General features: G+C 72.1%; 54 protein-coding genes and 2 pseudogenes. 33 read left to right on the top strand and 23 right to left on the bottom strand.

The features are described from left to right. The 4 genes from K8U61_RS16875 to K8U61_RS16860 form a co-directional block, all read left to right on the top strand. The coding region (locus K8U61_RS16875) for a FumA C-terminus/TtdB family hydratase beta subunit (RefSeq protein ID WP_224124209.1) at window positions 1-1,155 on the top strand (1,155 nt) is incomplete at its 5' end. A 48-nt stretch (window positions 1,156-1,203) separates the two neighbouring features. Beyond that, window positions 1,204-1,887, top strand: coding sequence for a spermidine synthase (locus K8U61_RS16870; protein ID WP_224124208.1), 684 nt, complete (start codon window positions 1,204-1,206; stop codon window positions 1,885-1,887). Next, entirely contained in the window at window positions 1,884-3,275 is a 1,392-nt protein-coding gene (locus tag K8U61_RS16865) for a class II fumarate hydratase (protein ID WP_224124207.1), read from the top strand. Before K8U61_RS16870 ends, K8U61_RS16865 begins: the two co-directional genes overlap by 4 nt. Window positions 3,276-3,331: 56 nt before the next feature. Beyond that, a complete protein-coding gene (locus K8U61_RS16860; RefSeq protein ID WP_224124206.1) occupies window positions 3,332-5,377 on the top strand; it encodes a hypothetical protein in 2,046 nt (681 codons plus the stop codon). 17 nt (window positions 5,378-5,394) lie between these two features. Here the strand turns inward: K8U61_RS16860 and K8U61_RS16855 are convergent, their stop codons facing one another. The 3 genes from K8U61_RS16855 to K8U61_RS16845 form a co-directional block, all read right to left on the bottom strand. After that, window positions 5,395-6,042 carry an aggregation-promoting factor C-terminal-like domain-containing protein gene (locus K8U61_RS16855; RefSeq protein ID WP_224124205.1) on the bottom strand — a complete coding sequence of 216 codons (648 nt, stop codon included), beginning with the start codon at window positions 6,040-6,042 and terminating at the stop codon, window positions 5,395-5,397. Window positions 6,043-6,438: 396 nt separating this feature from the next. Further along, a complete protein-coding gene (gene phoH2 / locus K8U61_RS16850; RefSeq protein WP_224124212.1) occupies window positions 6,439-7,719 on the bottom strand; it encodes an RNA 5'-3' helicase PhoH2 in 1,281 nt (426 codons plus the stop codon). Between the two features lie 492 nt (window positions 7,720-8,211). After that, a complete protein-coding gene (locus tag K8U61_RS16845; protein WP_224124204.1) occupies window positions 8,212-8,988 on the bottom strand; it encodes an isoprenyl transferase in 777 nt (258 codons plus the stop codon). A 62-nt stretch (window positions 8,989-9,050) separates the two neighbouring features. On the opposite strand from K8U61_RS16845, the gene trhA reads away from it, so the two are divergent. The 4 genes from trhA (at window position 9,051) to K8U61_RS16825 (ending at window position 13,974) form a co-directional block, all read left to right on the top strand. Beyond that, complete coding sequence (gene trhA / locus K8U61_RS16840; RefSeq protein WP_224124203.1) at window positions 9,051-9,791, top strand: PAQR family membrane homeostasis protein TrhA; 741 nt, start codon at window positions 9,051-9,053, stop codon at window positions 9,789-9,791. A gap of 44 nt (window positions 9,792-9,835) precedes the next feature. Beyond that, a complete protein-coding gene (locus K8U61_RS16835; RefSeq protein WP_224124202.1) occupies window positions 9,836-10,960 on the top strand; it encodes a serine hydrolase domain-containing protein in 1,125 nt (374 codons plus the stop codon). Continuing rightward, window positions 10,957-12,291, top strand: a complete 1,335-nt coding sequence (locus K8U61_RS16830) for a flavin-containing monooxygenase (RefSeq protein WP_224124201.1) — start codon at window positions 10,957-10,959, stop codon at window positions 12,289-12,291. The genes K8U61_RS16835 and K8U61_RS16830 overlap by 4 nt, the downstream gene beginning before the upstream one ends. 114 nt (window positions 12,292-12,405) lie before the next feature. Beyond that, window positions 12,406-13,974 carry a methyl-accepting chemotaxis protein gene (locus tag K8U61_RS16825; RefSeq protein WP_224124200.1) on the top strand — a complete coding sequence of 523 codons (1,569 nt, stop codon included), beginning with the start codon at window positions 12,406-12,408 and terminating at the stop codon, window positions 13,972-13,974. An 8-nt stretch (window positions 13,975-13,982) separates the two neighbouring features. Here the strand turns inward: K8U61_RS16825 and K8U61_RS16820 are convergent, their stop codons facing one another. Further along, entirely contained in the window at window positions 13,983-15,122 is a 1,140-nt protein-coding gene (locus K8U61_RS16820; RefSeq protein WP_224124199.1) for an MFS transporter, read from the bottom strand. Window positions 15,123-15,178: 56 nt separating this feature from the next. On the opposite strand from K8U61_RS16820, the gene K8U61_RS16815 reads away from it, so the two are divergent. Both K8U61_RS16815 and K8U61_RS16810 read left to right on the top strand, forming a co-directional pair. Then, window positions 15,179-16,165, top strand: a complete 987-nt coding sequence (locus tag K8U61_RS16815; RefSeq protein ID WP_224124198.1) for an ArsR/SmtB family transcription factor — start codon at window positions 15,179-15,181, stop codon at window positions 16,163-16,165. 40 nt (window positions 16,166-16,205) lie between these two features. Continuing rightward, window positions 16,206-16,682, top strand: a complete 477-nt coding sequence (locus K8U61_RS16810; RefSeq protein WP_224124197.1) for an SRPBCC family protein — start codon at window positions 16,206-16,208, stop codon at window positions 16,680-16,682. On the opposite strand, the gene K8U61_RS16805 is transcribed toward K8U61_RS16810, so the two are convergent. Further along, the gene (locus K8U61_RS16805; RefSeq protein WP_224124196.1) at window positions 16,679-18,655 is read right to left on the bottom strand and encodes a thioredoxin domain-containing protein; all 1,977 of its coding nucleotides are present in this window, start codon (window positions 18,653-18,655) and stop codon (window positions 16,679-16,681) included. The two genes, K8U61_RS16810 and K8U61_RS16805, sit on opposite strands and share 4 nt — an antisense overlap. 145 nt (window positions 18,656-18,800) lie before the next feature. Between K8U61_RS16805 and K8U61_RS16800 the strand changes: the two genes are divergently transcribed. Together K8U61_RS16800 and K8U61_RS25535 are read left to right on the top strand one after the other, a co-directional pair. Then, window positions 18,801-20,462, top strand: coding sequence for a sensor histidine kinase (locus K8U61_RS16800; protein WP_224124195.1), 1,662 nt, complete (start codon window positions 18,801-18,803; stop codon window positions 20,460-20,462). 218 nt (window positions 20,463-20,680) lie between these two features. Beyond that, on the top strand, window positions 20,681-22,363 hold the full coding sequence (locus K8U61_RS25535; protein WP_224124194.1) for a sensor histidine kinase: 1,683 nt from the start codon (window positions 20,681-20,683) through the stop codon (window positions 22,361-22,363). On the opposite strand, the gene K8U61_RS16790 is transcribed toward K8U61_RS25535, so the two are convergent. Further along, window positions 22,342-23,424 carry an NAD(P)H-dependent amine dehydrogenase family protein gene (locus K8U61_RS16790; protein ID WP_224124193.1) on the bottom strand — a complete coding sequence of 361 codons (1,083 nt, stop codon included), beginning with the start codon at window positions 23,422-23,424 and terminating at the stop codon, window positions 22,342-22,344. The genes K8U61_RS25535 and K8U61_RS16790 overlap by 22 nt on opposite strands. A gap of 49 nt (window positions 23,425-23,473) precedes the next feature. Between K8U61_RS16790 and K8U61_RS16785 the strand changes: the two genes are divergently transcribed. Continuing rightward, window positions 23,474-24,226: an SDR family oxidoreductase gene (locus tag K8U61_RS16785; protein ID WP_224124192.1), complete on the top strand. Its 753-nt coding sequence runs from the start codon at window positions 23,474-23,476 to the stop codon at window positions 24,224-24,226. Window positions 24,227-24,481: 255 nt separating this feature from the next. Here K8U61_RS16785 and K8U61_RS16780 read toward each other — a convergent pair. Next, a pseudogene (locus K8U61_RS16780) lies at window positions 24,482-25,231 on the bottom strand (glycosyltransferase 87 family protein); the annotation flags it as partial. A gap of 205 nt (window positions 25,232-25,436) precedes the next feature. On the opposite strand from K8U61_RS16780, the gene K8U61_RS16775 reads away from it, so the two are divergent. Next, complete coding sequence (locus tag K8U61_RS16775) at window positions 25,437-27,077, top strand: acetyl-CoA acetyltransferase (protein ID WP_224124191.1); 1,641 nt, start codon at window positions 25,437-25,439, stop codon at window positions 27,075-27,077. 52 nt (window positions 27,078-27,129) lie between these two features. Then, entirely contained in the window at window positions 27,130-28,131 is a 1,002-nt protein-coding gene (locus tag K8U61_RS16770) for an AraC family transcriptional regulator (RefSeq protein ID WP_224124190.1), read from the top strand. Between the two features lie 193 nt (window positions 28,132-28,324). Here the strand turns inward: K8U61_RS16770 and K8U61_RS16765 are convergent, their stop codons facing one another. After that, entirely contained in the window at window positions 28,325-28,600 is a 276-nt protein-coding gene (locus K8U61_RS16765) for a hypothetical protein (RefSeq protein WP_224124189.1), read from the bottom strand. Window positions 28,601-28,612: 12 nt separating this feature from the next. Then, window positions 28,613-29,464, bottom strand: a complete 852-nt coding sequence (mca, locus tag K8U61_RS16760) for a mycothiol conjugate amidase Mca (RefSeq protein ID WP_224124211.1) — start codon at window positions 29,462-29,464, stop codon at window positions 28,613-28,615. A 62-nt stretch (window positions 29,465-29,526) separates the two neighbouring features. On the opposite strand from mca, the gene K8U61_RS16755 reads away from it, so the two are divergent. Together K8U61_RS16755 and greA are read left to right on the top strand one after the other, a co-directional pair. Next, window positions 29,527-29,925, top strand: coding sequence for a DUF4307 domain-containing protein (locus K8U61_RS16755; protein ID WP_224124188.1), 399 nt, complete (start codon window positions 29,527-29,529; stop codon window positions 29,923-29,925). A gap of 194 nt (window positions 29,926-30,119) precedes the next feature. Then, on the top strand, window positions 30,120-30,629 hold the full coding sequence (gene greA, locus K8U61_RS16750) for a transcription elongation factor GreA (protein WP_224124187.1): 510 nt from the start codon (window positions 30,120-30,122) through the stop codon (window positions 30,627-30,629). On the opposite strand, the gene ilvA is transcribed toward greA, so the two are convergent. From ilvA to K8U61_RS16735, 3 genes are read right to left on the bottom strand one after another with little or no spacing between them, the layout of a single operon-like run. Then, window positions 30,630-31,835 (bottom strand): threonine ammonia-lyase, encoded by a 1,206-nt coding sequence (ilvA, locus tag K8U61_RS16745; protein ID WP_224124186.1) that lies wholly within the window; start codon window positions 31,833-31,835, stop codon window positions 30,630-30,632. After that, window positions 31,828-33,180, bottom strand: coding sequence for an AI-2E family transporter (locus tag K8U61_RS16740; RefSeq protein ID WP_224124185.1), 1,353 nt, complete (start codon window positions 33,178-33,180; stop codon window positions 31,828-31,830). The genes ilvA and K8U61_RS16740 overlap by 8 nt, the downstream gene beginning before the upstream one ends. Window positions 33,181-33,204: 24 nt before the next feature. Then, window positions 33,205-34,368 (bottom strand): cystathionine gamma-synthase, encoded by a 1,164-nt coding sequence (locus tag K8U61_RS16735; RefSeq protein WP_224124184.1) that lies wholly within the window; start codon window positions 34,366-34,368, stop codon window positions 33,205-33,207. Between the two features lie 181 nt (window positions 34,369-34,549). Here K8U61_RS16735 and msrA point away from each other — a divergent pair, with 181 nt between their 5' ends. Further along, window positions 34,550-35,200 carry a peptide-methionine (S)-S-oxide reductase MsrA gene (gene msrA, locus K8U61_RS16730; protein ID WP_224124183.1) on the top strand — a complete coding sequence of 217 codons (651 nt, stop codon included), beginning with the start codon at window positions 34,550-34,552 and terminating at the stop codon, window positions 35,198-35,200. A gap of 54 nt (window positions 35,201-35,254) precedes the next feature. On the opposite strand, the gene K8U61_RS16725 is transcribed toward msrA, so the two are convergent. Then, window positions 35,255-35,914, bottom strand: a complete 660-nt coding sequence (locus K8U61_RS16725) for a TetR/AcrR family transcriptional regulator C-terminal domain-containing protein (RefSeq protein WP_224124182.1) — start codon at window positions 35,912-35,914, stop codon at window positions 35,255-35,257. Window positions 35,915-36,008: 94 nt separating this feature from the next. On the opposite strand from K8U61_RS16725, the gene K8U61_RS16720 reads away from it, so the two are divergent. The 6 genes from K8U61_RS16720 to K8U61_RS16695 all read left to right on the top strand — a co-directional run bounded on the left by K8U61_RS16720 (window position 36,009) and on the right by K8U61_RS16695 (window position 41,220). After that, on the top strand, window positions 36,009-37,436 hold the full coding sequence (locus tag K8U61_RS16720) for a DHA2 family efflux MFS transporter permease subunit (protein WP_224124181.1): 1,428 nt from the start codon (window positions 36,009-36,011) through the stop codon (window positions 37,434-37,436). Between the two features lie 103 nt (window positions 37,437-37,539). Continuing rightward, window positions 37,540-37,899 (top strand): YciI family protein, encoded by a 360-nt coding sequence (locus K8U61_RS16715; RefSeq protein WP_224124180.1) that lies wholly within the window; start codon window positions 37,540-37,542, stop codon window positions 37,897-37,899. Window positions 37,900-38,096: 197 nt separating this feature from the next. Beyond that, the gene (locus K8U61_RS16710) at window positions 38,097-38,462 is read left to right on the top strand and encodes a VOC family protein (protein WP_224124179.1); all 366 of its coding nucleotides are present in this window, start codon (window positions 38,097-38,099) and stop codon (window positions 38,460-38,462) included. 39 nt (window positions 38,463-38,501) lie between these two features. Continuing rightward, window positions 38,502-39,836 (top strand): ABC1 kinase family protein, encoded by a 1,335-nt coding sequence (locus tag K8U61_RS16705; RefSeq protein ID WP_224124178.1) that lies wholly within the window; start codon window positions 38,502-38,504, stop codon window positions 39,834-39,836. Between the two features lie 81 nt (window positions 39,837-39,917). Continuing rightward, window positions 39,918-40,301, top strand: coding sequence for a VOC family protein (locus K8U61_RS16700; protein ID WP_224124177.1), 384 nt, complete (start codon window positions 39,918-39,920; stop codon window positions 40,299-40,301). Window positions 40,302-40,335: 34 nt separating this feature from the next. Continuing rightward, window positions 40,336-41,220 (top strand): ribokinase, encoded by an 885-nt coding sequence (locus tag K8U61_RS16695; RefSeq protein ID WP_224124176.1) that lies wholly within the window; start codon window positions 40,336-40,338, stop codon window positions 41,218-41,220. A 21-nt stretch (window positions 41,221-41,241) separates the two neighbouring features. Here K8U61_RS16695 and K8U61_RS16690 read toward each other — a convergent pair whose 3' ends face one another. Genes K8U61_RS16690 through K8U61_RS16670 form a run of 5 tightly spaced genes read right to left on the bottom strand, consistent with a single transcriptional unit; the run spans window position 41,242 to window position 44,227 of the window. Continuing rightward, window positions 41,242-41,766 (bottom strand): DinB family protein, encoded by a 525-nt coding sequence (locus K8U61_RS16690; RefSeq protein WP_224124175.1) that lies wholly within the window; start codon window positions 41,764-41,766, stop codon window positions 41,242-41,244. Beyond that, window positions 41,763-42,500, bottom strand: a complete 738-nt coding sequence (locus tag K8U61_RS16685) for a VOC family protein (protein ID WP_224124174.1) — start codon at window positions 42,498-42,500, stop codon at window positions 41,763-41,765. Before K8U61_RS16685 ends, K8U61_RS16690 begins: the two co-directional genes overlap by 4 nt. Continuing rightward, window positions 42,497-42,811, bottom strand: coding sequence for a pyridoxamine 5'-phosphate oxidase (locus K8U61_RS16680; protein WP_224124173.1), 315 nt, complete (start codon window positions 42,809-42,811; stop codon window positions 42,497-42,499). The genes K8U61_RS16685 and K8U61_RS16680 overlap by 4 nt, the downstream gene beginning before the upstream one ends. After that, window positions 42,808-43,434, bottom strand: coding sequence for a YigZ family protein (locus tag K8U61_RS16675; RefSeq protein WP_224124172.1), 627 nt, complete (start codon window positions 43,432-43,434; stop codon window positions 42,808-42,810). Before K8U61_RS16675 ends, K8U61_RS16680 begins: the two co-directional genes overlap by 4 nt. Window positions 43,435-43,444: 10 nt before the next feature. Continuing rightward, complete coding sequence (locus K8U61_RS16670) at window positions 43,445-44,227, bottom strand: sulfite exporter TauE/SafE family protein (protein WP_224124171.1); 783 nt, start codon at window positions 44,225-44,227, stop codon at window positions 43,445-43,447. Between the two features lie 105 nt (window positions 44,228-44,332). On the opposite strand from K8U61_RS16670, the gene K8U61_RS16665 reads away from it, so the two are divergent. Continuing rightward, on the top strand, window positions 44,333-45,004 hold the full coding sequence (locus K8U61_RS16665) for a hypothetical protein (RefSeq protein WP_224124170.1): 672 nt from the start codon (window positions 44,333-44,335) through the stop codon (window positions 45,002-45,004). 81 nt (window positions 45,005-45,085) lie between these two features. After that, window positions 45,086-45,247 (top strand): annotated as a pseudogene (locus K8U61_RS16660) (DUF2695 domain-containing protein); the annotation flags it as partial. Window positions 45,248-45,281: 34 nt separating this feature from the next. On the opposite strand, the gene K8U61_RS16655 reads toward K8U61_RS16660, so the two are convergent. From K8U61_RS16655 to K8U61_RS16640, 4 genes are read right to left on the bottom strand one after another with little or no spacing between them, the layout of a single operon-like run. Continuing rightward, window positions 45,282-45,944, bottom strand: coding sequence for a hypothetical protein (locus K8U61_RS16655; RefSeq protein WP_224124169.1), 663 nt, complete (start codon window positions 45,942-45,944; stop codon window positions 45,282-45,284). 58 nt (window positions 45,945-46,002) lie between these two features. Further along, a complete protein-coding gene (locus K8U61_RS16650; RefSeq protein ID WP_224124168.1) occupies window positions 46,003-48,018 on the bottom strand; it encodes a vWA domain-containing protein in 2,016 nt (671 codons plus the stop codon). Beyond that, window positions 48,015-48,404 carry an OsmC family protein gene (locus K8U61_RS16645; RefSeq protein WP_224124167.1) on the bottom strand — a complete coding sequence of 130 codons (390 nt, stop codon included), beginning with the start codon at window positions 48,402-48,404 and terminating at the stop codon, window positions 48,015-48,017. The genes K8U61_RS16650 and K8U61_RS16645 overlap by 4 nt, the downstream gene beginning before the upstream one ends. Further along, window positions 48,397-49,797 carry a magnesium chelatase ATPase subunit I gene (locus tag K8U61_RS16640; RefSeq protein ID WP_224124210.1) on the bottom strand — a complete coding sequence of 467 codons (1,401 nt, stop codon included), beginning with the start codon at window positions 49,795-49,797 and terminating at the stop codon, window positions 48,397-48,399. The genes K8U61_RS16645 and K8U61_RS16640 overlap by 8 nt, the downstream gene beginning before the upstream one ends. Window positions 49,798-49,897: 100 nt before the next feature. Between K8U61_RS16640 and K8U61_RS16635 the strand changes: the two genes are divergently transcribed. From K8U61_RS16635 to K8U61_RS16615, 5 genes are read left to right on the top strand one after another with little or no spacing between them, the layout of a single operon-like run. Next, the gene (locus K8U61_RS16635) at window positions 49,898-50,212 is read left to right on the top strand and encodes a WXG100 family type VII secretion target (protein WP_224124166.1); all 315 of its coding nucleotides are present in this window, start codon (window positions 49,898-49,900) and stop codon (window positions 50,210-50,212) included. Then, window positions 50,209-50,502, top strand: a complete 294-nt coding sequence (locus K8U61_RS16630) for a WXG100 family type VII secretion target (RefSeq protein ID WP_224124165.1) — start codon at window positions 50,209-50,211, stop codon at window positions 50,500-50,502. Before K8U61_RS16635 ends, K8U61_RS16630 begins: the two co-directional genes overlap by 4 nt. Further along, window positions 50,499-51,983: a TNT domain-containing protein gene (locus K8U61_RS16625; RefSeq protein WP_224124164.1), complete on the top strand. Its 1,485-nt coding sequence runs from the start codon at window positions 50,499-50,501 to the stop codon at window positions 51,981-51,983. Before K8U61_RS16630 ends, K8U61_RS16625 begins: the two co-directional genes overlap by 4 nt. After that, window positions 51,980-52,582: a hypothetical protein gene (locus tag K8U61_RS16620; RefSeq protein ID WP_224124163.1), complete on the top strand. Its 603-nt coding sequence runs from the start codon at window positions 51,980-51,982 to the stop codon at window positions 52,580-52,582. The genes K8U61_RS16625 and K8U61_RS16620 overlap by 4 nt, the downstream gene beginning before the upstream one ends. Next, the gene (locus K8U61_RS16615; protein ID WP_224124162.1) at window positions 52,579-53,211 is read left to right on the top strand and encodes a TNT domain-containing protein; all 633 of its coding nucleotides are present in this window, start codon (window positions 52,579-52,581) and stop codon (window positions 53,209-53,211) included. The genes K8U61_RS16620 and K8U61_RS16615 overlap by 4 nt, the downstream gene beginning before the upstream one ends. Before the next feature lie 9 nt (window positions 53,212-53,220). Here K8U61_RS16615 and K8U61_RS16610 read toward each other — a convergent pair whose 3' ends face one another. Next, on the bottom strand, window positions 53,221-53,676 hold the full coding sequence (locus K8U61_RS16610; protein WP_224124161.1) for a hypothetical protein: 456 nt from the start codon (window positions 53,674-53,676) through the stop codon (window positions 53,221-53,223). A gap of 25 nt (window positions 53,677-53,701) precedes the next feature. Between K8U61_RS16610 and K8U61_RS16605 the strand changes: the two genes are divergently transcribed. Both K8U61_RS16605 and K8U61_RS16600 read left to right on the top strand, forming a co-directional pair. Beyond that, complete coding sequence (locus K8U61_RS16605; RefSeq protein WP_224124160.1) at window positions 53,702-54,067, top strand: YchJ family protein; 366 nt, start codon at window positions 53,702-53,704, stop codon at window positions 54,065-54,067. Then, on the top strand, window positions 54,064-54,644 hold a 581-nt coding region (locus tag K8U61_RS16600), incomplete at its 3' end, for a GNAT family N-acetyltransferase (protein ID WP_224124159.1). The genes K8U61_RS16605 and K8U61_RS16600, both read left to right, overlap by 4 nt.

The following is a 54,644-nucleotide window of genomic DNA, read 5'->3' as shown; positions in this document are numbered from 1 at the left end:
GGGAAGCCGGAGTACAAGTTCCTGTTCATGGCCAAGGGCGGCGGCTCGGCCAACAAGTCCTTCCTCTTCCAGGAGACCAAGGCGATCCTCAATCCTCAGCGCCTGCTGACCTTCCTCGACGAGAAGATCCGCTCGCTCGGCACGGCCGCGTGTCCGCCGTACCACCTGGCGGTCGTCATCGGCGGCACGTCGGCGGAGTTCGCGCTCAAGACCGCGAAGTACGCCTCGGCGCACTACCTCGACAACCTCCCGACCGAGGGCTCGATGAGCGCCCACGGCTTCCGCGACGTCGAGCTCGAGGAGGAGGTCTTCAAGCTCACCCAGTCCTTCGGCATCGGCGCGCAGTTCGGCGGCAAGTACTTCTGCCACGACGTGCGCGTGGTGCGGCTGCCGCGCCACGGCGCCTCGTGCCCGGTCGCGATCGCGGTCTCCTGCTCGGCCGACCGGCAGGCGCTCGGCAAGATCACCGCCGAGGGCGTCTTCCTCGAGCAGCTCGAGACCGACCCGGCGCAGTACATGCCCGACGCCGGCGTGGCCGAGGACATCTCCGGCGGCGAGGTCGTCTCCGTGGACCTCAACCGGCCGATGTCGGAGATCCTCGCCCAGCTCTCGCAGTACCCCGTGAAGACCCGCCTCTCCCTCACCGGCCCGCTCGTCGTCGCGCGCGACATCGCGCACGCGAAGATCCAGGAGCGCCTCGACGCCGGCGAGGAGATGCCGGCGTACCTCAAGGACCACCCGGTCTACTACGCCGGGCCCGCCAAGACCCCGGCCGGCATGGCGTCGGGGTCCTTCGGCCCCACCACCGCCGGCCGCATGGACTCCTACGTGAAGTCCTTCCAGGCTGCCGGCGGCTCGATGGTGATGCTCGCCAAGGGCAACCGCTCCAAGCAGGTCACCGAGGCGTGCGACGAGTACGGCGGCTTCTACCTCGGCTCGATCGGCGGCCCCGCGGCCCGGCTCGCCCAGGACTGCATCAAGAGCCAGGAGGTCATCGAGTACCCCGAGCTCGGCATGGAGGCGGTCTGGAAGATCGAGGTCGAGGACTTCCCCGCCTTCATCGTCGTCGACGACAAGGGCAACGACTTCTTCACCGACCCGTCCGGCACGGTCACCGTGCCCGTCACCGGGATCCGGGTCCGCTCGGCGGAGTGATCGCCCGCGGGCGACGCGAGGATCGGTCCGTTCCGTAGGGTCGGGCGCGTGGAGTACGTCGAGATCGCGCGCGCCGAGACCGAGCGGGGCGAGCTGGTGCTGCGCGAGCGGCGCCCCGAGAACGCCCCGACCGCGCTGGAGCTGCGCGCCAACGGCGTGTTCGTGATGGACACCGTCGAGGTGAGCACCGAGCGGGCACTCGCCCGGGCCGCGCTCGAGGTCGCCGACGACCCGCGGGCGGTCGTGGTGGGGGGACTCGGGCTCGGCTTCACCATGCACGAGGTGCTCGCGGACAGCCGCGTCGAGCGGTGCGCCGTGGTCGAGATCGAGCAGGCGCTGGTCGACTGGATGCGCGACGGCACGGTGCCGCAGGGCCCGGCCCTCCTCGCCGACGAGCGGGTCAGCGTCGTCGTGGCCGACATCGCGGTCGCGCTCGCCGAGGCGACGCCGGCGTCGTACGACCTGGTGCTGCTCGACGTCGACAACGGGCCCGGCTACCTCGTCCACGACGCCAACGCGGCGCTCTACCGCGAGCCGTTCCTCGAGTCGGCACGGCAGGCGCTGCGCACCGGCGGGGTCCTGGTGATCTGGTCCGCCGCCGAGGCGCCCGAGCTCGAGAAGGCGCTGCGTGCGGTGTTCGGCGACGCCGAGGCGCGGCCGTACGACGTCCTGCTCCAGGACCGGGACGAGCAGTACTGGCTCTACGTCGCGCGGGTAACGTCGGAGGCGTGAGCGACGACGAGGAGTTCCGGACCGAGCACGACAGCATGGGCGAGGTCCGGGTGCCCCGCGAGGCGCTCTGGCGGGCGCAGACCCAGCGTGCGGTCGAGAACTTCCCGATCAGCGGCACCCCGATCGAGCCGGCGCTGATCCACGCGATCGGCCGGGTCAAGCGCGCCGCCGCGACCGTCAACGCCGAGCTCGGCGTCCTCGACCCGGCGCAGGCGGACGCGATCGTCGCCGCCTCCTCCGAGGTCGTCGACGGTCAGCACGACGACGGCTTCCCGATCGACGTCTTCCAGACCGGGTCGGGCACCAGCTCCAACATGAACGCCAACGAGGTCATCGCGACCCTCGCCCAGCGGGCCGGGACCGACGTCCACCCCAACGACCACGTCAACGCCAGCCAGTCGAGCAACGACACCTTCCCGACCGCGATCCACGTCGCGGCCGCCCTCGCCGTCGCCGACGACCTGCTGCCGGCGCTCGACGTGCTGGCCTCGTCGTTCGAGCGCAAGGCGGAGGAGTTCGCCGGGCTGGTGAAGTCCGGCCGCACGCACCTGATGGACGCGACGCCGGTGATGCTCGGCCAGGAGCTCGGGGGCTACGCCGCGACGCTGCGGTACGCCGCCGAGCGGCTCGAGTCGGTGCTCCCCCGGGTCCGCGAGCTGCCGCTGGGCGGCACCGCCGTCGGCACCGGCATCAACACGCCGCCCGGCTTCGCCGAGCGGGTCATCGCCGTCCTCTCCGAGCAGGCGGGCCAGCCCTTCACCGAGGCCCGCAACCACTTCGAGGCCCAGGGCACCCGCGACTCGCTGGTCGAGCTGTCCGGCGTGCTCCGCACGATCGCGGTCGGGCTCACCAAGATCTGCAACGACCTGCGCTGGATGTCGTCGGGCCCGACCACCGGCCTCGCGGAGATCCACCTCCCCGACCTCCAGCCGGGGTCGAGCATCATGCCCGGCAAGGTCAACCCGGTGCTGCCCGAGGCCACGCTCATGGTCTGCTTCCAGGTGATCGGCAACGACGCCGCCGTCGCGGCCGCCGGCGCCAGCGGCGCCTTCGAGCTCAACGTCGCGATGCCGGTGATGGCGCGCAACGTGCTCGAGTCGGTCCGGCTGCTCGCGGCGTCCTCGCGCCTGCTCGCGACCCGGTGCGTCGACGGCATCACCGCGAACGCCGACCGGATGCGGCAGTACGCCGAGTCCTCGCCCTCGGTCGTCACCCCGCTCAACAAGTACCTCGGCTACGAGGCCGCGGCGAAGGTCGCCAAGCAGGCCCTCGCCGACGGCGCGACGATCCGCGAGACCGTGCTCGCGATGGGCTACGTCGAGCGCGGCGAGCTCACCGAGGAGCAGCTGGACGAGGCGCTCGACGTGGAGTCGATGACGCACCCCTGACCCGTCGGGCCATGCGCGAGGAAGCGGATTACTGCCCGGACTAGACGTCCGGAGCCATGGCAACCAGGGTCGGCACGCCAACGATCGGGCTGCGGCCGTTTCACTCGTCGGAGCAGGCGCCGAGAGTTAAGGTCCGCGCCATGGCGAATAGGTCGGTGGCCGCAAGTGACGAGCGAACTGCGTCCAACTCGTATCAGATGTCTCTGCGCGTGGGCGCTGGCGCCACAGATCCGATTGCGGTTGCCCAGTCACAGTTCGCGGCGTGGCTTCGAGTGCAGAAGGATGGCTGGGATCCGACGCTCGACAAAAGCGGCTATCAGCAACAGACGGGTCACGATCGGGACCTTCTGACCCTGCACCACGAGTCCTCTGCTGGACGCGAGTTCCGGGCTCGACTTGTCGAGGCGACACCGCTTGGCGATTGGCGTTCGCAGTTGACCGTCAGAGTGCCGGCCGAAGGGGACGCCTGGGTCGCCCTCCAAGTAGGCAACAGTCAGGGCCGCTGGACCGCGGTGCCACGCCTTGCGACATATCTTCTGGACGCGCTGCCACTGACGGACGGCGACACGTTGATGTCGAGCGACACTCAGACGGTCGGACCCACGGGGATCGAAGAGTTTTTAGACCAGTTGTGCGACCCCGACCGCAGAGGCCTGTTCTTCGTCGCCGGGACTAGTCATGGGTCGATCGACTTCGCGGCCTTTCGCCATCAAGTATCCCGCTGGGCGCGGCAGGTACGGGGCCTAGCTCAGGTGGCTGTGCTGTCCCCCGAAGCCACTACTCAACTATCGTCTGCACTCGGCCTTCCCCACGCGGTCGCACCGTGGACGCTCCGCACCTACCTCCCCGAGGTCGACCCTGCCGTCCGAGGGGACGCACTCCGGCACAAGTTTCTGACGACGGAGCGCCTTGCAAGGGAACCCGATCAAGTCATCCAACAACTGCTTGGCAGGATTGCCCGTCGACACGCCTTCCTCCGGCCTCCGCCTGACGGCTGGACACAGACTGATCGGACCTTCCGTCGGCTGGAGGACCGCACGCTAGTTGAGTCAATCGCTGCGTTCGTTCCCGATGGATCACAAGCATCTCCCGGGCTCGGTGAGAATCGCGCAGGGAGCGAGCTCGAGCCCACCAGCGCGGTCACTGAAGTCACGCCCACTCCGCCCCGCACACCAAGGGAGCAGGCGCCGGACGTCGAGGCCAGTGCCCCGCGGGAGCCTCTCCCCGCCGAGCTTGAGCTGACAGCCGCCCTTCTGGAGCTTGCGCAACTCAAGTCGAAACTCGATCACGTGACGTCTGCCCTCGGCCTTGCTGGCTTGGATGGCGAGTCGATCTCGCAGTTGGCTGCCAAGACAGCGCAAGCGGATGCCGTGGCGCAACGCGTCAAGCAGATCGAGCTACAGCTCGCAGATCGAGGCGAGCAGATCGCCGAGCTTGAAGACCGTTTGTCCCTGCTGAACCTTGCATATGAAGAATCGCAAATCGACGAGCGTGTGGCGGCCTCTGACGCGAGCAAGCTAGAGGACGAGAATCGTTGGCTACGCTCGAGGCTTGAAGCTGCGGGCGACTACGACGGGGCGTTCGCGGTCGTTCCCGAAGAGGCTTACCGGACAACGCCCGAGAACTGGGCAGAGCTCCTGGACAGGCTGCCCGAACTAGAGAATGCCGGCGTCGTCTTTACTGGAGACGAGAACGAACTCTTGGCGCTCGACTCGGTCGATACCGTCGGAAAGATTGCTTCAGTGGCTTGGCAGGCTCTCCTGGCCTTGGCTGATTACGTGCGAGCCCGGAACGACGGCAAATGCGGCACTAACGTCCGGCAGTACCTCCGCGAGACACCAAACGGGTACCAGTCAATGCCGAAGAAGAAGTATGCCGAGGGGGAGACAAGCGTGACGATGCAGCAGTGGGGAGACTTGCGTGACTTCCCGGTGCCCGTCACGGTGGATCCCTCAGGGTCGGCGCGCATGGAGGCACATTTCAAACTGGGACACCTTGGGATGGTGTCCCCGCGGATGTACTACCTCGACGACTACAGCGGAAGCGGCAGGGTCTACGTCGGCTACATCGGCGCCCACCTGAAGAACACCATGACGAACTGAGCCAGTCGTCCAACGAGTCAGTACCAGCCGTACGACTCGGAGTGCGACCAGGCGCCGCAGGGGCTGCCGTAGCGGTCCTGGATGTAGCCCAGGCCCCACTCGATCTGGGTCGCCGGGTTGGTGGCCCAGTCGGCACCGGCGCTGGCCATCTTGGAGCCGGGGAGCGCCTGCGGGATGCCGAAGGCGCCGGAGGAGGCGTTCTGCGCGGCGGGGTTCCAGCCGCTCTCGCGGGTCCAGAGGGAGTCGAGGCAGCCGAACTGGTCGGAGGAGAAGCCGAACTGCGGCATCAGTGCCTGCGCGATGTCGCGGGGGTCGCCGTCGGAGAGCTCGACCGAGCGGGTCACGGCCGGGCCGGTACCGGCCGAGAGCGCCGCCTTCTTGGCCGGGTCGGCGTCGCCGCGGCGGTCGAACGAGCGCGTGGCGACCGGAGCCCGGTCGGTGTCGCTGTCGCCCGCGTGCCCGGCGAGCGTGGCGCCTGTGGCGGAGCCGAGGTCGTCGGCGACCGTCGGCACGCCGGTCGGTTGCCCGAGCACGCCTCCGGAGACCGCCACGCCGGTCGCGGCGACCGCGACCGAGGACATGACGACCGCCTTCTTGATCGCCGTACGCGCGGGGCGCTCGGCGACATGACGGTGCTTCGGGGTGTACTTGGCGTGCTTCGACAAGGGCTCAGGACTCGGGGTAGACGACTCGGGGCATCGTTCGAGGTGGTGCTCGGTGGTGCTCGGGGTGTTTCGGGACCTGCGCGGAACTAGGGCCGCTGGATACATCGCTGGGCAGCAAGGTCACGAAAAGATCACGGGCCACCCTGCCTGACGACATCGGCGCACGCAAACCGAACCCGCGGATTCGACCCCGATTTTGAGGAAAGATCGCGTCACGTGCGTCCCGTGAGTCACACCCTCCACTCGAGTGTGGGGGGGTGGCCCGGCGCCCCCGGGCACCCCCCCCCCTGTGCGCGCCGTCCAACCCCCCCCCCGTGGGGGGGGGGGGGGCCCCCCGCCCCCCCGGCCCCCCCCCCCACACCTCCGCCGCGGGCGGGACTGCTTGGTCGGCGGCCGTCAGAGCGTGACGTCCTCCAGCATCTCGGTGACCAGGGCTGCGATCGGGGAGCGCTCCGAGCGGGTCAGCGTGACGTGCGCGAAGAGCGGGTGGCCCTTGAGCTTCTCCACGACCGCGACGACGCCGTCGTGGCGGCCGACCCGCAGGTTGTCGCGCTGGGCGACGTCGTGGGTGAGCACGACCTTGGAGTTGGCGCCGATCCGGGAGAGCACGGTGAGCAGCACGTTGCGCTCCAGCGACTGGGCCTCGTCGACGATCACGAACGCGTCGTGCAGCGAGCGGCCGCGGATGTGGGTCAGCGGCAGCACCTCGAGCATGCCGCGGTCGAGGACCTCCTCGATCACGTCGCGCGAGGTCATCGCGCCGAGGGTGTCGAAGACGGCCTGCGCCCACGGCGACATCTTCTCCGACTCCGAGCCGGGCAGGTAGCCGAGCTCCTGGCCGCCGACCGCGAAGAGCGGGCGGAAGACCACGACCTTCTTGTGCTGCCGGCGCTCCATGACGGCCTCGAGCCCGGCGCACAGCGCCATCGCCGACTTGCCGGTGCCGGCGCGGCCGCCGAGGGACACGATCCCGACCTCGGGGTCGAGCAGCATCTCGAGCGCGATCCGCTGCTCCGCGGAGCGGCCGTGGATGCCGAAGGCCTCCCGGTCGCCGCGGACCAGGTGCACGCGCTTGTCGGCGCCGACCCGCCCGAGCGCCGTACCCCGGTCGGAGAGCAGCACCAGACCCTGGTGGCAGGGCAGGTCACGGGCGACGTCGAGATCGATCACGCCGTCGTCGTACAGCTCGTCGAGGTCGGCGGCGGTCACGTCGATCTCCGCCATCCCGGAGTAGCCGGTGTCGGAGTCGCTGATCGCCTCGGCGCGGTACTCCTCGGCGTCGAGGCCGACCGCGGAGGCCTTGATCCGCAGCGGCAGGTCCTTGGAGACGAGCGTGACGTCGTGGCCCTCGTTGGCGAGGTTGCGCGCGACGGCGAGGATGCGGGTGTCGTTGTCACCCAGCCGGAAGCCCGACGGCAGCGACTCGGGGTCGGTGTGGTTGAGCTCGACCCGGACCGTGCCGCCCTCGTCGCCGACCGGCACCGGGGCGTCGAGCCGGCCGTGGGTGACCCGCAGCTCGTCGAGCATCCGCAGCGCCGTCCGCGCGAAGAAGCCCAGCTCGGGGTGGTGCCGCTTGCCCTCCAGCTCCGTGATCACCACCACGGGCAGCACGACCTCGTGCTCGGCGAACCGGCGCAGCGCGCCGGGATCGGCCAGCAGCACGCTCGTGTCGAGCACGTAGGTGCGGACGCTCGGCGCTTTGGCGCGGGTCCGCGTGCGGGTGGTGGAGGAGGAGCGCTGGGTCTTCGGAGCCTGGGTCGGCACGGTGACACCCCTTCACAAGGCCGGGCGGGCACTCCGCGTCCGGCCCTCAGTTCACACTGATGGACCGGATCGAGCCCGAGCGCCGGAGTGCCGGCTCCCGGTCGCGCGCCAGCAGGGCCTCTCCCCCAGCTGGTGCGTGGTGCAGTCGTGAATGCTCACGAACGGGCCTCCCGGTACGGCGAGCTTCCCCACTCGCCGATGTCTGGAACGTACGCCGCGAATCTGGTGGATTCGGGCGACACGCCCGAACGTGTGGGTGAACGTCACGTGCACGAAATACGGACGGCTCGCGGCGGCTCTGACGGCCGCGCCGAGCCGGGGTCGTCGGCCGAAACCCGCCCGCCACGCCGTGGATCACCGGAGCGTCGAGCGGGTTTCCCCGGGCAGCCGGGGAAACCCGCCGGCTCACGCCCCGTAGCGGCGCTCCCGCATCGCGTACGCACGGATGGCGCGGAGGAAGTCGACCCGGCGGAACTCGGGCCAGTAGGCCTCGCAGAAGTAGAACTCCGACTTCGCCGACTGCCAGAGCAGGAAGCCGCCGAGCCGCTGCTCGCCGGAGGTGCGGATGACCAGGTCGGGGTCGGGCTGCCCCTTGGTGTAGAGGTGCTCGGCGATGTGCTCGACGTCGAGGACGGTGGCCAGCTCCTCCATCGAGGTGCCCTGCGCGGCGGCCTCCTGGAGCAGTGACCGGACGGCGTCGGCGATCTCGCGGCGGCCGCCGTAGGGCACCGCGACGTTGACGAGCATGCCCTCGACGTCGCGGGTGCGCTCCTCGGCGAGCTTGAGCCGGGCCGCGATGTGGTCGGGCAGCAGGTCGAGCGCACCCACCGGGTGGATCCGCCACCGCCGCGCGTCGGCGAGCGAGTCGACCGCCTCGGCGATGATCTGCAGCAGCGGCTCGAGCTCGCTGACCGGCCGCTCGGACAGGTTGTCGGTCGAGAGCAGCCACAGGGTGACCACCTCGATGCCGACCTCGTCGCACCAGCCGAGCAGCGGCTCGATGTTGGCGGCGCCGGCGCGGTGGCCGTGCGCGGTGTCGCGGCCGACGGCCTTGGCCCAGCGCCGGTTGCCGTCGAGCATCACCCCCACGTGCTTGGGGATGTCGTCGGGCATGCGCCGCAGGACCCTCGCCTCGTACGCCGGGTAGAGGACCCGTCGTACTCCCCGCTTCCAGTCGGCCACATCACGATGGTAGCCGCGGGGTTCGGCGGTTTCCCTGACCGACCGCCGGGTAGCCTGACGCCATGAACCAGGCCATGAACGACGCGGTGCGCACGGGGCTCGACCAGCTCCACGACGCCGTCGCCGACCTCAAGGCCAAGAAGGACGAGATCAAGCCGAAGCTGCGCGGGTGGCTGCACCTGGCGACCGCGCCGCTCACGCTGGCCGCCGGCATCGTGCTGATCTGCCTCTCGCCGAACACCACCACCCGGATCGGCTCGGCGCTCTTCACCGGCTCGGCGCTAATCCTCTTCACCGTGTCGGCGATCTACCACACCGGCACCTGGTCACCGCGGGTGTGGGCGTTCCTGCGCCGCTTCGACCACTCCAACATCTTCCTGCTGATCGCCGGCTCCTACACGCCGTTCAGCCTCCTCCTGCTGCACGGCACCCAGCAGGTGGTCCTGCTGGCCACCGTGTGGACCGGTGCGATCCTGGGCGTCGGCTTCCGGGTCTTCTGGACCGACGCGCCGCGCTGGCTCTACGTGCCGATCTACATCGCCCTCGGGTGGGCGGCGATCTTCTTCATCCCGTCCTTCTTCGACGGCGCCACCCGGCTAGGCCTCGGGATCGGCATCGCCACCTTCACCATGATCGTCGTGGGCGGCGCGCTCTACACGTTCGGTGGCGTGGTCTACGGCTTCAAGCGGCCCAACCCGTGGCCGCGCTGGTTCGGGTTCCACGAGGTCTTCCACACCTTCACGATCCTGGCGTTCGTGTCGCACTACGTCGGCGTCTCGATGGCGACCTACGCACTGCGCTGACGCGCGACCTAGAACCTGTTCTCATTTCTGCCTAGGGTGCTGGCATGCCCGGCACCCACCACCCGTCGTACCAACCCCTCGCGGACCTCTTCGAGGCCTGCCTGACCGACGGCACCGAGGCCGGCGCCTCCGTCGCGGTCGTCCACGACGGCGAGCTGGTCGTCGACCTGTGGGGCGGCGAGGCGCGCCCCGGGGTGCCGTGGGCCGAGGACACCGTCGTGCAGGTCTGGTCGGTCACCAAGACGATGGCGGCGCTCACCACGCTCGTGCTGGCCGACCGCGGCGTGCTCGACCTGGACGCGCCGGTCTCGTCGTACTGGCCGGACTTCGCCCGCGACGACGTGCTCGTGCGGCACCTGCTCGCGCACACCTCGGGGTACGCCGGGTGGACCGCGACGCTCGACGTTCCCGGCCTCCTGGACCTGGAGAGGTCCGAGCGGATGCTGGCCGAGCAGGAGCCGTGGTGGGAGCCCGGGACCGCGTCGGGCTACCACATGGTCGACTACGGCCACCTCCTCGACGGCCTCGTGCGGGGCGCCACCGGCGTCCCGCTGTCCGAGCACTTCCGCACCCTGGTCGCCGAGCCGCTCGGCGCCGACTTCCACCTCGGTGTCCCCGAGGAGGTGCTCGGTCGCTGCGCCGACCTGATCCCACCCCCACCCGGCGGCATCGACGTCAGCGCGCTGCCCGAGGGCAACCTGCTGGTGCCGACGCTGGTCAACCCGTTCCTCGACCCGGCGATCTGGAACACGCCCGGGTGGCGCCGGGTCTCGGTCGCCGGCGCCAACGGCCACGGCAACGCCCGCTCGATCGCCCGCGCCCAGTCGGTCGTCTCCCACGGCGGCGAGGTCGGCGGCGTGCGCCTCCTCTCCCCGGCCACGATCGACCGGATCTTCGAGGTCCAGGCGGAGGGCGTCGACAAGGTCCTGCTCCTGCCGGTGCGCTGGGGCATCGGCTACGGCCTCCCGCACCCGAGCTCCGCGCCGGCCGTCCCCGACGGCCGTGTCTGCTGGTGGACGGGGTACGGCGGCGCCATCGTCGTCAACGACCTCGACCGCCGCGTCACCGTCGCCTACGCACCCAACCGTCTGGAGAACCACATGACGTCCAGCCCCCGCACCGACGCCTACGTGCGCACCGCGTTCGCGTGCCTGGAGGCCGGAGCGTGAGCGGGCCCGTGAAGGTCTGCATCATCGGCGCCGGCTGCTCGGGCTTCACCACGGCCAAGCGCCTGAAGGACCACGGCATCGACTACGACCAGTTCGAGCTGTCCGACGACGTGGGCGGCAACTGGTACTTCCGCAACCCCAACGGCCGCTCGTCGGTCTACGAGTCGCTGCACATCGACACCTCGACCTCGCGGCTGGAGTTCGAGGACTACCCCGCGCCCGCGGACTTCCCGCACTTCCCGCACCACACCCTGATCCACCAGTACTTCCGCGACTACGTCGACCACTTCGGCCTGCGCGACAAGATCACCTTCAACACCGGCGTCGAGCGCGCGCGTCGTACCGAGGCGGGCGGCTGGGAGGTCACCCTCAGCACCGGCGAGACCCGCACCTACACCGACCTCGTCGTCGCGAACGGCCACCACTGGAAGCCGCGGCTGCCCGACTACCCGGGCGAGTTCGACGGCGTCCTGATGCACAGCCACTCCTACGTCTCGCCGTTCGAGCCCATCGAGATGCGCGGCAAGCGGGTGATCGTCGTCGGCATGGGCAACTCCGCGATGGACATCGCGAGCGAGCTGTCCGCGCCGTGGATGGCCGAGACGCTCTACGTCTCGGCCCGACGCGGCGTCTGGGTGCTGCCGAAGTACCGCAACGGCCAGCCCGCCGACAAGGTGATGGCGCCGCCGGACATCCCCAAGGAGCAGGCGCTCGCCGCGTCGCGGGCGCTGATCCGCGAGCTCGTCGGCAGCATGACGACCTACGGCCTGCCCGAGCCGGACCACGAGCCGCTGGCGGCCCACCCGTCGGTGAGCGCCGACTTCCTCACCAAGGCCGGCTCCGGCGACATCCACATGCTGCCGGCGATCGAACGGCTCGACGGCCGCACCGTCCACCTCGCCGACGGGTCGAGCGTCGAGGCCGACGTCATCGTGTGCGCGACCGGCTACGACATGAGCTTCCCCTTCTTCGAGGACGACGAGGCCGACCTGCACCCGGACGCCGAGCACCGCTACCCGCTCTTCAAGCGGATGATCAAGCCGGGCGTCGACCACCTCTTCTACGCCGGACTCGCGCAGTCGTCCCCGACGATCGTCAACCTCGCCGAGCAGCAGTCCAAGCTGCTCGCGAAGCTGCTCGTCGGCCAGTACGCGCTGCCGTCCGTCGCGGAGCAGGAGGAGATCATGAGGGCCGACGAGGCGGCCCACCTCGCGCAGTACTACAGCGCCCCGCGGCACACCATCCAGATCGACTTCGGGCGCTACTGCGTCGACCTGTACGCCGAGATCGCGGCCGGTGAGGAGCGGGCTCGCGTGGCAGCGGCGGGCTAGACCTGAGGATTTTTACCTTCGTCCTCCTCATGTGATCCGGGGTACAGACCGATCGGCTCCCGTGACATGGAGCCGCGCGCAGTGGGGTGTGTGGCTACCGAGAGGACGAGTCTCATGAAGAACTTCCGCTGGACCGTCGGCCGCAGGATCGCCGGCATCACCGCCATCGCACTGTCGTCGACGCTCCTGGTGACCGCGGTCGCCTGGGTCGCCGCCGGAAGCGTCGAGCACGACGCCGAGCGCGCCCGCGCGCACGCCGATGCACGCGCGCTCCTGCAGTCGCTCGACGGACGCTCGAGCGAGCTCAAGGTCGACGCCTTCAAGGGCGTGACCTTCGCCGACGTGTCGTCGGCCCAGGCCGACGTCGACGACGACACGGGCCAGGTCGCCGACATGATCGCGGGCCTCCGCAAGCTCGACCTCGACCCCGACGACGAGGCGCGGATCGACGACATCGAGGCGGCCTTCGCCGACTACACCTCGTCGATCAAGCAGTTCGTGGACGCGGCCGCGACCGACCAGGACGGCCAGCGCGCGAAGGCCGAGGACATCCAGAAGGCCAACGACAAGATGGACGTCGTGCTCGGCGACGCCGTCGACAGCATCGGCAAGGACTCGGTGTCCGCGTCCGACGCGCTCCTGTCGACGGTTCAGAGCCTCAAGGTCAAGATCCTGCTCTTCGCGCTCCTCGGCCTGCTCGTCGCCTCTGCCGCCGCCTGGCTGATCAGCCGCAGCCTGGTCGTGCCGCTGCGAGCGGCCATCGACGCCCTGCAGCGCTTCGCCCGCGGCGACCTGACGCACCGGCTCCCCGAGGAGAGCACCGGCTGCGTCGGTGACCTCGAGACGGCCTTCAACGAGAGCATCGAGTCCGTGAGCGCGATCGTGCGCACGGTCGCCGGATCGGCGGACGCCGTCGCGGCCGCCTCGGAGGAGCTCTCGGCGTCCTCGCACCAGATCGCCGCCGGTGCCGAGGAGACCTCGGTCCAGGCCGGTGTCGTCTCCGGTGCGGCCGACGAGGTCTCCCGCAACGTGCAGACGGTCGCGGCCGGCTCGGAGGAGATGAGCGCCTCGATCCGCGAGATCGCCCAGTCCGCCAACGACGCCGCCCGCGTCGCCTCCGAGGCCGTCTCCATGGTGGAGAAGACCAACGAGACCGTCGGCAAGCTCGGCACCTCCTCGGAGGAGATCGGCGCGGTCGTCAAGACGATCACCTCCATCGCCGAGCAGACCAACCTCCTCGCGCTCAACGCGACCATCGAGGCCGCCCGGGCCGGCGAGGCCGGCAAGGGCTTCGCCGTCGTCGCCAACGAGGTCAAGGAGCTCGCCCAGGAGACCGCCCGCGCCACCGAGGACATCGCCCGCCGCGTCGAGGCGATCCAGAACGACACCACCGGCGCGGTCGCCGCGATCGGTGAGGTCGCGGCCATCATCGGGTCGATCAACGACTACCAGCTGACCATCGCCTCGGCCGTGGAGGAGCAGACCGCGACCACCAACGAGATGTCGCGCAACGTCGCCGACGCCTCGACCGGCTCGGGCGAGATCGCCACCAACATCACCTCGGTGGCGACGGCGGCGGACTCGACGACCCAGGCCGTCAACCAGACGCTCTCCGCGATCGAGGAGCTGGCCCGCATGTCGGGCGACCTCCGGGTCCAGGTGAGCCGGTTCACGATCGCCTGACAACGACGTCAGGCCGTCAGGGAGACCTCCCCTCTCCCTGTTGCGGTCGCCGTCACCAGCGCCGGGGCGACCATGGCGGCGAGGGCGTAGCCGGTCTGCGTGAGGCCCTGGTAGGCACCGGCGCTCGCGGGGTCGGCCAGCTCGAAGGCCAGCCCCCAGCCGCCGGCCTCGCACCAGATCTCCGCCCACGTGCCGAACAGCTCGGCGACCACGAGCAGCGCCACCGCGGCGACCGCACCGACGCTGCCGGCGGCGCCGTAGAGCAGACAGGCCGCGGCGAGCAGCAGGCTGCCGCGCCGGACCGTCCGACCGGCGACCGCCACCTCGTGGGTGCCCCGCGCGGCGCGCACCTGGAAGAGCGCGACGATCACCGTGTTGAGCACGAGCAGCACCGAGATCACCACGGTGGGCGCCTCGGTGCGCGTCACGATCCACAGCGGTACGCCGACGCTGGTCATGCTGAACTGCATGGCGATCACCGACGTCAGCACGACGGTGGCGACGTACGTGCGGTCGCGCAACGGCGAGCGGCCGCGCACCCGCCCCGGGTCGAGGTGGACGTCCATCACCGACCCGAAGCCGAGGACGCGCCGGAGCCCGAGCAGGGGGACCGTCGAGGCGACGAGGAGCGCCGCGACGACGACCATCGTGGTGCGGTACGCCGCCGCGGTGTCGACCAGCAGCGCGAGCGCGGCGAGCACCGTGCCGAGGCCGATGAAGACGTTCGTGACCACCCGCAGCCGGGCCCGCACCTCGACGCGGTCGGCACCCGTGAACCAGCGCGCCTGGAGCGCGGCCTTGGCCGAGCCCTGGAGGCTCCGGCTGCCGACCGCCACGGCGGCGACCAGGACGAAGGCGAGGGTCGACCCGGCGAAGACGTAGGCGAGCATCGCCAGTCCCTGGACCGCGTTGGCCCCGAGCTGCAGCCGGTCCGCGCCGACCCGGTCGGCGGCGTACCCGCCCAGGAACGAGGCCAGCACGCCCACCGCCCCGGCGACCGTGAGGCCGAGGCCGACGGTGGTCGGCGCGAGTCCGATGACCCGGGTGAAGTAGAGCGCGCTGACGCTGTAGAAGAGCCCCGTCGCGAGCGACGCGGAGGCGGTCGTCAGCGTCAGCGAGCGATGCACGGGTTCGGCGGGGAGGACCACGAGAGAGTTCTCCCACGGCGTTCGGGGCCGCCACCAACGATGTAGCGTGATGCTTCATGGTCGGGCTGATCGAGTACGAGCTGGCCGGTGCCGACCTCGGCGAGGTCCGCTTCGCACTGTCCCCGATGAACGAGCTCGCGCTGTCGCTGCGCACCTGGCGCGAGCCGGGTCGCTACCCGCTCCAGCTGCCCTGGCTGCACCGCACCGCGGCCGCCCGCGCGGCGCTCGACGGCGAGATGCTGCTGGCCCTCACCAACGAGCAGCTCTGGACGCCCGACTTCCTGACCCCGCGGCCGTGGTCGCCCCTCACCCGCTTCGACGACGAGCTCGCCGCGCTCGCCGAGACGCCCCTGGACGTCGTCCGCGACGACATCGCCGAGGTGCATCCCGATCCGGCCACCCGACCCGCGGTGCTCCGGGGCCGACGCGACCACGTGCTCCGCCGGATCACCCGCGCGCTCGCGGCGTACTGGACCGCCTGCTTCGAGCCGTGGTGGCCGCGGATGCGCACGGTCCTCGAGGCCGACATCGTCTTCCGCGGGCGCACCATCGCGCGCGAGGGCCTGGCCGCGATGTTCCTCGACCTCTCGCCGCGGATCCGGCTGGTCGACGACCCGGACCCGGTCGTCCGGGTCGAGATGACCTCGAAGGTCGGCTTCCGTCGCACCACTGCCGGCGCCGGGCTCACCCTTGCGCCCTCGCTCTTCACCCGCAACGCGACCGCCCCGATCTCCGCCGACGAGCCGCCGTTGATCCTGTACGGCGCGCGCGGCGCCGGCACCCTCTGGGAGAGCGACCGTCCCGCGGCGCCGCGGGCCCTGGCGGGACTGGTCGGCGAGGTCCGCGCCCGCCTGCTCGGGCTGCTCGACTCCCCCGCGTCGTCGACCGAGCTCGCGGTGCGGCTGGGCGTCACGACCAGCGCGGTCAACCAGCACCTCCGGGCGATGCGCGACGCCGGACTGCTCAGCTCGGCCCGGCACGGGCGCTCGGTGCTCTACCTGCGGTCCGGGCTCGGCGACGAGCTGGTGCGCGCCGCCGGGTGAGCCGGGTTTCAGCCGCGCGGCCAGCGGTCACCGTGCGGTCATGGGCCAGTTCTCCGCCGAGACGCACGCCGTCGCCGTCATCACCGCGCCCCGCGACCGGATCTGGGCCGTGCTCACCGATCCCGGGCTGGTGGCGCGGATGACGCCCTTCGCCAAGCGGATCACCGAGGACGGCGGCCACTGGCGCTGGGAGCTCAGCGGGCTCAAGGTCCTCGGCGTCGGGCTGGCGCCGGAGTTCACCGAGCGGATGACCTACGACGAGCCGAGTCGCATCGAGTTCCGCCACGACCCGCCGGACGGCGTCGCCGAGCGGGCCGGTGTCGAGGGCTGGTACTCCCTCGACGAGGCCGAGCAGGGCACCCGCCTCGAGACGTCCCTGCGGATCACCCTCGACCTCCCGTTGCCGCGCGCGTCGGGCGGCGCCGTGCGCAAGGCGATGGGCTCGGTGGTCGACCAGATGGGCGACCGGTTCTCCGCCAACCTGCTGTGCCACCTCGACGCCGAGCAGGTCGCCTAACGCGCCAGTGCGACCTCGAGGTCGGCGACCTCGGTGACGGGTCGTTCGCAGACGAAGTTGTGGCACACGTACGCCGCGGGTCGCCCGTGGACCGGTCCACGTCCCGCCAGCAGCGGGATCGCGTCGGTCGGTCCGTCGCCGACCACGACGACCGCGCCCGGGTGCCGACGCGCCCGACGCTCCAGGGCGTCGCGCTGGGGCCCGGGTGCGCCGACGACCGCCACCTCCAGCGGGCCTCCGGACATCGCGACCGCGGCGGCCAGCGACCAGCCCGCGAAGCGCGGCGCCCTCTCGGCGAGCACGGCCACCGTCGCCAGCGCCGCCTCGGCGGCGTCGCGGTGACGGCCCGACCCGGTGATCGCGGCGTACGTCGAGAGGGCGTGGACGAGCGAGGACAGGCCCGACGGGGAGGCGTTGTCGGAGGGGTCGCGCGGGCGCGCGACCAGGGCCTCGGCGTCGTCGGCGGTGTCGTGGAAGCCGCCGTCGTCCGCGGCGAAGCGGTCGAGCGCGACGTCGAGCAGCAGCCCGGCCCGCTCGAGCCACACCGGGTCGCCGGTCACCTGGAGCAGGTCGAGGAAGCCGGCCGCCACGCACCCGTGGTCCTCCAGGACGCCGGCCGGGGTGCCGACGACGCCGTCGCGCGACACCCGCCGCAGCCGCCCGTCGACCACGTGCACCCGCCACAGCAGGTCGCCCGCCGCCCGCGCCTCCTCGACGTACCCGGCGGTGCAGAGCCCGCTGATCGCCAGGCCGTTCCAGGCCGCGACCACCTTGTCGTCGCGGGCCGGGCGCACCCGCTCCTCGCGCGCGGCCAGCAGCCGACGGCGTACGTCGACGAGCCGGTCGGCACCCGGACCCTCGGGGTCGCGGAGCAGCTGCAGCGTCGAGGCGCCGTGCTCGAACGTCCCGGACTCGGTCACCTCGAAGACCTGCGCCGCCCAGGCACCGTCGTCGGGCCCGAGGACGTCGACCAGCTCGGCCGGCGTCCAGGCGTAGAACTTGCCCTCGACGCCCTCGCTGTCGGCGTCGAGCGCGGAGGCGAAGCCGCCCTCGGCGGTGCGCAGCTCGCGGACCAGGAAGTCGGCGACACCACGGGCCACCCGGTCCCCCAGGGGCGTCCCCCACTCGGCGTACACCCGCAGCAGCAGCGCGTTGTCGTAGAGCATCTTCTCGAAGTGGGGCACCACCCAGTCGCGGTCGACGCTGTAGCGCGCGAAGCCACCGCCGAGCTGGTCGTGGATGCCGCCGCGCGCCATCGCCTCGAGCGTCGCGTCGGCCATCCGCCAGGCCTCGGTGACCGTCTCGCCGTCGCCGTCGCCGGCGACGCGGAGGAGGTACTCGAGCACCATCGACGGCGGGAACTTCGGCGCCCCGCCGAAGCCGGCGGAGCGCTGGTCGAACTCACGCGCCAGCGTCACCACCGACTGCTCCAGCAGGTCCGACCAGTCCTGCCCGTCGCCGGCCGGGACCGCACCGCCGGCGGCGAGGTGCTCGCGCAGCGTCTCCGCGACCCGCGCGACCTCGTCACCGCGGTTGCGCCACGCGTCGCTGAGCGCCTCCAGGACCTGCCGGAAGGACGGCTGCCCGTGGCGCGGCTGGTCGGGGAAGTAGGTGCCCGCGAACCAGGGGTTGCCGTCGTGGTCGAGCACGCAGGTCATCGGCCAGCCGCCGCTGCCCGTCATCGACGTGGTGGCCTGCATGTAGACGGCGTCGACATCGGGTCGCTCCTCGCGGTCGACCTTGATGCTGACGAAGTGCTCGTTGAGGTACGCCGCGGTGTCCTCGTCCTCGAAGGACTCGTGCGCCATCACGTGGCACCAGTGGCAGGCGGCGTACCCGACCGAGAGCAGCACCGGCACGTTCCGGCGCCGCGCCTCCGCGAACGCGGCCGGCTCCCACTCCCACCAGTCGACGGGGTTGCCGGCGTGCTGGAGGAGGTACGGCGAGGTCGCGTCCGTCAGGCGGTTGGCCACCGCGCCACGGTATCCAGCCCGAGCGGTCCGCTCCGGACCGGGACCGATGTCGCTCTCTGTCCGGAAACTCATCTCGCATCGGCTCCGCCTGCCGATAGGAGGTCTGGAGGGCGGATGACAGGGGCGCCCGGAAGGAGACGGTGCCATGACACCGAGGATCGCGACGCTGGCGCAGCGTCTCTTCTGGTTGGGTGGCGAGCCCGATCCCCGGGCCGTCCAGCTCGGCTTCGTCCTGCTCCTGCACCTCGCCCTCGTCGGCGAGCACCCGATGAGCATCGGCGGACACAGCGCCGCCCTCTGGTCGCTCCGGCTCTCGATCCTCAGCCTCGCCGCGGTCCTGGTCGTCACGCCGCGGGTCCGCGACGTCGGCGTCATGATCCGGGTGCTCGCCAACGTCGACCTCGCCCTGATCGGGATCTCCGCGCTCGACCTCGACGTCGGGACGCTCCCCCTGGTGGTGCTGCCCGCCATGTGGCTCGGGCGCCAGCTGCGCTGGAGGGCGGTCTGGCGGGCCGGCCTGTCGACGACCGTGCTCGTCACGCTGCCGGGCACCCTCGTCCACGGCAACACCGACCAGACCGCGGTCCAGCTCGCCTCGCTGCCCTTCGTCGCGATGATGGCCGTCGTGGCCATCGCCGTCGGCCTCGACACCGCGCGCCGCGCACAGGAGGAGGCCGAGCAGCAGCGCGCGGAGGCGCAGCGCGCGCTCCAGGCCCTCGCCGACCAGCGGCGCGACACCGACGCCATCGTCGAGGCCGTCGACGTCGGCCTGGTGCTGCTGGACGAGGACGGCGGGGTCCGGCTGCGCAACCGGCGCCAGGAGTCGATCGACGCCGCCAAGTACCCCTCAGGCCGGGGCCGCGGCCTGCCCGAGCACGTCTACGACCAGGACGCACGTACGCCGTTGCCGATGCTCGCGCTGCCCAGCACCGCGGCCGCTGGAGGCGCCGAGTTCGACGACTTCCGGATCTGGGTCGGGGCCGACCCGCGCACGCGACGGGCGCTGTCGGTCTCGGCCCGTCAGGTCGTCGACGGCACGGGTGAGCGGACCGGGGCGGTGCTGGCCTACAAGGACGTCACCGACCTGATGCGCGCCCTGACCGTCAAGGACGACTTCATCGCGCTGGTCTCGCACGAGCTCCGCACGCCGCTGACCTCGATCTACGGCTACGTGACGATGCTCGCCGAGCAGGACGACGTGCCCGAGCCGATGCGTCGCCAGGTGGAGGTGATCGCCCGCAACACGGCGCGGCTCAAGACGCTGGTCGAGGACCTGCTCCAGGCCGCCCAGGTCGCCGCCGGCGAGCTGCGGATCCGTCCGGTCCCGGCCGACCTGGCCATGCTGGCCCGGGAGGCCGCCGAGTCGGCGATGCCGGCGGCCGACGCCGCGGGCGTCCAGCTCTCCGCGGACCTGCCCACCAGCCTGCCCATGACCGTGGACCCGGTGCGGATGGCCCAGGTGCTCGACAACCTGGTGTCGAACGCCGTGAAGTACACCCAGCCCGACGGCTGGGTGCGGGTGGAGGGACACGCGCTGAGCGACCGGGTCGAGATCCGGGTCGCGGACAGCGGGATCGGGATCCGCCCCGACGAGCTGGTCGAGCTCTTCCGCAACTTCTTCCGGACCGAGGAGGCCTCGCACCGCGCGGTCCAGGGCGTCGGGCTCGGGTTGTCGATCAGCCGCACGATCGTCGAGGCGCACGGCGGCCGCATCGACGTCAGCAGCCAGCCCGGACGCGGCAGCGTCTTCACGGTCGTGCTGCCCGTGGAGGACGCCGCCGCTGTCGAGGTCCGGGCGGTCTCGTGAGGACGAACGGCTCAGACGCCGCGGCCCCCACGCACCCGGCCGAGGATGAAGAGCACGAGCGCGATGATCGCGAGGATGATCAGGATCGTCCACAGCATGACAAGGTCCTCCCTGTTCGTGCGCCGTTCGTACGGCGCCCGTCCGCTCAGTGCCCCGACGCGGCCGACGACAAACGCAACCTCGCCACACGCGGGCTCTCGCGGGCGTACGGTGCGACCGTGGCCCCGAGGTCGGCGACCCTGCGCACCCTGGTGGCGGTGACCCTGGGGGTTGCCGCCGCCGTCTACGTCACCACGTCGAGCGCTGCGGTCGCGGACCTGTGCTACCTCGGTCCGCTGATCGCCGCCGCGATCGGTGCGTGGATCGGCGCCGAGCGCGGGCCACGGGAGGGCCGCCTCGTCCCGCGCCTGATCGCCATCGGCCTCTCGCTGAGCGCGCTGGGTGACGTGCTGTGGACCGTCGTCGACCGGGCGGGCGGCAACACCGACCTCTCCGTCGCCGATCCCGCCTGGCTGCTCAGCTACGCCTTCCTGGGGTCGGCGCTGTGGATCGTCCTGGCGCGCAGCCGGCCGGCGGGTGGGGTCGACCTGGACTTCGTCGTCGACGCGCTCACCATCGCGGTCGTCAGCCTGCTGGTCTTCTGGCGGATCTCGATCGCGGACATCGTCGCCGACTCCACGGCCTCGGCGCTGGACCGGGTGACCTGGGCGACCTACCCGGTGCTCGACGCGTTCCTCTTCGCCCTGGTCGTGCGGGTCCTGCTGAGCCCTCGTGCCCGCGCCGCGATCGACCCGTGGCTCGCCGTCGGCGTGGTCCTCTGGCTCGGCGCGGACGTCGGCTACCTGGTCGTCGACGACCACGACGCCTCGATGGTGCTCGACGTCGCCTGGATGGTCGCGCCGGCGCTCATCGCCACGGCCGCATGGCGCGGCGGCCACCGGATCGACGAGGCCGACCGACCGACCAGCGCCCGATGGATCTCCCAGCTGGTGGTCGCGGTGTGCCCGCTCCTGGTCCCGCCGGCACTCGAGCTGTCCGCCGACCTGCGGGACCAACCCGACCAGCCGCTCCAGCTCTTCGTCGGCACGATCCTGCTGATCGTGCTCGCCTTCGTCCGCACCGGACGCCTGCTGATCTCCGAGGACCGGTCGCGGCGCGAGCTCGCGCTGGCGCGCGACCACGCGCTGGCGGCCTCCGAGGCCAAGTCGATGTTCCTCGCCAACATGAGCCACGAGCTGCGCACCCCGCTCACCACCGTGCTCGCCGCGAGCGAGCTGCTCGAGGACACCCCGATGACCGAGCCCCAGCTGCGCCTCCTCGCCCGGATGCAGCGCGCCGGCCAGCGCCTGATGACGCTCCTCGAGAGCCTCCTCGACTTCTCCCGCGTCGAGGCCGGTCAGGTCACCCTGCAGTCCGTGGACTTCGACCTCGCCGAGGTGCTCGACGACATCGTCGCCGGCCGCCTCGCCGACGCCCAGGCCAGGTCCGTCGAGCTCAGCCGCGAGATCCACCCCGACCTGCCGCGGAGCGTGACCGGCGACCCGGTGCGCGTCGCGCAGGTGATCGGCAACCTCGTCGACAACGCCGTGAAGTTCACCCACGAGGGCCGGGTGTCCGTCGAGGCGCGACCGGCGGACGACGACCGGTGCGTGCGGATCACGGTGACGGACACCGGCATCGGGATCCGCGAGTCCGACCAGGTGTCGGTGTTCTCCTCCTTCACCCAGGTCGACGGGTCGGCGACGCGTCGCTACGAGGGCAGCGGGCTCGGCCTGGCCATCTGCAAGGAGCTGATCGACCTCATGGGCGGTTCGATCTCCCTGGCCAGCGAGGTCGGGCGAGGGAGCACCTTCGACGTGGTCCTGCCGCTCCGGGTGCCTCAGCGGGTGGGCGCGGCGTAGGTCCCCCGACCCGTCGGCAGCGGGAGGTCGAGGGTGGTGACGATGCCGGGAGCGGCTGCGTGGACGTCGGGGATGGCGTTCACGATCCGACCGCAGGCCGCGACGATCGCGGCGTGGTTGTGGTCGCCGTGCTCGCTGCTCGGCACGATGTCGACGACGTACGACGGCTCGCCGGTGATCTCGACGCGATAGGCACCGCCGCCGGAGGTCGGGCGCGCCCAGTCGGGGCGCAGGTCGTCGCGGGTGCGGGTGACGTGCTCGACGACGATCGCCGGGTGGCCGGCGACCATGCCGGTGATCGAGAAGTGCAGGGCGGCGATGGTGCCCTGCTCGATCCGGCCGGCGGCGATGTCGTAGGACTCGGGCGCCGGTTCGGCCTCCCAGAACTCCACGATCTCGTCGACCTCGATGCCGAGCCCGGCGGCCATCATCCGGATCGCCGTCCCCCAGGCGAAGCCGAGCACGCCGGGCAGGAAGAGCATCGGCGTCTCGTCGACCGGCTTGCCGAAGCCCATGAGGTCGAACATCACCTCGGCGCCGTCGTACGTCGCGTAGTCCGCCAGCTCGTAGCAGCGGATCTGCTCGACGCGCTGGCAGGTGCTGGCCAGGGCGAGGGGCACGAGGTCGCTGGCGAAGCCGGGGTCGACGCCGGTGATGTAGACGGTGGAGCCGCCGGCCCGCGCGGCCTCCTCGACCTTCTCGATCACCTTCTCCGGCAGCGTGCCCGTCGGGAACTGCAGCGTCCCGGGCGCCGACCCGACGACGTCGATGCCGGCCGCCAGGAGCCGGCGGACGTCCTGGGTCGCCTCGACCGGCCGGGTGTCGCCCATCGCGCAGTAGACGACGACCTCGGGTCGCGCCTCGATCAGCTCGTCCGTGCTGCCCACGGCCACGACGCCGGTGCGCACGTCGAGGCCGGCGAGCTCGCCCGCGTCCGCGCCGACCTTGTCGGCGTTCGTGGTGCTCACCGCCACGAGCTCGAAGCGGTCGTCGGTGATGAGCTGGCGGAGGGTCAGCCGGCCGGCGTTGCCGGTGGCGACCTGGGCGACGCGGATGGTCATCTGGATCTCATTTCTAGAACCTGTTCTAGCGCGATGCTAGCCTGCGGCCATGGGTCGTGTGGAGGGCAAGGTCGCCCTGATCAGTGGCGGAGCGCGCAACATCGGCGGTGCCTCCGCGCGGATGCTCGTGGCCGAGGGCGCGCAGGTCGTCATCGGTGACCTGCTCGACGAGGAGGGTCAGGCGCTCGCCGAGGAGCTGCGCCAGGAGTTCGGGCAGAGCAGCGCGACCTACGTCCACCTCGACGTCACGTCCGAGGAGGACTGGGCGGCCGCGGTCGAGCTGGCCACCTCGACGTACGGGAAGCTCGACGTGCTCTTCAACAACGCCGGCATCTTCAACGGCGGCCAGCTCCAGCGCTACCGACGCGAGCACTGGCAGCAGATGCTCGACGTCAACCTCACCGGCGCCTTCCTCGGCATGAAGGCCGCGGCCGACGCGATGATCGCCGCCGGCGGCGGCTCGATCATCAACACCTCATCCATCGAGGGCCTGCGCGGCACCCCCTGGGCGCACGGGTACGTCGCCTCCAAGTGGGGCCTGCGCGGGCTCACCAAGTCGGCCGCGATGGAGCTCGCGCCGCACGGCATCCGGGTCAACTCACTCCACCCGGGTCGCATCTCCACGCCGGCCACGGACCAGATGCCCGAGGACCTCATCCCGATCCCGCTCGGCCGGCCCGGCCGGGTCGAGGAGGTCGCCACCTTCGTGGTCTTCCTGGCCAGCGACGAGGCGACCTTCACCACCGGCTCGGAGTTCACCATGGACGGCGGGACCGTCATGCACATCCCGACGAAGATCTGAGCGCAGCGACCACGCCACCAGCGCGACGAGCACCAGCGAGACCCACACGTAGGAGTCGCCGGGGACGTGCTCGACCATGCCCCAGTCGTACTCCCGGTCGTCGCGGAACGGCGCCCACCAGATCGCCCGGGACAGGAAGAGCAGCACCCAGGCGATCGTGAAGCCGCGCGCCCAGCGCCACGGCGTGCACCACAGTGCCGCCGCTGTCGGCACCGCCCACACCCAGTGGTGGTCCCACGAGATCGGGGAGGCGTAGAGCATCGCGAAGGCCGCCAGGCACAGGCCCAGCGGCCGTGCGGTCGGGAGCGGCGAGCGCCAGGCGGCGGCCGCCACGAGCAGCGTGAGGCCGGCGACGGCCGAGGCCACCGCGAACCACAGGGCGGTCCCGGCCTCGTGGCCGACGACGCGCGACAGCATCCCGTTGACCGACTGGTTGCCGGCGAAGGCGACCCCGCCGATCCGGCTCGGCTCCCACAGCACCGACGTCCAGTAGCTCCAGGACTGCTGCGGGGCGGCGAGGCCCGCGGCGGCGACCGTGGCGGCGAAGGTCGCCAGGGCGGTGCCGGCCGCCCGTCGCCGACCGGTCAGCACCAGGAAGGCCACGAGGACCAGGGGCGTGAGCTTCACCCCGGCCGCCAGACCGACCAGCCACCCCGACGTACGACGGTCGTCGCGGAGGACGTCGTAGGTCACCGCCGCCATGAGCAGCAGGTTGACCTGGCCGAAGGACAGGGTCGCCCAGACCGGCTCGCTGAGCACGGCGCCGGCGACGACAGCCGGGAGCGCCCACCACGGCGCCGGCGGGCAGCACCGCAGCACCAGCGCGACCACGGCCGCGAGCGCGACCACGCTCGCGAACGTCGTCAGCGCGACCGCGAGCGGGAACGGCGGCACGGTGAGCGGCAGCATCAGCAGCGCCGCGAACGGCGGGTAGGTGAAGGGCAGGTCGGAGATGTCGAGGTGCACGTCGTAGACCCGGCCGTGGAGGACCGCCTCGGCGCCCATCCGGTAGACCTGCAGGTCGATGAAGCGCGCCCAGCGCCAGGCGACCAGCCCGCACACGAGCGCGGCCACGGCCGCGACCGACCCGGTGGCGAGCACGCGTCTGTCCACGCTGGGACGCTAGCCGCGGATCGCCGTACGGAACCCGGCGCGGCGCCATCATTCGGGCAGCGTTCTCCGACTATTTGCGGACGCGTACCGTCGCGGCATGCGCTCCCCGGACCGGTACGACGACCTCGACCCCGCCACCCCCGTGCTGGTCGGCGTCGGCCAGTACGCCGAGCGGATCGACGACCCGGGCTACGCCGGCTTCTCCGCCGCGGACCTGGCCGGGCGAGCGGCGGCGACGGCGCTCGCCGACACCGGTGCCGACCCGGCCGCCCTCGCCGCGGCGATCGACACCGTGGCCGGCGTCCGCCAGTTCGAGACCTCGACCCCGATCGCCGAGGCGCCGCTCGGCCGCGCCGACAACTTCCCCCGCGCCGTCGCCCGGCGGGTCGGCGCCGACCCGGCCCACGCGATCCTCGAGGTGGTCGGCGGGCAGGCGCCGCAGGCGTTGGTCACCGAGCTGGCCGGGGCGATCGCGGCCGGCGAGCGCGAGGTCGTCCTCGTGACGGGCGCCGAGGCGATCTCGACCGCGCGGCACCTCGCCGGGTCCGACGACCCGCCGGACTTCTCCGAGACCGTCGGCGGCCAGCTGGAGGACCGCGGCATCGGGCTGCGCGGCCTGGTCTTCTGGCAGACGGTGATCCACGGGTTGCTCGACGCGCCGGTGCAGTACGCCCTCTTCGAGAACGCCCGCCGTGCGCGCCTCGGCCTCTCGCGCGAGGAGTACGCCGCGGGCATGGGCGCGCTCTTCGCGCCCTTCACCGAGGTGGCCGCGGCCAACCCGTGGTCCGCAGCGCCGGAGGTGCGCACCGCGCGCGAGCTGGCCACCCCGACCGAGCGCAACCGCCCGATCGTCGACCCCTACCCGCGCTTCCTGGTCGCGCGCGACCAGGTCAACCAGGGCGCGGCCGTCCTGCTCACCTCGGTCGCCGCCGCACGCCGGCTCGGGATCCCCGAGGACCGCTGGGTCTTCCTGCACGGCCACGCCGACCTGCGCAGCCGCGACTTCTTCGACCGGCAGGACCTCTCGGCGTACCCCGCCGCCGTACTGGCGGTCCGGCACGCCCTCGAGGTCGCGGGCCTCGGGCTCGACGACGTCGATCTCCTCGACCTCTACTCCTGCTTCCCGGTCGCGGTGTCGAGCGTCCTCGACGGGCTCGGCCTCGACGCCGACGACCCGCGCGGGTTCACCCTCACCGGCGGCCTCCCCTTCTTCGGCGGCGCCGGCAACAACTACTCGATGCACGCCATCGCCGAGGCCGTCGAGCGCTGCCGGGCCGAGCCCGACGCCGTCGCGCTGGTCGGCGCCAACGGCGGGATGCTCTCGAAGTACTCCGTCGGCCTCTACTCCGCCCGCCCGGCCGCCTGGCGCGCCGACGCCAGCTCCGAGGTGCAGGCCGAGATCGACGCCTGGCCGGCCCCGACGCTCGACCCGCACCCCGAGGGCTGGGCGACGGTCGAGACCTACACCGTCCGCTTCGGCCGCGACGGCCACGGCCCGGGCATCGTGGTCGGTCGCCTGGAGGAGAGCGGTGCGCGCTTCATGGCCACCGCCCCCGAGGACGACGAGGAGGTCTTCGCGGTCCTCGGCGGCCCGGACCCGGTCGGCCGCCGCGTCTACGTCCGGGCGTACGCCGACCGCAACCTCGTCTCCACCGACCCGGGCCGGCTGGCGCCCGCGGGCGAGGTGGACTGGACCGCCGTCGACCGCCAGGCGGCGGAGTTCGAGGCGTCGCTCTAGCAATCTCGGCGTTCCGGTTGCGAGGTCGGCGATCGGGACGCAGGGTCTCTCCATGATCCTCATCCGAGGAACGTCGCTCACCGGGTTCGTCGACCTCGTCGACGAGCTGGGCGGGGACAGCGCACTGCTCCTCGAGCGGGCGGGGATCGCGCGGGAGTCCGTCGGCGACTTCGGGAGCTTCATCAGCTTCGTCGCCATGCTCCAGGTCGTCGAGGCGGCCGCCGACGCGACCGGGACGATCGGCTTCGGCCGGCGGCTCGCGACGCGTCAGGACATCGAGGTGCTCGGGTCGGTCGGCGCCGCGGCCCGGACCGCACCCACGGTGGGCGCGGCGATCCGCACCTTCCAGCGCTACCTGCGGGCCTACACCCCCGGCGCGGTCCCGCGGCTCGAGCCCGCCGGGGACGGCCGGGTCCGCTTCTTCCTGCAGCGGACGCTGCCCGGCCCGCCGTACTCCCAGGCCGCGGAGGTCGGCCTCGGCCTGGCGCTGCGGGTGGTCCGGCTGCTGGTCGCGCCCGGCTGGCACCCGCTCGCCACCGAGCTGGCGCACCGGCCGCTCGGGACGGTCGAGGACTACGAGCGCCACTACGAGTCGCCGTGCACCTTCGGGCAGCCCGTGACCGGCTTCGTCTTCGCCGCCTCCGACCTGGACCGACCGCTCTCCAGCGACGCCGAGACGCACGACGCGATGGTGGCCTACCTCCAGTCGGTGACCAGCACGACGCAGAGCACCGTGCCGATGGTCAACGACCTCATCCGCCGGCTGCTGCCGGGCGGCACCGTGGAGCTCGCGGTCGTCGCCGACGGGCTCGGCCTGCACCCGCGCACCCTGCAGCGGCGGCTCGAGGACGAGGGCGTCACCTTCGTCGAGCTGGTGCAGGACGTGCGCCGGCGCACGGCGGAGAACTACCTGCGCGACACCGACATGTCGTTGCGCCACCTCGCCACTGAGCTGGGCTACCTCGAGCAGAGCACCTTCAGCCGCGCGAGCCGGCGGTGGTTCGGGATGAGCCCGCTGGCCTACCGGAAGGCCCTGCGCCAGACAGTGGGCTGATGCTCACGCGACCCCGAGCACGCGCCGGCCGGTGCGGCCCCGGGATGCTGCACCGACCTGGCGACGCGGTCGCGTTGTGGCAGCAATTCTGGTGGGTGCGCTCCCACGGGGCCTTGCCGCCGAGCGACAGCTTCTTGTCATTTCGCGACAGAGCGGCCGTGACGGCGGTGAGCCGGCTCACGCCGGCCGGGGCTCAGGAGGACTGCTGCGTGGTCCCGGGGGTCTCGGACGGCTCGCCCTCGACCGGCGGCAGGGGCGCCTTCTTCTTGTCCGACGGGTCGTAGAGACCGGCCTCCTCGGCGGCGTCGACCTTGCGCAGCTGCTTGACCAGGCTCCACCCGAGGAAGGCCACGGCGAGGATCAGGGCGATGAAGATCGCGAACGCGAGCCAGCCGGCCTTGACGTCGTTGTCCTCGGGGACCTGGTCGACGTAGACGAGCACCTGGGGAAGGAGGTTGAGCACCTGCATGGGACCAGTCTCTCAGGCGGGGTCGGTGATGCCGGCGAAGAGGTCGTCCTCCGGGGTCGGAGCGTCCACGAACGACGTCACCAGCTCGAAGTCCTCGGTCGGCCAGGTGTCGGCCTGGATCTCCCGCGGGATCGCGAACCAGAACCCGTCGGGGTCGATCTGGGTCGCGTGGGCGAGCAGCGCCTGGTCACGGACGCCGAAGTAGTCCGAGCAGGGCACCCGCGTGGTGACCCGGGCCTCCCACTCCGGCTCGTCCTTCCAGTCCTTGAGCCGCTCCTCCCACGGCGACTCCAGGCCGTGGGCGATCATCGCGTCGTGGATCGCCTGGATCCGCGCCTTGTTGAACGAGTGGTGGTAGTAGAGCTTGAGCGCCTGCCACGGCTCCCCCAGCTCGGGGTAGCGCTCCGGGTCGGCGGCGGCCTCGAAGGCGTAGACGCTGATCTCGTGGCACTTGATGTGGTCGGGGTGCGGGTAGCCGCCGCGCTCGTCGTACGTCGTCAGGACGTGCGGCCGGAAGTGTCGGATCAGCCGGACCAGCGGCGCCGCGGCCTCCTCGATCGGCACCAGCGCGAAGCAGCCCTCGGGCAGCGGCGGCTTCGGGTCGCCCTCCGGCCAGCCGGAGTCGACGAAGCCCAGCCAGTCCTGGCGGATGCCGAGGATGTCGCGGGCCCGCTCCATCTCCTGGCGGCGGATCTCGGTGATGTTCTCGAGGATGTCCGGCCGGTCCATCTTGGGGTTGAGGATCGAGCCGCGCTCGCCGCCCGTGCAGGTCGCCACGTGGACGTCGACGCCCTGGGCGACGTACATCGCGGTGCTCGCCGCCCCCTTGCTGGACTCGTCGTCGGGGTGGGCGTGCACGTGCATGAGCCGGTAGCCGGTGCGGGGGTGCTGCGTCACCCCTCGATCCTAGATGGGACCATTTCGGGGTGACCGTTGCGCCCGACCTCGCCGGCCGCTACGGCGCGCCCGCGCCCTGGCGGCGACGCGTCGTGCTCGGCCTATGCGTCGTCGTCGCGGCCGCCTTCCTCGGCTGGCTGGGCTGGACGATCTGGGAGCAGTCGACGCCGGAGGTGCAGTCGAGCCTGGTCGGCTACGACATCGTGGACGAGCACCAGGCGGACGCCACCGTCGACGTGAGCCTGCGCGACGAGGACGTGCAGGCCACCTGCACGCTGCGGGCCTACGCCGAGGACCACTCGGTCGTCGGCGAGCTGCCGTTCACCCCGGTCGACGGGCGGCAGACCCAGTCGGTGCGCACGGAGCGGGAGGCCACCTCGGTCGAGCTGCTCGGCTGCACCGCGCCCGGCCAGAACCGCCCGCGCTGACCGTGCCGGTCGCCGTTCGACCTGCGTTCCGAGCGCTCGGTTGTTAGACTCTTCGGTCTGACGCCTCCCCGCAGGGCCGTCGTGAAACGGTCCGGCGCAGTCGCGCACACGCCGTTTGACGGCATCCACGGGAGGGCACCACCGACGAACGGCGGAGCGTTCCGCCGTACCTCGACGCACAGCAGGAGTACCCCATGACGCAGGCAGCAGAGCAGGGCAAGGTCTGGCTGACCCAGGACGCCTACAACAAGCTCCAGCAGGAGCTGGAGGACCTCAAGGGTCCGGTCCGCCAGGAGATCATCGCCCGGATCAGCGCCGCCCGCGACGAGGGCGACCTCAAGGAGAACGGCGGCTACCACGCCGCCCGCGAGGAGCAGGGCAAGCTCGAGGGCCGGATCCGGCAGCTCCAGGACATGCTCGACCGCGCCGAGGTCGGCGAGACCCCGGCCGACGACGGCATCGTCGAGCCCGGCATGAAGGTCACCTACAAGTTCGTCGGCGACGACGACGACGAGGCCGAGACCTTCCTCCTCGGCGCGCGCGAGATGGAGGACGCCGCCGGCGGCCTCAAGGTCTACTCCCCGCAGTCGCCGCTCGGCTCGGCGATCATCGGCTCCGCGAAGGGCGACACCGTCTCCTACGAGGCGCCCAACGGCAAGATGCTCGAGGTCGTCATCGTCGACGCGGTGCCGTTCACCGGATAGCTATTCGAAGACGCGGTAGCCGCGCTCCCGCAGCCTGCTGAGCAGCTGCTGGGTGTGCGGCTCGCCGCGCGTCTCGAGCTGGAGGTGCACCTCGACCTCGTCGAGGTGCAGCGACGGCGAGATCCGCTCGTGCGCGACCTCGAGCACGTTGGCGCCCACGCCGGACACGTCGGTGAGCAGCTGCGCGAGCCCGCCCGGCAGGTCGGGGATGCAGACCCGCAGGTTGAGGTAGCGGCCGGCCGCGGCCATGCCGTGCCGGATCACCTTGCCGAGCAGCAGCGGGTCGATGTTGCCGCCCGAGAGGACCGCGACCGCGGGCGTCTCGAAGCGGGTCGGGTCGTCGAGCACCGCCGCGACCGCGGCGGCACCGGCCGGCTCGACGAGCATCTTGGCGCGCTCGAGCACCGCGAGCACGGCGCGCGCGAGGGAGTCCTCCCCCACGGTGACGATCTCGTCCACGTGGTCGCGCACGGCGGCGAAGGTGATCTGACCCGGGAGGCCGACGGCGATGCCGTCGGCCATCGTCGTCATCGACTCGAGCGCGACCGGCTTCCCGGCGGCCAGCGAGCCGGGGTACGCCGCGGCACCCGCGGCCTGGACCCCGATCACCCGGACGTCGGGGCGCGCGGCCTTGATCGCGATCGCGATGCCGGCCAGCAGCCCGCCACCGCCGGTCGGGACGATGACGGTGCGCGCCTCGGGCGCCTCCTCGAGGATCTCGAGGCCGCAGGTCCCCTGCCCGGTGACGATGTCCACGTGGTCGAAGGGGTGGATGAAGACCGCGCCGGTGCGCTCGGAGAAGGCCCGGGCCTCGGCCAGCGCGTCCTCGAGGTAGCGACCGTGGAAGACCACGTCGGCGCCGTACCCGCGGGTGGCCTTCTCCTTGGGGATCGGGGCGCCCTCGGGCATGAAGACGGTGGCCTTGATGCCGAGCAGCTGGGCGGCGAGCGCCACGCCCTGCGCGTGGTTGCCGGCCGAGGCGGCGACGACGCCGCGGGCGCGCTCCTCGGGGGTGAGCCGCGAGATGCGCAGGTAGGCGCCGCGGGCCTTGAAGGAGCCGGTGCGCTGGAGGTTCTCGCACTTGAGCTGCACCGGGCCGCCGGCCAGCGCCGAGAGCCAGCGCGACTCCTCCATCGGGGTGTCGATGGCGACGCCCGCGAGGACCCGCCGGGCCTCCACGATGTCCGGCAGCGTGATCTCACTCATCCGCGACCTCCTCGGGTACGTCGACGGTCTCGCCGGTCTCCTGATAGTCCTCCGCCAGCTCCTCGACCGGGTCGTCGCCGACGCTGGTGTAGGACGCGAGGTGCTGGACCACCGCGTTGAGGGCGGCCGCGATCGGGACGGCGACCAGGGCGCCCGCGACGCCGGCCACGAGCACGCCGGTCGCGATCGCGAGGATGACGGCGAGCGGGTGGACCGACACCCAGCGGCCGAGCAGGAAGGGCTGGAGGACGTGGGCCTCGAGCTGCTGCACGCCGATGATGATCGCCAGCATCACCAGCGCCGTGATCGGCCCGTTGGCGACGAGCGCGACCAGGACGGCGACCGTGCCGGCGATGGTGGCACCGATGAGGGGGACGAACGCGCCGAGGAAGACCAGCACGCCGATCGCGAGCACGAAGGGCACGCCGATGATCGCGGCGCCGACGGCGATCCCGACCGCGTCGACCGCGGCCACGATCACGGTGGCCCGGACGAACTGGGTGAGCGAGATCCAGGCCACCCGGCCCGAGCTGTCGACGTGGCCGCGCGCGGCCCGCGGCGAGAGCCGGACCAGCCAGGCCCAGATCCGCTCGCCGTCGGCCAGGAAGAAGTAGGTCGAGAACAGCACGATGAAGAAGCCGGCGAGCACGTGGCTGACCGCGGTGCTGACCTCGGTGACGCTGCTGAGCTTGACGCCCTCCTTGGTGCGCTTCTCGATCGCGTCCTGGGCGTTCTGGATGTAGTCGTTGATCTGGGAGTCGCTCGCGTGGAGCGGGCCCGTCTTGAGCCAGTCCTTGATCTCGCCGAGGCCGGCGACCGTCTGGTCGGCGAGGTCGGTGGCGCCGTTCGCGATCTGCTGGCCGGCCAGAGTCAGCAGCAGGCCGACCACGGCGATCCCGCCGATCACGACGACCAGCGCGGACAGGCCCCGAGGCAGGCCGATCCGGACCATCGTGTCGACGAGCGGGATGACCAGCGCCGTGATCAGCACCGCGATCACCACCGGCAGCACCACGACCGCCAGGAAGCCGACGACGGTGAAGACGACCCAGGCCGCCGCGACGATGACCAGGAACCGCCATGCCCACGCCGCGGCCAGGTCCACGCCCCAGGGCACCTGGCGGGTCATCGACGCGGGCCCGGCCGTGGCCATCGGCCTGTCGAGCTGGGCCTGGCGCTCGTCCCGCAGGTGGGCGAACTGCTGGGCCAGCCGCGCGGCCAGGCGGGCCTCGTGCTCCTCCGCCTCCCCGTCGGGACGGTGGCGCCGACTGATGATCGGCAGGCGGCGGCGGGTCTCGGTGCCCGGGTCGTCGCCGGGGCTCGGGACGTCAGCGTCGTTGCTCACGGCGACAAGGTACCCGGGTGATCGTCAGTCCAGCGCCCGCTCGAGATCGGCGATGAGGTCGTCGGCCGTCTCGATGCCGACGCTGATCCGGACCAGGTCCGCGGGGACCTCCAGATCGGTGCCCGCGACGCTCGCGTGGGTCATCCGTCCGGGGTGCTCGATCAGCGACTCGACGCCGCCCAGCGACTCGCCCAGCGTGAAGACCTCGGTGCGCTCGCAGACCTCGAGGGCGTGCTGCTCACCACCGGTCACGCGGAAGGACACCATCCCGCCGTACCGCCTCATCTGGCGCTGCGCGACCTCGTGCCCGGGGTGGGTCTCGAGGCCGGGGTAGATGACGTCGCCGACCTGGGGGTGGCTGCTGAGGAAGTCGACGACCTTCTCGGCGTTGTCGCAGTGGCGGTCCATGCGCAGCGCGAGGGTCTTGAGTCCGCGCAGCGTGAGCCAGGAGTCGAAGGGGCCGGCGACCGCGCCCATGGCGTTCTGGTGGAAGCCGACCTTCTCGGCGAGGTCGAGGTCCTTGACGACGAGCGCGCCGCCGACCACGTCGGAGTGGCCGCCGCAGTACTTCGTGGTGCTGTGCACGACGACGTCGGCGCCGAGGGTCAGGGGCTGCTGGAGGTACGGCGAGGCGAAGGTGTTGTCGACGACCAGCAGCGCGCCGGCGTCGTGGGCGACGGCCGCGAGCGCGGCGATGTCGCCGATGTTGAGCAGCGGGTTGGTCGGCGTCTCGACCCAGACCAGCCTGGTCTCGCCGGGACGGATCGCCGCGGCCACCTTCTCGACGTCGTCGACGGGGGCGGGGCTGTGGTCGAGCCCCCACACCTTCTCGACCTTGTCGAAGAGGCGGAATGTGCCGCCGTACGCGTCGTCGGGGATGACCACGTGGTCACCCGGCCGGCAGACGCTGCGCACGAGGGTGTCCTCGGCCGCCAGGCCGGAGGCGAAAGCGAAGCCGCGCTCCCCCTCCTCCAGCGCCGCGATGTTGCCCTCGAGCGCGGTGCGGGTCGGGTTGGCCGACCGGCTGTACTCGTAGCCGCCGCGGAGCCCGCCGACCCCGTCCTGCTTGTAGGTGCTGGTCGCGTAGATGGGCGGGATCACCGCTCCGGTGGTGGGGTCGGGCTCGTAGCCGGCGTGGATCGCACGCGTCTCGAAGCCCGACTTGCTGCGGTGCTGCTGCTCACTCATGCCGTCGAGGCTAGTCGAGGGCGGGTTTCCCCGGCCGCCCGGGGAAACCCGCCGAAACGCCGAGAAACGGTCGGCGTGTCGGCAGGTTTCGGCTGACGACCTCGACGACGGCACCGGGAACGACGGGGCGACCATCGTTGTTACAGACTGTGCCCCATCACTCCGACTCCAGGAGGTCCCGTTGTTCTTCACCCGCAAGGCCGAGATGCTCGCCCCCGAGCAGACCCTGACCGGCCGCACCGAGCGCCACTTCGCGCTCTCCGAGCGGCACCGCACGCTCGACGCCCCGGTCGTCACCGACGAGATCCCCGCGGGCTACGAGGTGGCGTACTTCGGACTGGGCTGCTTCTGGGGGGCCGAGGAGGTCTTCTGGCAGGTCCCGGGCGTCTGGTCGACCTCGGTCGGCTACGCCGGCGGCACCACCCCGAACCCGTCGTACGAGGAGGTCTGCTCCGGCATGACCAACCACACCGAGGCGGTCCGGATCGTGTTCGACCCGTCGAAGGTCTCGTACGCCGACCTGGTCAAGCAGTTCTTCGAGGTGCACGACCCGACCCAGGGCTACCGCCAGGGCAACGACGTCGGGACCCAGTACCGCTCGGCCATCTACTGGACGACCCCCGAGCAGGAGCAGGTCGCCCGCGAGCTCACGAAGATCTACGGCGACGAGCTGCACCGCCGTCGGCTCGGTGACATCACCACCGAGATCCGGCCGGCTGCGGACACGCCGTACTTCTACGCGGAGGACTACCACCAGCAGTACCTCGCCAAGAACCCGCACGGCTACCGCTGCCACGCCAACACCGGCGTGCGGTTCCCCGCGACCGCCTGACGCTCCACCCACCCGAAGGCCTCGCGTCCCCGGACGCGGGGCCTTCGTCGCGTCTCAGGCCCGGCCGCGGATCCCGGCCATGAGGGTGTCCATGCCGTCGTCGAGCCACTGGTCGGACGCCGCACAGTCGGTCAGCGACGCCGACGACTCGATGATGCAGGGGAAGCGCTTGGGCGAGAGCGCCTGCAGGGAGGCCCACTTGCGCCGCACCGCCTGCTCCCGCTCCTCCTCGTCCGACCCGATCACCAGGCCGGGCATGCCGGTGACCAGCCCGACCATGAAGAGCAGGGCGTAGACGGCGAGCTGCGAGGCCTGCTCGGTGGAGAAGCCGCCGGCCCGCAGCAGCGCCAGCACGCGCTCGGTGATCTCGCAGCCCGCGTCGTTCTGCAGGAAGCGTCCCTTGACCAGCTCGGCGACGGCGGGGTGCGCGGCGAGCGCCGCGCACAGGGCGTCGAGGACCACGCGCAGCTCGCCGTCCCACGTCTCTGCGCCGGTCTCCTCGGGCAGCTCCACCTCGGCCAGCACGGCCTCCGCGATGCCGTCGAAGAGGGCGTCCTTGTCCTTGAAGTGCCAGTAGAGCGCCATCGGCGTGACCCCGAGATCGGTGGCGAGACGCCGGATGGTGAGCGCCTCGATCCCCTCGGAGTCGGCCAGCGACACGGCGGCCCGGGTGACGGTCTCCCGGCTGAGGCGCTCCTTGGTCCCTTTCACCACGTTGACAACTGTACACCGTACGTGTTGCACTCTCCGACGTAAATGTACGACGTACAGGTACGTCGCACGGTATCGCTATCGAGAGGTGCATCCGATGCGCAGAAGCCCCTGGGCCACGCTGGTCGTGCTGGCGCTCGCCCAGTTCATGGTCGTTCTCGACGTCACCATCGTGAACGTCGCCCTTCCCGACATGCAGGTCGACCTGGGCTTCAGCCCGGACGACCTGCAGTGGGTGATCAGCGCCTACACGCTGGCCTTCGGCGGCTTCCTGCTGCTCGGCGGCCGGCTCGGCGACCTCCTCGGTCGTCGCCGGGTCTTCGCGGGCGGACTGGCCCTCTTCACCGCCGCGTCGTTGGCCGGCGGGCTGGCCTCGTCGCAGTGGTTCCTGGTCGGCGCCCGGGCGATCCAGGGCTTCGGCGGCGCGCTCATGTCGGCCGCCGCGCTGTCGATCCTGACCGTCACGTACGCCGCCGGTCGCAGCCGCAACATCGCCATGGGCATCTGGGGCGGCCTCGCCGGGCTCGGCGGCACGCTGGGGGTCGTCGCCGGCGGCGTCCTGGTGGATGCCGCGGGCTGGGAGTGGGTCTTCTTCGTCAACGTGCCGATCGGGGTCGCGCTGCTGGTCGTCACCCCCACCACGGTCGCCGACAGCCGGGTCGTCACCGACGGGCCGCGCTCCTTCGACCTCGCGGGTGCGGCCCTGGGCACCGGGGGCGTGCTGGCCGTCATCTACGGCGTCATCCGCGCCGAGCCTCTCGGCTGGTCGTCCGCCGAGGTGATCGCGTCGCTGGTCGCCGGCGCCGCGCTGCTCGCGCTCTTCGTGGTGACCGAGGCCCGCTCGAGCGCGCCGTTGGTGCCGTTGCGTCTCTTCCGGTCGCGCACCCTGAGCCAGTCGACGCTGGTCCTGGCCCTCAACGGCGGCGCCTTCCTCGCGATGTTCTTCCTGTCGGCGCTCTTCCTCCAGCAGGGCAAGGGCCTGACGGCGCTGGAGACCGGCCTGCAGTTCCTCCCGATGGGCGTCGCCGCGATCGCCGGCGCCCTGGTCGCCACCCAGGTGCTCCCCCGGGTGGGCACCCGCCCGACCCAGGTCGTCTCCGCGGTCGTGGCGATGGCGGGCCTCCTCCTGCTGACGCGGGCCTCCGCCGACGGGTCCTACGTGACGGAGCTGCTGCCCGGCTTCGTCCTCTACGGCGCAGGGATCATGGGCGTGGGTGTCCCGGCGCAGATCATCGCACTCTCCGACGTCGCCCACGAGGACGCGGGTGCCGCCTCCGGGCTCATCAACACCGGCTACCAGGTCGGCGGCGCGCTCGGGCTGGCCGTGATCTCCACGCTGGCGACCTCGGCGGCGACGTCCTCGCTGGCCGGCGGCGCCGACCCGCAGACCGCCCTGGCGGCCGGCTACGAGCGCGGCCTGCTGCTGACGGCGGCTCTCGGCGGCGTGATCCTGCTGCTGGCCGCCGTCTCCCGCCAGCTCGTGCCCTCTCCCGAGGAGGTGGCCGAGCTCGCCGCCGCGGCCTGAGACGACCGATGAGATCACCCGGCGCCGGCTGTCGTATCCGCCGTACGCGATTCGTAGCGTAGGCAGCGACGGGCACCGGCCCGCGCCCGAGCGAGGAGCTGACATGGCCACGTACCTGATCTTCTTCAACCAGCAGTGGGTGGGCGACCACACCGAGGAGTGGTTCGAGTCGCGGGGCCCCACCGCGATGGCGGTCGTCGAGGAGATGCGGGCGGCCGGGGTCTGGGTCTTCGGCGGCGGTCTCGAGGAGGAGGTCGAGGACGCCTTCAGCGCCGACGCCACCAGCGGCACCCTGCTGATCACCGACGGCCCCTTCGCCGAGACCAAGGAGCACCTCGGCGGGTTCTGCGTCGTCGACGTCGCGGACCGGGAGGCCGCCGAGTACTGGGCCGGGCGGGTCGCCGAGGGCTGCGGCTGGCCGCAGGAGGTGCGCCGCTTCAAGTCCGGGGCGATGAGCGACTGAGCGCGCCTCCTGACCGGCCCGACGGGAGGGACGCCGAGAGCTGAGCACGTCCGGATCGCCACACCCGCCACACCGGCACCAGCGTTCGGGCAGAGCTGTCGCCTCGGGGGTGTTGCCCCCCCCCGGAGGCGCAGGGATCCCCGGTCCACCGGGTATGCATGCAGCCCGGTGTCGGCGCCCCGACCTACCGTGACGGCATGACCATCGCGCGGTATCCGTCCTTCGTCTACGACTGCCCCGACGCCGGCGTGCTGGCGCGGTTCTACGGCACCCTCCTCGGATGGGAGGTGCAGGAGGACGACGACGGGTCGTGGGCCGAGATCCGGCCGACCGACGGGTCGTCGTGCATCTGCTTCCAGCGGGTGGACGACTACCGCCCGCCGCAGTGGCCGGGGCAGGAGGTGCCCCAGCAGCTCCACCTCGACGTCATGGTCCCCGACCTCGACCAGGCCGAGGCGGAGGTGCTGGAGATCGGCGCCAGCCGCCCGGAGCACCAGCCGGGCACGACGTTCCGGGTCCTCCTCGACCCGGCCGGCCACCCGTTCTGCCTCTGCGTGGACTGATGCCGGGCGCCTACCCACCCGTTTGGGACACTGGGTGACATGACCGAGCTGCCCCGCAAGGCCGTGGCGCGGACGGCGAGGCTCGCCGCCCTGCCGATCGGGTACGCCGGGCGCAGCGCGCTCGGGCTCGGCAAGCGGATCGGCGGCAAGCCGGCCGAGGCGGTGATGACCGAGATCCAGCAGCGCACCGCGGAGCAGCTCTTCCGCACCCTGGGCGAGCTCAAGGGCGGCGCGATGAAGTTCGGCCAGATGCTCTCGGTGATGGAGGCGGCCTTCCCCGAGGAGATGGCCGGCCCCTACCGCGAGCAGCTGACCCGGCTCCAGGACGCCGCGCCGCCGATGCCGACCGCGACCGTGCGCGAGATCCTCGCCCGCGACCTCGGCGCCGACTGGTCCGAGCGGCTGGTCTGGCTCGACGGTGGCCCGACCGCGGCCGCCTCGATCGGCCAGGTCCACCGCGGCCGCTGGGCCGACGGGCGCGAGGTCGCGGTCAAGGTGCAGTACCCCGGCGCCGGCGACGCCCTCCGCTCGGACCTGCGCCAGCTCGCGCGGCTGGCGCGCACCGTCGGCCCGCTCGTCCCCGGCATCGAGCTCAAGCCGCTGATCCAGGAGCTCCAGGACCGGGCCCAGGACGAGCTCGACTACGACCTCGAGGCCGACGCCCAGCGCACCTTCGCGGCGGCCTTCCGCGACGACCCGCGGATCGTGGTGCCCGACGTGGTCGACGTCGGCCCGACCACCCTTGTCACCGAGTGGCTCGAGAGCGCCTCGTCGCTGGCCGCGGTGATCGCCGACGGCACCCCCGAGGAGCGCGATCACTACGGCGAGCTCTTCGTCCGCTTCCTCTTCGCCGGGCCGGCGCGCACCGGCATGCTGCACGCCGACCCGCACCCCGGCAACTACCGCGTGCTGCCCGCCGCGGACGGCTCACCCGGCCGGCTCGGCGTCCTCGACTTCGGCGCCGTCGCCCGGCTGCCCGAGCAGGGTCTGCCCGAGGCGATGGGCCGGCTGCTGCGGATCGCCGCCGAGCAGGACGAGGACGGGCTGGTCGAGGGGCTGCGCGCGGAGGGCTTCATCAAGGACCGCATCCAGGTCGACGGCGCTCAGCTGCTCGCCTACCTCTCGCCCTTCGTCGAGCCGACCCGGGCCGAGCGGTTCAAGTTCTCGCGCAGCTGGATGCGCTCGCAGGTGGCCCGGATGAACGACCCGCGCGACCCGGTCAACCTGGTCGGCCTGAAGCTCAACCTGCCGCCGTCCTACCTCCTCATCCACCGCACCTGGCTGGCCGGCCTCGGCGTGCTGTGCCAGCTCGAGTGCGAGGCGCCCTTCCGGGAGATCCTCACCGAGTCGCTGCCGGGCTTCGCGGGCGACTGATCCGCCCCGCTGTCCCCCAACTCTGGGCATTGCCAGCGGTCGGGCGCGGGAGCAGGCTGGGAGCAGCCCAGGAGGTACCCCATGTCACTGACCGACAGCGTGGTCGCGGTGATGCTCCCCACCGGGGACGGCACCCGCGCACAGGACTTCTACGAGAAGCGTCTCGGGCTTCCCTTCGACGGCGTCAGCCCGGCCGGCGAGCTGCAGTTCGCCCTCGCCGGCGGCGGCAGCCTCGTGCTCCGGCCGATGCCGGACGTGCACCCCTCCCCCAACACCGCGATGAGCTTCGAGGTCACGGACATCGCGGCCGAGATCGCCGACCTGGAGTCGCGTGGGGTGACGTTCGAGGACTACGACGAGCCCGGCTTCACCACCGTCGACCACGTCTTCGACGACGGCTCGGTGCGGGCGGCGTGGTTCCTCGACCCGGACCGCAACATCCTCTGTCTCCACCAGCCGCGGTAGCGGCGACCGGTCCGCACCACGACATGATGCTGTCGTGGACGGAGAGGTCGGGCAGCCCGGGCAGGTCGGACGCGCGGAGATCGTGGTGGTCGGCAGCATCAACGTCGACCGCCGGGTCGTCGTGCGCTCGCTGCCGCGGGCGGGCGAGACGGTCCTCGCGGACTCGACCGCTCAGCTCAGCGGTGGCAAGGGCGCCAACCAGGCCGTCGCGGCGGCCCGGCTCGGGCGGCGTACGACGCTCGTCGGCGCGGTCGGCGACGACCCGCAGGGCGGGTGGCTGCGGGACCGGCTCGCCGAGGCGGGCGTCGCCACCGACCACCTGACGACCGTCCCCGGCGACTCCGGGCTCGCGCTGGTCCTGGTGGACGGGTCGGGCGAGAACAGCATCGTCGTTGCGCCGGGAGCCAACGCGCGCCTCACGGCCGAGCACGTCGCGGCGGCAGCGCCGGTGCTCGCGGAGGCCGCCGCCGTGCTGGTGCAGTGCGAGGTCCCGGTCGCCGCGATCGCCGAGGCCGCCCGGCTCGCGCGCGGGCTGGTGCTGCTCAACCCCGCCCCGGCGTCGCCGCTGCCCGACCACCTGTGGGCGCGCGTGGACGTGGTGGTGCCCAACCGCGGCGAGCTGGCGCAGCTGACGGGACTCGGGCCGGAGGTCGACCTGGTGACGATGGCGCGTGCCCTGCCCTGCGACCGCGTCGTCGTGACGCTCGGCGGCGAGGGCGCCCTGGTGGTCGACGGCGGCCTCGTCGAGACCGTGCCGGCCCCGGTGGTCGAGGTCGTCGACACGACCGGCGCCGGCGACTGCTTCTGCGCCGCGCTCGCCGACGCCCTGGTCGGCGGCAGCACGCTGGTCGAGGCGACCCGGCGGGCCGTGGCAGCGGCGGCGCTCAGCGTCCAGCAGGTCGGCGCCCAGCCGCGCTGAGGCCGGAGCCGCAGCCAGGCGTCACTCGCCGGTGGTGCCGTCGATCGACTCGCGGATCAGGTCGGCGTGACCGTTGTGCCGCGCGTACTCCTCGATCATGTGCAGCAGGATCCAGCGCAGGTTGAAGGGCCGGTCGGTACGCCGCGACCTCTTGGCCGACAGGTCGTCGAGCCCGGCCGCGGCGATGATGCCGTCGGCGTCCGCGACCATCGCCTCGTAGAGCGCCCAGATCTCCTCCGGCGTGTCGTCCGAGGCGCTGTGCCAGTCCCAGTCCCAGTCGGCGTCCCAGTCGACCGACCGCCACGGCTCGCTCATCGGCTCGCCGAGGAAGACCTCGCGGAACCAGTTGTTCTCGACCAGCGCGAGGTGCTTGACCATCCCGCCGAGGGTCATCTCGGACGGCGGCAGCGTCGCCGCGAGCTGGGCGGCGTCGAGGCCGCCGGCCTTCTGCCGCAGGGTCGCGCGGTGGTAGTCGAGGTAGGCGAGCAGCAGGGTCCGCTCGTCGCCGTCGACCGGCGGGTCGAGCCTCGTCGGGTCGGCAGTCATCGGGGGGTCCTCCTCGTGATGCAGTAGCGCAGTCCGGTGGGGTCGGTGAGCAGGGTCCACCAGTCGTGCCCGGCGACCACGGTGGCGCCGAGCGCCACGTGTCGCGCGACCTCGGCGTCGCGGTCGCTGGCCGCGAGGTCGAGGTGGGCGTCGACGGTCGGCTGGTCGTCGTCGAGGCGCTGCACCAGCCAGCGCAGCGGCTGCTCGTCGGGTGGCTGCAGCCGCTCGAACTCCGCCTCGTCGACGTCGGTCAGGTCCCAGCCGGTGACGGTCCGCCAGAAGCCCACCTCCACGTCGTACGACGAGGGCGGGACGTCGAGGCACACCTGGTCGACCATCGAGCGGGTGCCGTCCGGCCAGGTGGCCGGCGAGGGACGGCGGGACGCCGGGTGGGCGACGTAGCAGAACACGAAGCCGCCGGGCGAGCGGAGCACGACGTAGCCGGCCTCGTGGCGGACCAGCACGTGGGCGCCGGCCTCGATCGCGGCCTCGGTGGCGACGAGCGGGTCGGCGACGTGCAGGTCGAGGTGGATCCGGCCGGGTCCGTCGGCGAGGTCCTGCACACGGAGGTAGTCGTCGCCGGCCGGCGGGACGAGGGTGCCGAACTCGCCGCGCTCGCCGCGGGCGGAGGACGGCGAGTAGCCGGTGACCGCGCTCCAGAAGGCGACCCCGCGGTCGAAGCCGCCCGGTGCGAAGTCAAGGAAGGCGCTGACCCAGGTCGGAGTCGTGCTCATCGGACTGGCTTGTGGAGGACGGCGCCGGTCGGGGTGACGACGACGTCGTCACCGTCGGCGACCGCGGTGCCGTCGACGAGCAGGGTCATCCCGGGGTCGGTGAGCGGCGGGAAGAGCAGCGTCACGGCGGGCTGGGTGCCGACGTTGGCGACCGATCCGCGACCCGGCGCCGGCACCCGCAGCACGTCGCCCTCGGGCATCGCGCGGACCGAGACGGCCTTCACCAGGCCGTCACGGGTGGTCAGCAGGTAGCCGCGGTCGAACTCGGAGAGCCGCTGCGGGACGTCCGCGACCTCCACGGGGATGCTCATGGTGCGAGGCTATCGACCCAGCGCTCTCCCGCCACCTGCGTTTCCGCCGTGCCCGCGGTGAGCTCCGCGAGGAGCGCCGCGAGCCGCGGCTCCTCGGCCGGTGGTACGCCGAGGGTGAGGCCGACCCGGGCGCCGTACGTCGTGTCGAGCACCGCGACCCCGCGGGCCCGCAGCTCGCTCTCGATCCGTCCGGCATCGGCGTGGTCGAGCTCGAGCAGGTGCTCACGGACCAGGCTGCGACGCAGGGTGCCGGCCTCGGCGAGCGCGCCGCGGACGGCATCGCCGTACGCGCGGACCAGGCCGCCCGCGCCGAGGAGGGTGCCGCCGAACCATCGCGTGACGACCGCGACCACGTCGGCGACCTCGCTGCCGCGCAGCACGTCGAGCATCGGCGCCCCGGCCGTCCCGGCGGGCTCGCCGTCGTCGGAGGAGCGCTCGACGTCGGGGTGGAGGCGGAAGGCCGAGCAGTGGTGCCGCGCGTCCCAGTGCTCCCGGCGGAGCCCGTCGACGACTGCGCGGGCGGCGTCCTCGGACCCGACCCGGCGCAGCGTGCAGAGGAAGCGGGACCGCTTGACCTCGATCTCCGCCTCGGCGTCCCGGGCGATCGTCAGGTAGGAGGTCACGACCGCCCCCTCACGTCCACAGCCCGAAGACGTCGCCGCCGATCCGGACGATGAACGCCGAGACGACCACGATGAAGAAGACGCGCACGAAGCGGGCGCCGCGCGCGACCGCCGTCCGCGCGCCGAGGTAGCCACCGACGATGTTGCAGACCGCCATCACCAGGGCGACCTTCCAGACGATCGCGCCCTGCGGGGCGAAGACCAGGATCGCCGCGAGGTTGGTGGCCCAGTTGGCGAGCTTCGCCTTCGCCGAGGCCTCGAGGAAGCTGTAGCCCATGAGGCCGACCAGGGTGATCACGAAGAAGCTGCCGGTGCCCGGCCCGAGCGCGCCGTCGTAGAAGCCGATCGCCAGGCCGGTGCCCATCGCGGCGACGAGGTGGCGGTGGCCGCTGAAGCGCAGGGCCGTCTGCTCGCCGAGCTCGGGCTTGAGCAGCACGTAGGCGCCGACCACGACCAGCGCGACCAGCACGATCGGCTCGAACGCCGAGCGCGGGATCTGGCTGGCCACCGCCGCGCCCGCGGCCGACCCGGCGAACGCGAAGAGCATCAGCGGCAGGAAGGTGCGGGGGTCGGGCCGGATCCGCCGGTAGTACGTCGCCGCGCTCACCGTCGTACCGCTGATGGCGGCGACCTTGTTGGTCGCCAGGATCTGCACGGGCGGCGCGCTCGGCATGCCGAGCAGGAGCGCCGGCAGCTGGATGAGCCCTCCTCCGCCGACCACCGCGTCGACGAAGCCCGCCGCCAGGCCGGCCAGGCCGAGCAGGGCGAGCACGGTCGCGGTCGGGTCGTCCATCGCGGACATTCTCCAAGCCGGCTCCCAGTGGCCCTCAAGTGGGCGGCGGGAGGGTCTGTCCACCGAGCCGAACCCCGGCCGGAACCCACCGAAAGTGAGACCCTCATGCATCGCCGCTGGCTGAGCCGGACGCTGATCGCGTTCGCCGTCCCCGCCGTCCTCGCCTCCGCGCTCGCCCCGGCCGCCACCGCGGCCGCGACTGCGCAGGTCCCCACCATCGACCAGGTCGCCGCGATCTACCCCCACCTCGACGGCGGCACCGCGTCCGAGAGCACCGGCAAGGTCTACGGGCCGGGCAAGAAGTGCAAGCCGGGCAAGGCGATCAAGGGCGCCAGCTCGCGCTCCGCGTCGTACTCGCCGGACTACAGCTCGGGCGACCCGGACGTCTACGTCGTCGACGGCGACCACCCGTCGGTCTCGGTCACGGCGATGAGGTTCCCCTCGACCAAGGCCGCGGTGAAGTACCTCCACGGCTACGGCAAGTCCACGAAGGACTGCGGCGGCGGCACCGGTGGCGGCGGCGGTGGCGGCCACCAGCCCGACTGCGACACCTCGATGAAGAAGATCCGCTTCTCGCTCGGCGACGAGCGCTGGGGCTACCAGATGAGGTCGACCTGCCGGATCTCCGGCCAGACCAGCTCCAGCGTCCTCAACATGCTCTTCGCGCGCCAGGGGCGGTACGTCGTCTACGCGAACGCGATGTCGTTCGACGCCTCGGCGCCATCGATCCCGTCGTCGGTGAAGCTGACCAAGAAGGCCCTCGCGGTCGTCGGCTGATCCGTCTCCCCGGTGTTCTACCGGCGGCCGCTGTCGGTGGCCGCCGGTAGAACTGCCTCGTGAGGCAGTCGTGAGGCGGTCGTGAGCGATCCGCAGGAGGGCGAGTGCCTGGTCTGCTACGTCGGCCGGATGCTCGACGACCACGGGTGCGACGGGACGCTGCGGTGGACCCACCACTTCCGCGAGATCCGGTCACCGACCGCGACCGGCCTGGAGAAGCGCTTCCCGCAGCCGTGCGACTGCGGCGTCCTCGCCTCCCGCCGGCTGGTGCGCGAGCTCATGGTCCGCGACGTGCACACCGACGAGCTCGAGGCCCCGACTCGACTCCCGACCTGCTCCGGCGTACGCCGTACCTCGACGCACCCGTGCGCCAACTGGGAGCGGCCGCGAGGCGCAGGCCCGCGTCCCACCCGGGCGCACGGCCCTCGCCCGGCGGGCGGAGACCGGTGACGTCGTGACCGCTGGCCGCGAGCGCCCAGGCAACCACCGAGTTCGAGTTCCACATCTCCCCCAGGCGGAGCTCGTCGCGGCCCCAGGTCGGCGTCGGCACGCCGCGCAGCACCGCGAGGAGGCGGTGCGCCCGCGTCCCGTCGGTGTCGACCTCGCTGGGGCCGCCGACGGCCGTCGCGAGGTCGGGGATCGTCCCGTCCCGCCACACGCGCACCTCGTAGCGGAAGAGCCGCGACCGACCGAGCGGGCGCAGCCCGACAGGCCCCGTGCCCACCACGCCCCGCTCCGTGGCCGGGCCCGACCAGGCCGGCGCCATCTCGACCGTCCAGCGGTCGCCGTCGACCACGACCTCCAGGGCCGCGTGGAAGAGCGGCTGCGGTCGGCGGTGCTGACGGCGGGCCTGCCACGCCTCCCACGCCCGGCCGCAGCGGCGCACCACCCGGCCGTCCGCACCCAGCGGCAGCCAGCAGAGCCGGACCCCGGTCGTCACCCCTCCAGCGTGCGCCGTGGGTCGGCGTCCCGGGAGGGCCGAACGGCCCGACCCGATCTCAGTCGCCGACCCAGAAGCCCCGTCCGCCGAACCAGTCGCCGTAGCCACCGCCGCCCCACGGTCCGCCGCGACCGCGGGAGCCGAGGTAGGAGCCGACCACGGCGGCGCCCAGGTCGTCGAGCTCCGGTGCGACGACGCGGCCGTCGACGCGCTGTGCCATCTGGTCGATGAAGCGGGCCAGGCCGGGGTCCTCGCCGAGCCGGAAGAACGTCGTCTGCGCGCCGAGCCGACCGGCGTTGTCGAGCTCGCGGACGGCGTACGCGACCGTCAGCGGGTGCGGCGGGTAGGAGAAGAAGACCTCGCCGTCGGGCTCGAGGTGGGAGGTCGGCTCGCCGTCGGTGACGATGAGCAGCACCGGCTGGGCGTTGGGGTGCTTGCGGAAGTGACGGTTGGCGAGCAGCAGCGCGTGGTGGAGGTTGGTGCCCTTGTCCCACATCGCGTCGAGGGCGGTGAGCTCCTCGATCTCCATCACCTCGGCGTGCCGACCGAAGCCGACCAGCTGGAGGTCGTCGCCGCGGAAGCGCGACTTGATGAGCGTGTGCAGGGCGAGCGCGGTGCGCTTCATCGGCACCCACCGGCCGTCCATCGCCATCGAGAACGACGTGTCGACCAGCAGCGCGACCGCGGCCTGGGTGCGGGCCTCGGTCTCCTGGACCTCCACGTCGTCGATCGACAGGCGAGGTCCCGACGGGTCACCCGCGCGGCGGAGCACGCCGTTGAGCATCGTCCGCGGAACGTGCCACGGCTCGGTGTCACCGAACTCCCAGGCCCGCGTGGCACCGGAGAGGTCACCGGCCGCACCGGCACGCTGGAGCTCGCGGTTGCCCTGACGGCCGGACATCCGCTCGGCGACGTCGCGCAGGAGCGCCTTGCCGAGCTGGCGCATCGCCTTGGGCGAGAGGCGGTACTGGCCCGACGAGTCGCGCTTGAGGTAGCCCGAGTCGCGCAGCGCGCGCTCCAGCTGCTGGAGGGTCCGGGCGTCGACGGCGGCCTGGTCGCCGAGCTGGCGCGCGAGCTTGTCGAGGTCGAGGTCGTCCATCCGCGCCCCGCCGTACGACTGCGACAGCTGCTCGCTGAGCTGGTCGAGGTCGGCGAGGTCCTGGAAGACGCCGGTGCCGTCGCCGAGGCCGAGGCCCTCGTCGCCGGACATCTGCTCCGAGCCGCCCCAGTCGAGATCGGGGCGGAGCGACTGGAGGTTGTCGTCGAGGCGGCCGAGCTGGTCCATCAGCTCCGGCGAGCCGAACGCCTGCGCCGAGAGCTCCATCAGCTCCTGGCGCTGCTCGGGCGACATCGAGTTGAGCATCCGCTGGGCCGCGGCCGAGCGCTGGGCGAGGGACTCGAGGAGCTCGTCGATGTTCTGCGGGTTCTCGGGGAAGAAGTCACCGTGCTTGGCCATGAAGTCGTCGAAGTCCTGCTGGGTGTCGTCGCCCATGCGGTGCTTCTCGAGGAGGTCGTTGAGGTCGCCGAGCATCTCGTTGACCGCCGCGCGGTCCTCGTCGGTGGCGCCCTCGAGCGCGTCCTTCATGCCGGCGAAGCGCTGGTCGAGCAGCTCGCGGCCGAGCAGGTCCTTGATCTGCTCGTAGGCCTCGCGGGCCTCGCTGCTCTGCCAGTCGTACGACGAGAGCTCGCTGACCGCCGCGGCCGTGTTGGGCGGGAGGTTCTCGAGCTGCATCTCGCGGAAGGCGCGGTCGCCGTCGTCCATCATCGCGTCGCGGGCGAGCTGCTTGCGCTCCTCGAGCACGGCCTTGTCGAGCAGCTCCTTGATCTCCTGGAGCGTGCCGTCGAGGTGGTGCTGCTGGGTGAGCTCGCGGCGGCGCTCGGCCACCCGGCGGGCGAGGTCGTCGAGGCCGTCCTGGTCCCGACCGCCGCGGCGCAGGAACTCCCGCATCGCCCGCTCCGGCGAGTAGCCGGCCATCACGTCCTCGCCGATGGCGTCGAGCGCCTCGGCGATGTCGACCGGCGGGGCGAGCGGGTCGCCGCCCTCGTAGCGCTTGAACCGGGTGCGGTCCTTCATCGGCGCTCCACCTTCACCTCTCCGCGCACCGCGCGCGGGATCTCGGCGACCTCGTCGACCGCCGCGAGCACCTGCGCGACGGCGTCGTCGGTCGCGGGCGAGTCGACGCGGACGGAGTAGGCGATCGCGGTCGTCGACCAGCTGTCGCCGTCGAAGTCGCCGCCCGCGCTGACCAGCACGCCGTCGACCGGGACGCCCGCCGCCTCGCGGAAGACGTCGTTGAGGACGCAGGAGGCGACCGCGGTCAGCAGCAGGTGGGCGCCGGTCCCGCCGCCCTCGACGGCGATGCCGCCGTCGGTCCACTGGTGGGGCACGACGTACGCCGGGCTGACGTCGCCGGCCAGGGAGCCGGCGGCGACCCGGACATCGACGTGGACGTCAGCCATAGACGGTCTCCGAGCCGTCGGTGTCCTTCCCGATCTTGCGACCGAGGTAGAGCCCCTCGAGCGCGAGCTCGATGGCGCCGGCCCGCTGGCCGTCGTTGGTCGCGCCGATGCGGTCGCACACCTCGTCGTACAGCTCCGACTCGCCGAGCACCGGCAGCCCGGTGAGGAAGTCGCGGGCGGTGACCTGCTCGCCGGTCGTCACCATGGCGCCGTCCTCGATCGCGGCGACGAGCAGCGCGAAGTCGAGGCCGCGGAAGTGGTGGCGCACGGTCTCGGCGGTGGCGGTGCGGAGCAGGTGGGTGAGCACCTCGGTCTCGCGGCCCTCCTCGCCGGTCTCGAACTCGATCTTGCCGCCGAGCACGTCGACCGCGGTCTCGAGGTCGACGACCCGGGCGACGGCCTCGACCTCGCCCTGGACGGTCGCGCGGTGCAGCGCCGCCGCGGCGATCGTCTCCGCGCCGGCGATCGAGAAGCGCGCGCTGACGCCGCTGCGCTGGTCGACCGACGTCGACTCGCGCAGGTTGCGGGTGAAGCGGGCCAGGATCTCGATGAGGTAGTCGGGCACGTCGGCGACCAGCTCGGCCTCCTGCCGGATCACCGCGACCTCGTCCTCGAGCTCGGTCGGGTAGTGGGTGCGGATCTCGGCGCCGAAGCGGTCCTTGAGCGGGGTGATGATCCGGCCGCGGTTGGTGTAGTCCTCGGGGTTGGCGCTGGCCACGACGAGGACGTCGAGCGGCAGCCGCAGCACGTAGCCGCGGATCTGGATGTCGCGCTCCTCCATCACGTTCAGCATCGCGACCTGGATCCGCTCGGCGAGGTCGGGCAGCTCGTTGATCGCGACGATGCCGCGGTGGCTGCGCGGGATCAGGCCGAAGTGGATGGTCTCCGGGTCGCCCAGGCTGCGGCCCTCGGCGACCTTCATCGGGTCGACGTCGCCGATCAGGTCGGCGACGGAGGTGTCGGGGGTGGCCAGCTTCTCGGCGTACCGCTCGTCGCGGTGGCGCCACGAGACGCGCAGGTCGTCGCCGTACGACGCGGCTGCCTGCTGGCTCTGGACGGTGATCGGCTCGTAGGGGTGCTCGCCGAGCTCGGACCCGGAGATCACCGGGGTCCACTCGTCCAGCAGGCCGACCATCGTGCGCAGCAGGCGGGTCTTGCCCTGGCCGCGCTCGCCGAGCAGGACGACGTCGTGCCCGGCGATGAGCGCCCGCTCGAGCTGCGGGATCACGGTGTCCTCGAAGCCGTGCAGCCCGGGCCACGGGTCGCGGCCCTCGCGGAGCGCGGCGAGGAGGTTGTCGCGGATCTCCTCGCGCAGGGACTTCTGGAGGTGGCTGGAGGCGCGGAGCTCGCCGACCGTGCTGATCTGCGGGTGCGTGGAGGGAGCAGTCACGATCTCCACGCTACTCACGTCGCCAACAAATGGGGACCGTCTCCGTTTGCGGGACGGGTACGACGGGGAGCATCCCCGGCGACGTCGTCTCGGGGGATACGCCATGACCATCGAATCGGACTTTGCCGAGCTGCAGCACGCGAGCGAGCTCGTCGCCGAGATCGCCGACCTGCTCCGGCACGAGAAGAGCCTCGCCCACACCCAGGTCGAGGCCCTCACCACCGCGGGGTGGGAGGGCGAGGCGGCGAGCCAGTACGCCGCCGCCTGGCGGGACTGGGCCGACGGCGCCGATCGGGTGCTCGACGCCCTGCGCGCCGAGAGCTCGCTCCTCGCCGCCCAGCGAGCGGACTTCCAGGAGACCGACGGCGTCGTGAGCGACGGGATGACCCGGCTGCACGGACGGCTGGGTGCGTCGTGAGCTTCCAGGTCGACCTCGACGAGCTGCGCACGACGATCACGACGCTCCAGGACCTGGAGATGACCGTCGAGAGCAGGCTCGCCGAGCTCGCCGACGTCATCTCCGGCCTCCAGGACACGTGGTCCGGGGAGGCGGCCGCAGCCCAGCGGTCCGCCCACGCGCGCTGGGTGAGCGGCGCGCACGAGATGCACGTCGCGCTGGGGCGGCTGCGAGTGGCGGCCGACCACGCCCACCAGGGCTACTCGGCAGCTGCCGACGCCAACGCCTCGATGTGGAGCCAGACCCGATGAGGCTCGAGGTCGACAACGGCAGCTACACCTCCGCGTGCAGCGAGTTCTACGACGTCAACCACGGCGTGGTCGACCTGATGTCATCGCTGACCGGATCGCTCGGGGACGGCGGCGGGATGGCGGGCACCGACACCGGCGGCGCCGAGTTCGCCGCCCAGTACGACGAGGCTGCGGCGTCGCTCGTCCAGGCAGGCTGCGACCTCGGCGACGCGATGGCCAACGTCGCCAACCTCCTCAACGCCTCCCTGGTCAACCACGACGCCGCCGACCACGGGGCGCTCGTCAACGGCCCGCCCGAGGGCTACGGCAACGACACGGGTGACACGAACCCCGATCACTGGACCAGCTCGCTGTCCGCGCCGGCCCCTCCCTCGGCGGCCGGCGGGATCGGCGGTGAGCCCGGGTGGTGGCACTGGATCGCGTCCCACCTCGAAGGACTCTTCTGGCCCGACGCCGACACCGGTCGCCTCCGCTCGGTCGGCAACGCCTGGGTCGACGCCGGAAGCAAGCTCGCCACCTACAGCTGGAACGTCGACTCCGCAGCCGCGACCCTTCAGACGCAGCGCTCCCCGGAGATCCCCGACGCCGTCGCCACCTGCCAGGACCTCAGCAGCCACGTCACCGACCTCGCCGACGCCTTCACCCAGATCGGCAACGCGTGCTCGGAGTACGCCGACCAGGTCGACGCGCACCACGAGGAGATCGAGCACGAGCTCGCGTCCTTCATCGAGTGGACGATCGCGATCGAGGCCGGAGGTGCGATCCTCGGCGCGCTGACCCTCGGCATCGGCGAGGGCGCCGCCCAGGCCGCCGAGGGGGCCGAGGTCGCCAATGCCGCCAGCAAGGTGGTCGGGATCCTGCGCGACCTCGTCGAGCTGGCTCGGCTCGGCGCGGCGCGGATCGGCCAGGTGGTCACCCGCTCGGTCGAGATCGCCGACAAGATCCGCAAGATCCTGCGGGCCAAGGTCGTCCGAGCGCTGGAGGTGGCCGGCGTCCGCGCCGCGAAGGTCGACCTCGAGACGCTGCCGGCCTGGGCGCTCGAGGAAGCGACCATCCCCGGAACGCGAGCATTCGAGGGCTTCACCGATGCCGATCGCTACGGCGGCCTGACGAAGCAGGAGTTCTTCGACAAGTACTGGGACGCCGAGAAGGGCGGGTGGCGCTACCCGGAGAACGACGGCTTCCTCGGCGACCCCTCGCCGAACTCGCTGCAGGTCGGTCAGCGAGTCGACCGGTTCGGACCCAACGACGGCGGCTTCTACGCCTCGCCTGCTGGCGAGAGCTACGGGTCGCGGGCCATCCCACCCAGCAGCATCGGCCGCGACTACCATGAGTTCGAGGTCCTGAAGCCGCTCCCCGGCTCCGTCAAGCAGGGAGAGATCGCTCCCTGGTTCGAGCAACCAGGTGGTGGCACCCAGTACCTGTTCGACCACGACATCGACTGGTACATCAGCAACGGCTACCTCAAGGAGCTCCATTGAGCACCACCGTGGAGGAGCTGCGGTCTCGCCTCCGCGACCCGGACCAGGTGGTCCGTGCCGAGGATCTCGGGTCCGCGCCCAGCCATCGACCACTCACCGTCTTCGAGACCCTTCCCGACGGTCGCTGCCGCACCTGGATCCGCTTCGAGGGCGAGGCGATCCGACCTCGCGAGTTCGCGACCGAGGCAGACGCGGTCGCCGAGGCCGAGGGCCGGATCTTCGAGACCGCGCCGCAGCCCGGGTCGGTCCGCCACCTCGACGGCCCCACGCCGAGGACGGTCGAGGAGCTCAAGGACGCGATGGCCGAGATCGGTGCCGACCCGGACGGCGTCACGCGCGCCGAGGTCGTGAAGGACTCGCCCAAGATCGGCGGCCTGGCCATCTTCGAGCAGCAGGACGACGGTCGCATGCGCGTGATCGCCTGGGACCGCCGCGAGCACGCCAGCCAGCTGTACGACGACGAGTCGGCCGCCGTTGCCGACCACTTCGAGAAGGTCCGCTCGGGCGCCGGGCACTTCGTCACCGATCTGAGGGTGGAGCAGATGAGGGTCCGGGTTCGGCACTACCGCGAGCTGATGGCCAAGGCTGGCCGCGGATGAGCGACCCCGACGCGGTGCTCGCCACCGTCCGCGACCGCCTGGCGGCGGCCGGGCTGCCGCCGCAGAGCGTCTACGTCAGCGGACCGCCCACCCCGGACACGCCGCCTCCCCCGGAGGGGCCGTGGGTGGTCGTGCCCTGGGCGGGCGGGTACGCCGTCGGCGGGCTGGGCCGCGGCAAGTTCGCGATCTACGCCGTCGTCCCCGGCGCCGACGAGACCGCCGACCTCGTCGTCCACCTGCGCAGCACACCGGCGCCGTCCGAGCCCGCGCCCTCGGACGAGGTCCTCGCCGAGGCCGGGGCACAGACAGCGCGCGGCATCACCGCTCGCACCGCCGAGCGAGGCGGCGCCGCGGGGCCGGCGGCACTGACCGTCGACGACGTCGTCGACGTGTTCGGGCCCGAGACCGGCCACCACCTCTACGCCCTCGGCACGCCCTACCCGCAGCGCTCCCAGCCACCGAGCGACCTGGGCGACTATCACCGCTACCGGGTCGTCCGCACGATCCCGGACGCCATGGAGGGCGTGGCGGCACCCTGGTTCGAGCAGCCCGGCGGTGGCGCGATGGTGGTCACCGAGCGCCCGATCCGCTGGTACGTCGACCAGGGCTACCTGGTCGAGCTCGTCTGAGCAGTCCGCCTAGGAGCCGGACTCCAGCGCGGCCCGCCGACGCTCGAGGTCCTGCTGCAGCACGACGAGCGCGCGGGCGAGCAGGTTGACGCGGTCCTGGGCCTTCCGAACCCGCGCACCCGTGGACAGGTCGGTCAGGACGTTGTCGAACCAGATGTCGAGGGTGCCGGCCGCGCGCCCGATCCCCAGGTCCCCGACGTCGCCGAGCCCCTGGACGTCGACGTCGGCCAGCTCGTCCCGCACGGCCACCATCGCGAGGTCGATGTTGCGCATCGCGAGGTCGGCGCGGTCGAGGTGCTGCCGCTTGAAGACACTGGCGACGAACCCGCCGAACCACGTGTCGTAGACCGACCACTCGCGGGCGCCGCGCAGCTTGTCGGAGGCCTCGTTGATCACGTAGAACGCCCGGCGCACGGCCTCGAGCGCCTCGTCGAGCTCCTGCGCCTCGCTCCGTCGACCGGCCATGCGCAGCACATCGTAGGGTGCGGCCGTGGCCCTCCAGCAGACCTGCCCGTGCGGCTCGGGCGCGACGTACGACGCGTGCTGCGGGCGGCTGCACCGCGGCGCGGCCCTCGCCTCGTCGGCCGAGGAGCTGATGCGGTCGCGCTACGCGGCGTACGCCGTCGGCGACACCGACTACGTCTTCCGCACCTGGCACCCGCGGACCCGCCCCGACGACCTCGCCCCCGACCCCGCGCTGATCTGGACCGGGCTGCGGATCATCGGGTCCGGGGCCGACTGGGTCGAGTTCGTCGCGTCGTACACACGCGACGGCGTGGCCGGGTCGATGCACGAGCGGAGCCGGTTCGAGCAGCGCGGCGGCCGATGGGTGTACGTCGACGGGGAGGTGTCGTGAGCATCGTGATCCGCGAGCGGCGGGCGGCGGATCTGCCGGAGCTGGCGGATGTCCTGGCGGCCCAGCAGGCGGCCACGGGCTACCCCGTGCGCTGGCCGCTGCCGATCCCGGTCGAGGACTTCCTGGTCCGGCCGGGCGAGGAGCAGGCGTGGGTCGCCGAGCTGGAGGGTCGGGTGGTCGGCCACGTCGCGGTCTACTCGCTCGGCGGCCCGCTGCGCGACGCCTTCGTCGAGGGCGCGGGCACTGACGCCCTGGCCGAGCTCGCCGTGCTCTTCGTCGGCGGCGACGTGGTCGGCACCGGGGTCGGCGGACTCCTGCTCGACACGGCCGTCGCGTCGATCCGGGCGAGCGGCCGGCAGCCCGTCCTCGACGTGGTGCCGACGCACGACCGGGCGCTGGCGATCTACCTGCACCGCGGCTGGACGGTGATCGGCGAGGCTCACGTGCCCTTCCTCGGTCCGGACCGTCCCCTGGTCCTGATGACGCTGGACGCCGACCGGACAGGGACTCCTGGCGGGGGGGGGGGCGGGGGTAGGGGGGGGCACCCCCGCCGGCGCCGCCGGCGGGGGGGGGGGGG

It is taken from the genome of Nocardioides mangrovi (assembly GCF_020073815.1).
Lineage (GTDB): Bacteria > Actinomycetota > Actinomycetes > Propionibacteriales > Nocardioidaceae > Nocardioides > Nocardioides mangrovi.
This window is presented reverse-complemented; position numbering and strand designations above follow the sequence as displayed.

Coding starts and splice junctions, on each gene's coding strand:
- K8U61_RS16785 (WP_224124192.1), top strand. CDS start 23,474: ATGGGTCGTGTGGAGGGCAAGGTCGCCCTGATCAGTGGCGGAGCGCGC.
- K8U61_RS16700 (WP_224124177.1), top strand. CDS start 39,918: ATGTCACTGACCGACAGCGTGGTCGCGGTGATGCTCCCCACCGGGGAC.
- K8U61_RS16835 (WP_224124202.1), top strand. CDS start 9,836: ATGCCCGGCACCCACCACCCGTCGTACCAACCCCTCGCGGACCTCTTC.
- K8U61_RS16690 (WP_224124175.1), bottom strand. CDS start 41,766: ATGACTGCCGACCCGACGAGGCTCGACCCGCCGGTCGACGGCGACGAG.
- K8U61_RS16610 (WP_224124161.1), bottom strand. CDS start 53,676: ATGGCCGGTCGACGGAGCGAGGCGCAGGAGCTCGACGAGGCGCTCGAG.
- K8U61_RS16720 (WP_224124181.1), top strand. CDS start 36,009: ATGCGCAGAAGCCCCTGGGCCACGCTGGTCGTGCTGGCGCTCGCCCAG.
- K8U61_RS16775 (WP_224124191.1), top strand. CDS start 25,437: ATGCGCTCCCCGGACCGGTACGACGACCTCGACCCCGCCACCCCCGTG.
- K8U61_RS16685 (WP_224124174.1), bottom strand. CDS start 42,500: ATGAGCACGACTCCGACCTGGGTCAGCGCCTTCCTTGACTTCGCACCG.
- K8U61_RS16645 (WP_224124167.1), bottom strand. CDS start 48,404: ATGGCTGACGTCCACGTCGATGTCCGGGTCGCCGCCGGCTCCCTGGCC.
- greA (WP_224124187.1), top strand. CDS start 30,120: ATGACGCAGGCAGCAGAGCAGGGCAAGGTCTGGCTGACCCAGGACGCC.
- K8U61_RS16810 (WP_224124197.1), top strand. CDS start 16,206: ATGGGCCAGTTCTCCGCCGAGACGCACGCCGTCGCCGTCATCACCGCG.
- K8U61_RS16860 (WP_224124206.1), top strand. CDS start 3,332: ATGGCAACCAGGGTCGGCACGCCAACGATCGGGCTGCGGCCGTTTCAC.
- K8U61_RS16650 (WP_224124168.1), bottom strand. CDS start 48,018: ATGAAGGACCGCACCCGGTTCAAGCGCTACGAGGGCGGCGACCCGCTC.
- K8U61_RS16625 (WP_224124164.1), top strand. CDS start 50,499: ATGAGGCTCGAGGTCGACAACGGCAGCTACACCTCCGCGTGCAGCGAG.
- K8U61_RS16705 (WP_224124178.1), top strand. CDS start 38,502: ATGACCGAGCTGCCCCGCAAGGCCGTGGCGCGGACGGCGAGGCTCGCC.
- K8U61_RS16680 (WP_224124173.1), bottom strand. CDS start 42,811: ATGAGCATCCCCGTGGAGGTCGCGGACGTCCCGCAGCGGCTCTCCGAG.
- K8U61_RS16770 (WP_224124190.1), top strand. CDS start 27,130: ATGATCCTCATCCGAGGAACGTCGCTCACCGGGTTCGTCGACCTCGTC.
- K8U61_RS16815 (WP_224124198.1), top strand. CDS start 15,179: ATGGTCGGGCTGATCGAGTACGAGCTGGCCGGTGCCGACCTCGGCGAG.
- trhA (WP_224124203.1), top strand. CDS start 9,051: ATGAACCAGGCCATGAACGACGCGGTGCGCACGGGGCTCGACCAGCTC.
- K8U61_RS16765 (WP_224124189.1), bottom strand. CDS start 28,600: ATGCAGGTGCTCAACCTCCTTCCCCAGGTGCTCGTCTACGTCGACCAG.
- K8U61_RS16715 (WP_224124180.1), top strand. CDS start 37,540: ATGGCCACGTACCTGATCTTCTTCAACCAGCAGTGGGTGGGCGACCAC.
- K8U61_RS16800 (WP_224124195.1), top strand. CDS start 18,801: ATGACACCGAGGATCGCGACGCTGGCGCAGCGTCTCTTCTGGTTGGGT.
- K8U61_RS16635 (WP_224124166.1), top strand. CDS start 49,898: ATGACCATCGAATCGGACTTTGCCGAGCTGCAGCACGCGAGCGAGCTC.
- K8U61_RS16615 (WP_224124162.1), top strand. CDS start 52,579: ATGAGCGACCCCGACGCGGTGCTCGCCACCGTCCGCGACCGCCTGGCG.
- K8U61_RS16665 (WP_224124170.1), top strand. CDS start 44,333: ATGCATCGCCGCTGGCTGAGCCGGACGCTGATCGCGTTCGCCGTCCCC.
- K8U61_RS16710 (WP_224124179.1), top strand. CDS start 38,097: ATGACCATCGCGCGGTATCCGTCCTTCGTCTACGACTGCCCCGACGCC.
- K8U61_RS16735 (WP_224124184.1), bottom strand. CDS start 34,368: ATGAGTGAGCAGCAGCACCGCAGCAAGTCGGGCTTCGAGACGCGTGCG.
- K8U61_RS16790 (WP_224124193.1), bottom strand. CDS start 23,424: ATGACCATCCGCGTCGCCCAGGTCGCCACCGGCAACGCCGGCCGGCTG.
- K8U61_RS16825 (WP_224124200.1), top strand. CDS start 12,406: ATGAAGAACTTCCGCTGGACCGTCGGCCGCAGGATCGCCGGCATCACC.
- K8U61_RS16670 (WP_224124171.1), bottom strand. CDS start 44,227: ATGGACGACCCGACCGCGACCGTGCTCGCCCTGCTCGGCCTGGCCGGC.
- mca (WP_224124211.1), bottom strand. CDS start 29,464: ATGCACGTGCACGCCCACCCCGACGACGAGTCCAGCAAGGGGGCGGCG.
- ilvA (WP_224124186.1), bottom strand. CDS start 31,835: ATGAGTGAGATCACGCTGCCGGACATCGTGGAGGCCCGGCGGGTCCTC.